Here is a 46,132-nt window from a genome sequence, read left to right on the forward strand (position 1 = left end):
TTAGAGATCTTTCGAAAGAAGAAAAACAACAAATGAAACAACAGTTATTGGATGTGTGTAAAACTATTCCATCCCTAGCTATTTTTATTTTGCCTGGAGGCAGCCTTTTGCTACCACTACTGGTAAAGTTTATTCCACAGTTACTTCCTTCAGCATTTAATGAAAATAAATAAAAAATCCCTGAAAATAATCAGGGATCTTAGTTTATACTTCTAGTTTTTTAAGTTCTTGATAATTCTTTTTAAGCCTTCTTGTCAGCATACCATAAACCAATCGGTATAATAATGCTAGCATTCCAATAAAAATACCTAGTACAAGTATAGAGGTAATTATGATCAAATATATTGGAATATTCTGATCGGTAGACTGATTCGTATATGCATCCGTATAAAATGCCATATACAAGATTACAATCAAGGTTGTTAAAGCTAAAAAACCTATATTAATCCAAACGTACTGCTTTACAGTTTTTCTGGTATTCAAAATATTTTTCATTAATACTGAAGCTGAGTCTGTCGTTTGAATATTTTTATAATTGATGTAAAACCTGACTATAAAATAAATTAATATTCCATAAGATAAAATGGTGGTAATTATAGAAAAACCTTCTAATCCAAGAATTTCTAATTCATCATATTGGCCACTTAACCGCACAATAATATCAATTGAGGACCACAGTACGAACTCTATAACGCTTATAAAAAATATCCACTTCACTATAGAAGATGATTTTTTCAAGATCATCTTGTAGATCTCATTATATGATAATTTCGGAAGTTCCGCATCTCGGTTCTGCCAGTCTTTTTTTAATAATTCTAATTCATCCATGCTTATGGGTTTAATATTTTTTTCAACTTCGTCTTCACTCTATTCATTTTTACTCTTGCATTTACTTCAGAGATTCCCATAGTCTCTGCAATTTCTTTATATGATTTGTCTTCCAGATACAAGAAAACTAACGCTTTCTCAATATCATTTAGTTGTTTTACCGCTGCATACATTAGTTTTAACTGTTGCTCTACTCCATCATCATATTCTTCTGCTGTGATTTTAAAATCCATCGCGTCAAAATCAGAAGTTTTAATACTTCTTTTGGACTTTCTATATAAAGTAATAGCAGTATTTAACGAAACTCGATACATCCAGGTACTAAATTTAGACTCACCTCTAAATTTTGGATATGCTTTCCACAATTGGATAGTAATTTCCTGAAACAAATCGTTATGTGATTCCGGGTCATTGGTATATATTCTACAGACCTTATGCACAATATTTTGATTTTGCTCAAGATTCGTTACAAAACTATGTTCTAATTCTTTCTTCACTTCAGTTAGTTACACTTTATAAGTAGTCAACAAAACGAATACGTTACACATTCTGAATTAAAATTTATTTTTGAAAACTATATTTTTTTAACAAAAAACATTTTAACAATTGATTTTCAATGTGTTTTCTACATATAGTAAACAAAAATAAATATTCTGTAGTCTAAATGACATTATCAGTTTATCTTTGCAAAACAACACTTTATTTATGAACATTCCTTATACTAATTTGCCAAGATTAGTGATTATCGGAGGTGGTTTTGCAGGAGTTGCTTTAGCCAGAAAAATGGTAAAAGAAAATGTACAGCTCGTGCTATTAGACAGACACAATTATCACACATTTCAACCTTTATTATATCAAGTTTCAACCTCATCTTTAGAACCAGATTCTATTGCATATCCTCTCAGAAAAATTGTAAAACGAGGAAAGAACACCTATTTCCGGATGACTGAAGTTACCTCTATAGATCCTGAAAACAAAGAAGTACATACAGCAATTGGAAATATCACTTATGATTATTTAGTAATTGCAACTGGAGCAAAAACTAATTTTTTCGGGAATAAGACTATAGAACAAAATTCAATGCGAATGAAGAACCTACCACAAGCATTGAATTTACGAAGTCTAATGCTAGAAAATTTAGAACAGGCTGTGATTACTACAGATCCTGAGAAAAGGAAAGAACTACTTCGTTTTGTTTTAGCTGGTGCTGGACCAACGGGTGTGGAGCTAGCTGGAGGAATTGCAGAGCTACAACTCAATGTACTACCTAGAGATTATCCAGATATGGATTTTAGTGAAATGGAAATTCACCTTATTGAAGGAGCAGATAGAGTGTTACCACCGATGAGTCAAAATGCTTCTGAAAAAGCTACCAAGTTTTTACAGAAAATGGGAGTACATATTCATACAAATACCCAAGTGACAAATTACGAGAACAACGTAGTTTCTACCAACACCGATTTATCATTACAAAGTGCCACTTTTATTTGGTCTGCTGGTGTTACCGGTGCTCCTGTAGAAGGTTTAAAAGCTGATACTTTAATCCCGAGAGCTAACCGATATAAGGTAAACGAATTTAATCAAGTAGAAGGCTATCAAGATGTGTTTGCTATTGGGGATATTGCTTTGATGCAGACTGAAGACTATCCAAAAGGACATCCTATGGTTGCGCAACCTGCAATCCAGCAAGGAAGTCATTTAGTTAAAAACCTTAAACGTCTTTTACAAAACAAACCTATGATTCCCTTTTCCTATTTTGATAAAGGATCTATGGCTACCATTGGAAGAAATAAAGCTGTAGTAGATTTAGGAAAGTTCCGATTTGGAGGATTCTTTGCTTGGTTTATCTGGATGTTTATACACCTTTGGTTTTTAGTAGGGTTCAGAAATCGATTCGTAACTTTCTTTAATTGGACTTATAATTATATTAACTATGATAAAGCAGCTAGATTAATTGTAAGACCTTTTAAAAATAAGGAAGAAAACGCTATTGAACGAGTTTAATTAATATTCATTAAATATTTTTGCCGATAGGTTTTCCAATTCTTCTCTAGTAATTTTTTCTCCTTCGGTAGGAGGATTTACAATAACTGGTTCTGAAGGAAATAGGTAAATCTTATCAAATCGTACTCTCTGTCTATCCTCTTTCAATTCTAATATCAATCCAGGAAGTCCATAATATCCTTTTGGGCCAAAAGGAGCTTTAATCTCATTAGTATACCAAGCTTCTACCCTTTTATCAGAATTCAATAAGATTGCCTTATAGCACAAATATTTGTCTATTTGCTTAGTTTCTTTGGTAAGTTCCCATTTCTGAATTACTAAGGCTTCATCTATTAAAAATTTCCTTCCTCTAAAATCAAACTTATGTACTTTCAAGGAGCTAATCTTTTTTTTAATTGATGTATCTAAATAAATAATTTCAGAATCGTTATAATTGATCCGTTCATCTACTAATTCTCTACCTTGTTTATTTGTGCGACTATGAGATACCGTATCATTACTTACCTTGTCTTGTGGATAGTACAATGACTTTTGGTGATTTATTTTCAATATGGTGATATAATCATAATAGGGTATCGTTAACGGTCTTTTACTTTTTTCTCTTTCGTTAATACGCTCCGCAATGCGATTTCCCTCTTTTATTAGTTCTTCTCTAATCTTTATGATGGAATCTTTACTAACTCCAGATTTAATAGCTTCTTTTATTTCCGCGAACTTTTCCTTGTATAATTTAGTAAGCTCATCATTATCAAATGATTGTTTAGTGGAGACTTGAGCAGGTCTTCTTTTTTCTTTATAGAAAACAGTGATTTCTTGACTTTTCCCTAAAAAGGAAACTAAAAACATCGCTATGAATAGTTTAATTTTCATGTATGGATTTTTGTTAATTATAGTTAAAACAACAAATTTGAATTATTGAAAAAAGTAATAAGTATATCAGTATGTGTTGTTTTACGCAAAAATGTTACTCTATTAGCTTAGCAGTACATATAAAAAAACAACCTTATCCATTAAAACTTATTAAAAAGTAATGCTGGCATTTCTTCTAATCCTTCTCTAGTGATTTTTTCTCCTTGTGTTGGTGGTTTTACTTCAAAACCATCTAGCGTATATAGGATTCTGTCTAAAACAACAGTAGCATCTTCTTCTACAACCTTTACTACTAAACCTGGTAATCCCCAATACCCCAATGGCCCAAATGAAGAGTTAATCTCCTCTGTGTACCACACTTCTACTGGTCTCATACCTTTTCTCCGATAATTACCATAACCATAACTTATAAACTGTTCCTTTTCTTTCTTAAATACTAATGCTTTCTTGCATAGATATCCAAACATTGTTTTCGTTTGCTTGGTGATTTCCCAACCTAAAATATCCAACTCTTCATCAATTAAATATTCTTTTCCATACGCATATTCAACACTTGTTTTTTGTTTCTTATTTTGATCGATATAAACAATTTTATATTCCTTCTCTGAAGTTTCTCTACTAATAAATGTCTGTTTCCCATCTTTTCCATAAGAAACAGTACTATTAATAGTATCATTAAACTGTTTTTTCAAAGGATAATAGATAGATTTCTTATCATCAATTCTAAGAACACTAGCATATCCATATTTTTCAAGTTCTTCGCTATGATCTTTTGCTTTGTCTTTGATAAGGTCCAGATCTTGTTTATCCATACCCTTTTCAAAAACATAAGATCTTAATTTATAATAATCTGCTTTACGTTGTTCTTTATAAAACACTGTTAACTCTTGAGAATATCCTGCTATTGTTATAAAAAGAGGGAGCAAAAAAAGTATTTTTTTCATGGTTAGTTGATTAAGAAATGTAAAACTAAAAAATTAGTTAAAAGATTCAACTAATTTTTTAGTTTATTTTAATTATTCTTATTCTCTTCCTTAATAACATTCCATCCTATTATTTCTACAGTTCGGTAGTATTCTATTTTTTGATCAAGTCATTTGCTTCAATTTTGAACCATCAATCAAAAAACAACAGTATAAACAAATGAGATCTTTACTTACCACAATTTTAATTTTCATCACCTTATTTTCAAAAGCTCAAACTACCGTTTCGGGTATTGTAACCGACGGATCTGGAATAGCCATACCAGGAGCAAACATCTATTTAGAAGGCACTTATGATGGTGCTTCTTCTACAGATACAGGAACCTTTTCTTTTACTACTTCCGAAACTGGAGATCAAATTTTAGTAGTATCATTTCTCTCTTTTGAAACTTATATTTTAAATACTTCGGTTACCGAAATGAAGGATCTAAAAATAGTTTTAAAAGAAGATGTCAACTCCTTAGGAAGTGTCATCTTAAATGCAGGTACATTCTCAGCAGGTGATAATAGCAAAGCTTCAGTACTGACACCTTTAGATATTGTTACCACAGCAGGAGCTGCAGGAGATTATATTGGTGCATTTCAAACATTGCCAGGAACATCTACTGTTGCTGAAGATGGCAGACTCTTTGTTAGAGGAGGCGATGCTAACGAAGCCAATGTATATATTGATGGGCTTAGAGTATTTCAACCGTTTTCCGCTACAGCAAACAATATTCCTACTCGTGGTCGCTTCTCCCCTTTTCTATTTAAAGGAACCAACTTCTCTACAGGTGGATATTCAGCAGAATATGGTGATGCATTATCCAGTGTACTTTTACTTAATACAATAGATCAACCACAACAAGAAAAAACAGATCTTTCTTTTATTTCTGTAGGACTTGGTGTTGGAAACACTCAAAAATGGGAGAAAAACTCGCTAAGCGTCAATGCTTTTTATCTAAACCTAAAACCATATCAAGAAATAATTTCACAACGTGTAGATTGGATAAAACCATTTGAATCTTTATCCGGCGAAGCAGTTTACAGACATGAATTTAACAATGGGCTATTTAAATTATACGGAGGATTAAATTATGCCGATTTTGAATTAATTCAGGAAGATATCAATATCCCTGAAGGTATCAACTTTGGTCTTACCAACAGGAATTTATACTTAAATGCTTCCTATAAAGGTGAATTAGGAAATGACTGGACACTGGCTACAGGAGTTAGTTTCGCTAATGATCATAATGATATAAAGATTGAAGATACGGATGTAGAATCTGATGATAATAGTGCTCACCTGAAAGTAAAACTTAGAAAACGATTTAACAATCGATTTAAACTAAACTTCGGATTAGAACAATTTTTAGGAGATTTCAACGAAGATGTTAGCGCTACTTCTTTTGGAAATTTCCAAAGCAGTTTTAATAATAATAGTACTGCTGTTTTCTCAGAAGCAAATATCTTTTTCAATAAGAAATTAGCAATGCAAGTTGGAATAAGAGGTGTACATAATGCCTTGTTAGATGTTACTAGAATATCACCAAGAGCATCATTAGCATACAAAATTGCCGAGAAATCACAAGTTTCTTTAGCTTATGGAGATTTTTATCAAACACCTCAACAAGATGTTTTAAAATACAATAGTTCCTTAGATCCTGAAAAATCGTCTCATTATATTCTTAATTACCTATATCAAAACGATGGAAGAACATTAAGAGCAGAAGCATATTACAAAAGCTATGACGGTTTGGTTAAATTCGATACTGAACTACCTGAATTCGGAAGTACGTATTCTAACAACGGGGACGGATATGCTACTGRATTAGATCTTTATTGGCGAGACAATAAGTCTTTTAAAAACTTTGAATATTGGGCAAGTTACTCTTATCTGGATACCAAAAGGAATTATAGAAATTATCCAGAACGTGCGACTCCAAATTTTGCTGCTAAACACAATCTATCATTAGTAGGTAAATATTGGCTGCCAGATTGGAAGTCCCTTGTAAGTACTACTTATAATTTTGCATCAGGACGTCCATATACAGACCCTAATACTCCAGATTTTCTAGGTGCTAAAACAAGGACTTTTAATTCCTTAAATATGAGTTGGGCATATTTAATTAGCCAGCAGAAGATCTTGTTTGTTTCCGTTTCGAATGTATTAGGTTTTGATAATGTATTTAACTACCAATATGCTAATACTCCTAATGTAAACGGAGACTTTGCTAGACGTGCTATCAGACCTACTGCAGATCGCTTCTTTATCATAGGTTTCTTCTGGACAATTAGTGATGATAAAACCGACAATCAATTGGATAATTTATAATTCAATTACTTGGATTTCTAGTATCTAAACAATTAAAATCATCCCCAAAAGAGCCAAATAAACCAGCTACTTAAAACACATATTCAATTTCATAAATAAAACTAAAATCATGAAAACTACACATTATCTAACGTTGATCCTTCTTTGCTGTATCTGTTCATTTACAGCTCAAGCACAAAATGACACAAACACTATCCAAATTCAAATTTCAAATATTAAATCTTCAGAAGGCACCATCAGCATTGGCCTCTACAATAGTGAAGAAAGTTTCTATAAAAAGACATTTAAATCTAAGAAAGTAAAGAGTGAAAAAGGGGAACTTATAGTCACTTTAGAAAACATCCCAAAAGGAACCTATGCCATTTCATTATTTCACGATGAAAATGACAATAATAAATTGGATACCAACCTTTTTAAAATCCCAAAAGAACCCTATGGCACCAGTAATAATGCAAAAGGACGTTTTGGTCCTCCAAGTTGGGAAGATGCTAAATTCTCTGTTTCTGATACAGAGGTCATACAATCTATTAAACTTTAATACAATTCATCCATTATAACCGACAGTTGGGTAGGATTTAATTCGAAATCCGCTGCTGTTGAAGGATATTTACACTGTAAAACTAAAACAACATAAAATTATGAGAACAATATTAATAATAGCATCTTTCTTTTTCGTAGTGACATCAAATGCTCAACAAGCATATGAAAAAGGAATGGGAAAAGCATTTGAACTTTGGGGAAGTCAAAAAACCGATGAAGCAGCAAATTTGTTTGAACGAATTGCCAGAGCTGAACAAGACAATTGGTTACCTTTTTATTACGCAGCTCAAGTTCATATTGTAAAAACCTTTGGAACAAAAGATGCTGAAGAAATTGAATCTCGATTAAAAAAAGCTCAGAATTATTTAAATGAAGCGAAAACTTTTTCTAAAGACAATGCTGAAATTCTAATCATGGAAGCTATGTTAAATACAGCCTATGTAGTGTATGATGGAGCAAAATATGGAATGACACATTCTCCTAAAGTTGAAGAACTGTATCGAAAAGCAAAAGCTATAGACCCAGAAAATCCAAGAGCTACTTTGTATCATGCAGAATGGCAAATGGGAGCCGCTAAATTCTGGGGGAAAGACCCGAAAGCCTTTTGTCCTGAAATAGAAAAAGCTATCTTGTACTTTGAAAAAGAATCGAATACCATTCCTTTTTATCCAGATTGGGGAAAAGATCAGATAAAAAGGGTACAACAAAACTGCAAATAAAACCTAGCAGACTTGTTATTGATTTGATATAATGCCAAAATTATACTATGAAGGATTTAAGAAGAGTACTGATAATTGCATTTGGAGTTTCTATCGCAATCACCATCGTGAATTTATTCGCAAACGGTTTTAAAATTGATAGATTTCTAAGCATCCAATATTGGATTATCAACTTCTTATACAGTTTCTTTCTTACTTATGTGAACGTATTATATTTTAGATATATCAATTATAAATTTGAATGGAAAAATAAAGGAATACAAAGAATCTTAATCGGCGCTGGAGGTTCTATTGTAGTAACCATGATTGGATACTTTATTTGTGAATTTATCGCAAGTGTTGTAGTACTAAAAAGACAGTCAACTGAGGAGTTTTTACAAGCACAATCATTTGGAGATTATGTATTCCCATTATTGATTACAGCAATTATTTCGTTGTTCTTTCATACCATATATTTCTATAAAGCATTACAAGAAAAAAAGGTAACTGAACAAAAAATAATCGCAGGAACCGCATCAGCAAGGTTTGATGCACTAAAAAACCAACTAGACCCACACTTTTTGTTTAACAGCTTGAATGTTTTGACATCCTTAATCGATGAAAATCCAAGAATGGCGCAAAAGTTTACGACATCCTTATCCAAGGTATATCGATATGTACTTGAGCAAAAAGATAAAGAACTAGTAACTGTAGATGAAGAACTAAAATTTGCAAAAACCTATATGACCTTATTGAAATTGAGGTTTGAAGACAGTATCATTTTTGAAATGCCCGAAAGAGCTTCTAATCCTGAAGCTAAAGTAGTGCCGCTGTCTTTGCAGATTTTATTAGAAAACACAATCAAACATAATGTGGTAATGCCGGATAAACCACTGCATATAAAAATTTATGAAGATGATGGTTTTCTAATTGTAGAAAACAACTTACAAACCAAAGAAGTTATCAAACAAAGCAGCGGTGTAGGTTTAGGAAATGTACAGCAACGATATGGATTACTAACCAAAAGGGAGTTCTCTGTATTTAAAACTGAAACAGCTTTCATAGCAAAGCTTCCAATTTTAACTAAAAAAATAACATCAATCGATATGACGACAACACAAAATATAGCAATCGCAAAAGACCTAAAATATAAAAGAGCAAAAGACCGAGTAAAGAAAATGAAAGAATTCTACGGAAGTCTGACAGCCTACTGTATCGTAATTCCATTTTTAATATTTATTAATTATAAAACTACTGGTTTTGGTCTTCCTTGGTTTATTTTTCCAATGGCAGGATGGGGATTAGGATTACTTTTCCATTATGCGGAGGCATTTGATCATCACCCAATATTTGGTAAAGATTGGGAGAAAAAGAAAATCAGAAAGTATATGGAAGAATCTAAAAGAGGAGATTATGAATAGAATGGATAAAAGAAAAGCATATAACCGTGCTAAAAAACGCGTAGCTGAAGAAAGAGGGTTCTACACACACGCAACTGTATATGTAGTTATGAACATCATCATTTTCATTTTTAAAATTCAAATCGGTGATTACGTGAATAATGAAGGATACGATAATTACCTTCCATGGAATTTAGTAAGTACTCCAGTATTGTGGGGAATAGGTTTATTAGGACATGGATTATGGACATTTAGACATAAAAATGGATTAGGAAGACTTTTTAATCGATCTATTTTCAGCAAAGAATGGGAAGAAAAAAAGATTGAGGAGTTTATGAATAAAAACAACGAATTGTAAGATCATGGAAACATCAGAATTAAATAAAAAATATGAGTACGCTAAAAAACGAGTAAAAGAAGAGCGTATATTTTATACACATTTGGGCGTTTACTTGGTAATTAATGTAATTATTACAGCAGTAATTTTACAATTTCAAGAGTATATATATGATGGATATTTAGTGATTAATTTGATCAGTTCTCCGGTATTATGGGGAGTATTCTTACTTGCGCATGGATTATGGGCGTTTAGAGATAGAAAATTGAAGAAAAATTCATTTACACTTTCTCTATTTAGTAAGAAATGGGAAGAAAAAAAGATCAAAGAACTAATGGATGAAACCAACCAATAAAAAAAGAGTCATGAAAAATTTAGAAAAAAGACAGAAATATTTAAACGCAAAAAAACGAGTTGAAGCAGAAAAAGGATTTTATAGTCACTTTACAGCCTATGTAATCATTAATGTTTTCTTATTACTTATCAATTTAGACTTTTTGGATGATGGTTTTAGGAACTTTTTCAATTGGAATTTATACATCACTCCGTTTTTCTGGGGAATTGGTTTATTCTTTCATTGGGTGAAGGTTTTTAATCCAAATATCATTTTCAGTAAGCAATGGGAAGAAAGAAAAATCAAAGAGATATTGGATAATGAAAATACTAACCATTATCTGTAAAACTTATAAAACTATTGATCATGAAAAATTCTGAAGAGGATAAGAGATATCAGCAAGCCAAAAAGAGAGTCGATGATGAACGAGGTTTTTATACGCACCTTACTATTTATATAGTGATCAATATTATCATTCTATTTATCAATACGAACTTCAGTAGTCAAGGTTTTAAAAGTTGGACGCAATGGCACTTATATGCCACTCCAGTCTTTTGGGGGACAGGTTTATTATTTCATGGACTAAGAGTATTTAAACGCAATTTTATATTTGGCAAAGACTGGGAACAAAAAAAGATAAAAGAATTGATGGATGAAGATGATACATTAGATATGTAATCATTCAATAAAATGAACACAACAACCAACAAAACATAAAATTATGAAAGATTTTGAAGAACAAAAAAGATACGAGCGTGCTAAAGAACGCGTAGACGAATTAAAGAAATTCTATAACAACCTATTTTCGTACATTATCATTATAGGATTTTTAGCTGGATTAAATTACTATCAAAATGAATGGCGCTATGCTTGGTTCTTATGGGCAGCATTTGGATGGGGAATCGGATTAGCCTTTCATGCGGTTAAAGCCTACAGAATCAATCCTATGTTTGATAAAGACTGGGAAGAAAGAAGAATACGCAAATATATGGATGAAGAAGATCGCGAAAAACAACTATGGGAATAATGAAAATTCCTTTTTTTTTTGAGATAACAGCATTATTCAACATTTAGGTGTTTTTCTCCTAAGACATGCGAACTTAAAATTCTGAAAATTTCAAATAGCAATCAAAATGAAAACATTAATACATCTAATTATTTTATTCTTTATTGGGCTTTTAAGTGCGCAAGAATCTTTTATTATTAAAGATGCTACTGTGTTTGATGGTGAAAAAGTGATTCCTAAAACATCTATTCTTGTTGAAAATGGAGTAATCTCTAAAGTAGCAAATTCAATTGACAAAAAAACTACAATCGTAGATGGAACCGGCAAATTTTTAATGCCTGCAATGACCAATTGCCATGTTCATGCTTGGGGTATTCCTATCTTACAACAAGCAGCAAATGCTGGAGTATTAAATTTATTAGACATGCATGGTGTAGAGCCTTATCAAGGCATGATGAAATCTTATAAAGACTCTACTAATTATGCTCGTTTCTTTGTTGCAGGATATGCTGCTACAGCACCAGACGGACATGGTACACAATATGGTTTTCCTGTTCCTACACTAACCAAACCTGAAGATGCTGTTAAATTCATTGCCGATAGAATAAAAGCAGGTGTGGATCACATTAAAATAATCGTAGAGCCATGGAAACCTACATTATCCCATGAAACAGTAAAAGCAATTATTGATGAGGGACATAAAAACAAAAAAAAGGTAGTAGCACACGTTTCTAAAATGAACGATGGATATCAGGTACTTAATAATAATGCAGATGGTCTGGTACATATTTGGCGAGATCTAGCTATGCCAGAAAATCAGCTACAACAATTAGCAAAAGAAAAAGAATTCTTTGTAATTCCCACACTTCTAGTTTCGATTGAAGCTCAAAAACAGAGAACAAAAAAGTCTCCTGAAGAAATAGCAACTATAACAGCTTTTTTAAAGAAGGAAGTAAAACGGTTATATGATGCAGGAATTCCTATTTTAGCAGGAACAGATCCTCCTAATTTAAATATCAACTATGGAACCGATTTGTATAAAGAATTAATTCTTATATCTGAAGCTGGAATTCCTAATGAAGAGGTTTTAAAGGGCGCTACTTCCTATCCTGCAGATAAATTTGAATTAGGTAAAATAGGATATCTCAAAGAAGGTTATATTGCAGATATTTTATTATTAAGTAAAAACCCAATAGAAGATATTAAACATATAGATACCATAGAATCAATATGGAAATCTGGACAAAAAGTAGCAACTAAAAAGTAATTCTTATCTAAAATATGAACGTACTAATAATAGAAGACGAAAAACCAGCAGCAAGAAGACTAAGTCGTATGCTTGATGATTTAGACATTAAAGTAGATACGATGCTTCATTCTGTAAGTGAGTCTATTGAATGGTTTAGTAATAACCCACATCCTGATCTTATATTTTTGGATATTCAATTGAGTGATGGGTTATCGTTTGAGATCTTTGATTCTGTAACAATTAAAAGCTCCATTATTTTTACCACTGCATATGATGAATATGCTTTAAAAGCATTCAAATTAAATAGTATTGATTATTTGCTAAAACCTATTGATGATGAGGAATTAGAATCTGCAGTAAAAAAGTATAAAGAACAACTACCCACTACTCCATCATTGCAAGTAGATTTTGAGGACATCAAAAAGCTATTGATCAATCCAATGGATAGAGCATATAAAAAACGTTTTACGGCTCGTGTGGGGCAACATCTTAAAATATTCTCTGTAGAAGATATCGAATGTTTCTATTCAGAAAATAAAGGAACTTATCTTCATACCAATGAAAACAGAAATTATTTGATCGATACGACTTTGGAGTCATTAGAGAATGAACTAAATCCAAAGCAGTTTTATCGGGTAAACCGAAAATTTTACATCAATATCAATGCAATCAAGGATATCATTTCCTATACGAATTCTAGATTACAAATAAAGTTGCATCATTTTAATGAGCAAGATATTATCGTAGCAAGAGAGCGTGTAAAGGATTTTAAAGACTGGTTAGAATAATCGATCATCGTATCAGGGAGAAATGTCCTGTTACACTAGAACCATCTTGTAAATCTACCTTAAACCAATACTCTGAAGACGGCATTTGTCTGCCCAAATAGGTTCCATTCCAACCTGTACTATTGGATAGTAATTGTTTTAACAATTTACCGTATCGATCATAAATATACACAGAAGCTGTAGGAAATTGTTCTATCCCTTCAATCTGCCATAGCTCATGAAAACCATCATTATTCGGTGTGAAATATTGGGGATATACAAGCAATATATGTTCTCGTGAATCTATTCCGCAACCATTAACTTCACGAACGAATACTTCGTACAAACCACCATCCAAATCGGTAAACACATTACTACTTTGATAGTTAATCCCATCTATAGAGTATTCAAATGCTCCAGAATTGGTTGTAGTAATAGTTATGGTATCTCCTTCGGAAGAGATAGTATCAATAATTGGAGCTTCACTTTCAGTTACTACAATAGTTTTTACACTCGAACACATATTGTTATCAGTCACAGTTACTGTATACGTATCGGCGGTAGTAATGGTTATTTCAGGTGTGGTTTCACCTGTATTCCATAGATAGGTTACATTGGCAATTCCAGCTTCTAACACTATACTTTGTCCAATACATAAAGAACGTTCTTCATCTATTACTTGTGGAGATTCAAAAAAATCTAACTGAACAGCTGTTCTGGTTAGAGATGTACAACCACCCGATTCAGAAATAGCTTCTGCATAATAAATACCAGCAATATCTGTCGTATATGTAGTAGAATTTGTTTGCAGTACAGTACCTCCGACAGCACTATCATACCAATTTACATTAATAGCATCAGGAACGGTGACGGAAACACCTTGATTTTCATTATCACAATTAATAACATCTCCGTTACTTGCTGGAGCATTGGGTTGTGCTATTACATTCACTTCATAAGTTTCCGATAAAGCGATACAAAGAGGATTTGCAAGATTTATAGCATCCTCAGCCACTTTTGCACGATAATATGTTGTTGTGGTTAATGCAGGAGTTGTGAACATTTCGTTGGTTGCTCCTGGAATATCTGTCCAATTCACATTATCTAAGCTCTCTTGCCACTGATAGGCATGTGTGGTATAAATAGAAAAATCTGGATTGGCTGTTAGCGTTACAGATATGGGAGCATCACTTTCACATTCATTAATATTTGAGTTATTCTGCGTATCGGTAACATCGATAAAATCACCACACGTTCTAAAAACAATATCATCGATCGCCAGATCGTTTCCACAACCTCCATCACCATTATTACTCATTCTCAATACAACAGAAGTTTGTCCAGGTAAAGTTTGAAAGACTAATCCATATTGTTCCCAATTTGGACTAGTAGTAGAAAAAATATCGCCCGTATTACCGGATGCTAATATAGTAGTATCCGTAACATCCCATATCTGGAAATTTACATTGACCGGAATTCCATTTCCTCCACAACCGCTAGAAGGCAATAAGTTTAACAACCACGCAGAAAACTCATACGAAGTATTTTCGCATAATCCGGTTACTGGTCTTCTAAAAAATTCTCCTGCCGTAAAATCTGCATTTACGATAAAACATTTTCCATTGGTATCTCCAGGCGTACGATCATTGGTATTATGCCAATCAAAATACCCAGTAAAACTAGATATCGTATAGGAACCATCATTAGGCGCTGTATTTACAAAGGTATAAGTAGTACTTCCAGGAGGCAATGCCGGACCAACGGTAGTTCCTGTTCCAAAAGTTTCATTAAAAATAGGATCTCCAGAATTCCCACTACAAAATCCTAATTGTGCTTTAACGCTAACCGTAGAAAAAACAAATAACAGCAAAACATAAAGAGTGCAATGGGATAGCTTCATATTCCGAATATAGACTATTACCGTAAATAGATAACTGGTATCCCAGCATAAACTTTAAATTTTTGAGTATTTTGCAAAAGAAAGTTGTATACATTGCCAATTCTAAAAGAATTTAGAAGTGTACCGCTTTTAGAGTATTCACAAATCATCTCAAATGACCACTCCATACCAATTCATTAGCAATAGATATTTCTTTTTTATCATAGTAGTATTTTTTAGTTGTACTACCTCAATTTTTTCTCAGGAAAACAAGGAGTTACAAGAAGCTGTTTCCTTAAGAGACAAAGGTATAGAACTCTATAAAGTTGAAAATTATGAAGAAAGTATAGCTTCATTTAATCAACTTTTAAGTTTAGCCCAAAAACTAGAAAATGATCAACTAGTATGTACTGCATATACCATGAAGGGTCATATTTACTGTAGAAATGGAAAAAATAAAGAAGCCCTAAACAATTATTATAAAGCATTAGACATCATTGAAAAAACTGGAGATGTAAAAGATGAAATTGTAGTAAACTCCGGACTGATCCTAGTTCTTTCAAGAATGAATAAAAATGCCGAAGCGCAAAAAATTGCACTTCGATCTTTAAAAGCGATACCTAAGACCACATATTATAATAAAGAGAATCACCTAAGATTCTTAACTACCCTGATTGACATCTATTTGGATGATGAGCAATATAATACTGCATTGCCCTATTTAAAGAAAGGAATTAAGATGAGTCAATCTCTAAAATTAGATGAATTATATGTGGATTTGGTCATTAAAAAAGGTATGATTTTCTATTACCAAAAAAAGTATGACACTGCCCTACAACATCTCTTTGAGGCAAAAGAAATACTGACTCATAAACAAATTAATAATAAATCATTCCCAAAAATAAGGACTGATTATTTTATTGCCAATTGTTATTATCAAAAACAGTTCTATGATAAAGCAATTGATGTACTAATCAATAGTATTAATTGCTTTGAGGAAACCGACACATACAAACCACCAGCAATAAGATCTCATTTATTATTAGCCAATTGTTATAGCCAAAAACATGATTATAAACACGCAATGTTTTGGAATACCAGATATAATATGCTAAACGAATATTTTCTTAAAGATAAAGATCAAACAATAGACATCATTCACGAAAAAGAAACTACCCAATTACAAGAAGAGATTATTGCATTAAGAATGAGTCAAGCAGAAGAAAAAAAGGCGAAAAATCGAATATTTTGGATTCTTTTAGTAACACTTATAGCGCTCATCGCAATAACTTTTATCTACCTAAAAAAACAACAATCCAATAAGACTGTATTTCAAACATTAATTCAAGAAATCAATCAGCTGGAATCTGTAAATAAACAGACGAAAGTTCATGAACAACCTAAAAAAGAAATTAGTATTGATGACCAAAAGGTACAAGAGATCATCAAAGGAATTGAAAAACTAGAAATTCAGGAATATTTTCTAAAATCTGATTGCAATTTGCGAACTATGGCCAAGAAGCTAAAAACAAACGCAACCTATTTATCGCAAACTATCAATCAACATAAAGAGAAAAGTTTTACGGAATATATTAATGATCTTAGAATCACATATGTTTTAAAGCGATTACAAGAAGATACAAAATTTAGATCCTATGCCATTCAATCCATAGCTTCAGAGATTGGATATAAAAGTAGTTACTCTTTGGTAAAGCATTTTAAGGCCAAAACAGGGATCAATCCATCTTATTATATCAAAAGTTTAAACAAACAAGAAACAACATCAGAAATTGATGCATAAACGATCACTATTTTAAACAATTTAGCCATATAAGACTACCATAGCTCCTGAAAACCAAATATATTTCTACCGAAATACATTTATTTCTTTATAAGAATATCTCAAAAATATTGAGATACTGAACTAACAATCAAACAATTTGAAAAATGAAAAAAAACAAAACACAAAAGATCGTGCTTAAAAAGTTAACCATAGCTAGGATTGACATTGATGCTATGAGATCTATTGAAGGTGGATCTAGTGGGATTACACTCCCGACAGAAGTTATTAATGTAGATGGAGAACCATGGAATATTTGTGCTTTTGGTATTAAATAGAACTATATTTTTCAATCAAAAAAAGCCTGCAAGTTTTGCAGGCTTTTTTTGATGACTATTTTGTTTAAAATAGCCAATACTTGTTTTTTTAAGCGGTTGATCCCCTATTACTTTGGTATCTGAATCAAAATAGCTTTCTGGCTTCATTTTGATAAGGGGTAACCGAAAACCTTATACTAGAGTAGGTATCTAAAACATCTCATCATGCTTAAAAATATTTTAAACACTACAGGAGTGACTATTCTTAAAAAAAAGCATCAAAAATCAATTCATGGAGGTATATATGGATGCCAAAATGTAGCAAGAAAATGTCAGGATGATAGCGATTGCTGTTCAGGAAGTTGCGGAGTAGAACGAATGATCAACGGAAACTTGGTTACACTCTCCATATGTTCATTTTCCTAATTAGAGGAAACCATTACTCAAATACTATTTAACAACTAATCGATTAGGTGTAATCCAACCAGACAGAAACCACAACTGTCTTAAAATGTTTGTGGTCATCTTATAACTATCAATTTTAAAGAAATGAAAAAATTAATGCAAGTAAAAGGGGCTCTGATTTTAAATAAAAAGGAGCAAAAAACAATCAATGGAGGTAATACTGGAATGCAATGTCGTAGTCATTCAGATTGTAGTTCCTTAAATGGAATCCCAGGATTTGAACACGAAGAATTCTTTTGCTTTTGGGGATATTGCCAGATTATGTAAGCATCCTTTTTGATGTATGAATTAAAACAAAACCCCAAAAGACAACTCATCTTTTGGGGTTTTAGGAAAAATAATAATTACTAAAACAAACAATTTAATTTTTATATCGCCACAATTCCTTGTGTATTGGTGTCTGGTAAGTTTCCGGATTCTTCGCCGATGAATTCTAAGGATTGTCCATTCACTCTATAAATTCCAATAGTTCCGTCTAATCCGTATAATTGGTATAAGTATTGCCCATCATCGGAGATCCACATATCGATCCATCCTTCGGTCGTTCCGAATGCCGCTCCTGGATCTGTAGTATTCCCTGTAGCTCCTACTCCTTGTGCAGCTACTTGATCTAATAAGGTTACTACTCCATTATTAAAGCTAAATGATGCCAATCCTGCTTCAATTGCATTGGATACAAAGAAGGTATTTCCATCTGCAGTAAAGTCTAACCAACAAGCTGTTCTTCCTGTATTTCCTTCGCCAGATCTAACATCTAAACTAATAGGGTTTAAGCTTCCATCTCCTTGAATTTGCCAAGTAGAAACGGATCCATCTTGTAAAGCTGGGAAAGCTGGTGGCGTTCCATCTGGTTGAAACTCTCTCGCCTCAGTTACTACTACATAATTATTGCCAACAATCTGAAATCCTATAGCAGATGGCAGGTTTCTTCCTTCTACATTATCTCTTAAAGTGGATGTAGCTCCAGCTACTTGATTTGCAGATAAGGTTCCATCGTTATTTACACCATATACTACAATTTCATCTTCGCTACCCGATGCTAAGGCCGCAGCTCCAGAGTTTATAGAAGCTACTACTAGCCAATTTCCATCTGGAGAAAATTGAACCGCAGAAGGTCTGTTTGCCAAATTTCTTGTTGAACCGGCAATTGGAGATAAGGTTCCATCTTCTAATAACCAAAATCCTGTTACAGTTCCTTGCTGTCCTGGTTCTCCTTCTCCTAAAAATTCTGTTCTGGAAATATTAGACACATATACAATTCCTTTTACACCATCTGCATTACTTGCAGTATAAGCAATACTATTAGGACCTTCTGCTCCTGTAGGCTGTGGGGTACCTGCCATTTCTAAAGAGAAGTCATCCTGAATATTAAAAGAAGTTATTGTATTACTACCAGCATTAACAGCTAACAGGTTTTCATTATCATCAGTTTTGGTAAGCGCATATGCAGAAATCAATGGGTCTAATCCTTCTCCTCCATCAAAGTCTCCTCCATTTCCTCCTGTAGATACAGGACCAATTGGTGTAAGAGTTCCGTCTGCATTTCTTCCATAAGAAACAATAGTATTAGCTCCTTGTACGATCCCGGATATCTGACCATTACCATTTGTCATAGCGTATACCGCTCCTACAAATGCATCAGGCTCTCCTCCACCACCATCAGATACAAAGTCATCATCATCATTACATGAGGTAACAAGAAGTGCAACGGCCAAAAGCGCAGATAAGCTTAATTTTAGATTTTTCATTTTATTCTTTTTTGAGTTTAAGTCTATGTTTACGTTACGTGTTGAATAACATCCATACAAATAGTAAAACATGTATTCATTTTTTATCTACTGTCTATTCGGCCGAATATGATGTAATTATCAAGAAAGGAAGTACGTTAATCTTAAAAATTCTTGACTATAATTTGGTACGCTTTGATTTCTGCTTACTTACAGCCCTAACAGATGATTGTCGTCCTTCTTCAAAAAACACAAAAGCACTCAAAAACAAATCAAAATACTTATAATCAAACAGTTAAACCTTACTCAACATGATTTCAACCCTAAAGCAAACTTTACAGACTTTATAAGAACATTAACAGTTTATCTAGAAAGCTTTAACAAACTGGTTTTCAGAGAAATGTTAGCCAGCTAACATAAATGATATAGGATCTGGTTACCTTTAACATCCAAAATTATTACCAACCCGAACTTCTACGCAACCATTTTTAGCTTTTTACATCTAATTAAAAAACAACAAAATGAGCAAACCTTTTAAATTAATCCCAATAGTATTATCCTTGCTATTGACAAGTGTTTATATCTCCTGTGATGAAGATGATGATTGTGATGAGACGATTTGTACCTTAGAATTTAGAACATTTTCTGTTTTGATAACCGATGAAAATCAAAACCCAATAGTACTTGACGCTTTTGAAGTAATTAATTCGGATAATGGTCAAAATATAACTGTTTCATTAACTCCAACCGAACTTGAAAATGCCGTACAACAAGGTCGATATCCACTAGTAGATGATAACTCATTCGGTACAAATGAAGAAGTGGAACTCCGATTTAGTGGTTTTATGAATGGTCAAGAAGTTATTAGCAGTATGTATACCGTAAGTACCGATTGTTGCCATATAAGTGTAGTTTCTGGAGATTTGGAACTCATAATTTAGAAAATAAAATAAGCATCATATTTTAAATAGCATCAGCACTTATCATTTAAGTTTAGATGCTATTTTAGTATTATAGTTTTTTTGAACGCATCATTTTGAAAAATATAATTCCCTATTTTTATTCGAAGTTAATTACTTAAATAAACTTCTTGTATTCATATAATGATAGACCTATTTTGAAGATGCAAAATGAAATTTTATTCTTCTTTAGTGCTTTAGGGATTTTTAATACGTTATGTATATCTATATATCTGTTCTTGAGATATAAAACATTTAAGCCTTATCTATTTCTAGCAATATTTCTATTATTCGTAACTGCTAGAGTTGGAATTTCTTGTTTTTATTTTTTTCAAGGTAAGATCGCGCCAATACTTATTCAAATTGGTTTGTTGTCCAACTTACTTATGGGTGTAAGTTTATATATTTTTATTAGCAGTAAGCATATAAAACCTAAAGATTTTATCCATTTCTTTTCGGTTGTAACTATACTTGTCATCTTTAGTATAGCGATCCCGTTCTCCTCTTTTTTTCTCTTATGGGATCATACGATACGCTACATCATTCATGGAATATTAACTATATATATTATTGCATCATGGCTCCAATTGTATAAAAAACATAGAGCAAAACAAAAGATCTATAACAAACTGATAATTTTAACAGCGTTCACCTTATTGTGTCTATCCTTTTCTATTTCATTATTCACTAGCTATATCATTGGACCGATAGGTGCTACTATCATTATTTATCTAACAATTTTAGTTTTTTTTGCAAATAATAGGAGAAGCAGTAAATATCGAAATAGGAAAATCGAAGATAAAACTGCTGAGAAACTAATTCTTGAAATCAAACAATGTGTTGTCGATCGTCAATTGTATAAAAAACAAAACTTAAAGGTAAAAGAGTTAGCAGATGAATTAGAAATTCAACCACATATGCTTTCTCAAATTCTAAATGATAATCTTCAACTAAGTTTTACTTCTTTTATCAATCAACTTAGGGTAAGAGAAGCTAAAAAAATGCTTGCTTCAGAAACAAGACTAACTATTGAAGCTATTGGTCAAGAAGCTGGATTTGGCTCCAAAACAACATTTTTTAAGGTTTTTAGAGCTGAAGTAGGAATGACTCCCAAAGAATTTATCAAAAATAACTCCTGATTTAGAAAACGGTACTTTTCTTTTCTTCAAAGTAAACCTCTGTATACTATAAAGTTTCATATTCGTATACACAATTCTTAAACTTTATAAATACAATGGACAAAAGAACATTTACTATACTATTGTTGGGCTTCTTATCAACAATAGCAACAGGACAAGACAAGGTTAAAAATCCTATTCTTTTGGATAAATCAGTTTTATCAGGAGTTGGTCTAGAAAAAATAGATTTAAAGGATGAACCAGAAAAAGATTTTTATCAAAAACGTTTATATCGTGGCAATGACATCAGTATTTATGTAGTTTCAACGGAAACTTGGAATAATAAATTCGAAAACTTTTGGTTTGACGAATTCATATATATGTATCATGGAGAAGCTATTATCAAACCTCAACATGGAAAAGCCCAATTATTTCACTCTAATGATTACTTTTTTGCTCCAAAAGGGTATACAGGTGAATGGGAAATAAAAGCTGGCAAAAACCTTCATTATGAACTATCAGTAATCACCACCAAAAGAGCTGATTCAACAATTATTTCGGAAAATCTTGAACACGAATTATTTGATAAACCTGTCTTGTCTGGTGCACATATTGAATTAGATAAGAATCGTAAGTTTACTCAAACCTTACGAAAAGGTGTAGAATTAACAATTAGCTTAAAAGCGGAAGAGCCTTCTCAATCAAAAATAAAAGATGCAAAAGAAATGTTGATCCAATTGTTATCGGGTATGGTCACCATAAAGACATCAGACAATACCGAAACAACTTTTTATAGTGGTGACTTCTTTGTAATTCCTGAAAAGATGATTGGAACTTGGAAATCTCAAGGACATGGATTAATAAAATATCTAACAATCGAAAAAACAAGCAGTATAACTAATTAATAAATATTCTATAGGTTTCATGGTTATTTGACTATCTAAACATGAGTAATTATCTTTTCGGGAGATTTTAGGTATTTCATAGAAAAATTGAATGTAATATCATATTTTGCTCTTACCAACGTTAAGCAATCATTACACCATGAGAAAACCTCTTCTTTATATCGTTATAATGCTCCTATCCTGTTGTACACAACAGGAAAATAAAACTGCTAGTTCAACTCAGTCTTTAGGAAATATTAGCGAATCTCTTATAACGGTAGAACAACTACAAGGAAAAACAGCTATCGAATTAAGGCTTTTACGAAATGAAATATTTGCAAGAAAAGGATATGTATTCAAAGATGAGATCCTCAATGATTATTTTTTAAAGAAAGAATGGTATCAACCTAACGTACAAGCAGAGGTTGTACTTTCGGATATTGAAAAACAAAATATTGAACTCATTAAAAAAGTAGAAACACAACGCAAAGTTATTGCAGATCACGCAACTGATGAACCCGCTGATTGTTTTAAAAAAGTAGTCAAAAAAATACAACTAGAATTTAAACGTAGTTCTCTTGATTTTATGGGTAGATATAAAGTGTTTTCAAAAGAACTAAGAGACTTTACAAAAAATATTGACATCCATAATGTGAATATAGATGAAGATGGATATGCATTTTCTAAAACCTATTATTTACATAGAAATTGGGATTTAGAACATATAAAAGAAGATGAATGTGAGGATGAAATTTTTCTTAGATATGATGAGCAAAACAAATTTGTAGTAATTCAAATAAACAATTGTTCTCTATACAAAGAAAAAGGAGAAGCTGATCAGATTTCTGAACAATCTATCATAATAGAATTTACAATAGAAAAGAATTGCTCATACAAATTCCATAAAGTAATTGTTGCAGGATAGTATTCCTAACATTATTCAATTTACTTCTAAAAACTGTAAGAATTATTGCAAATGTAAATCTGTCTACTAACTAAAATTGTTAGTTTTTTTTTAATACTCCCACTGTCTTTTTTTGTTCAATTCTTCTTCGGCTTCTAATTCTGCCTGTGGAATTACCTTAAGGAAAGATGGATGTTGTTCTATTGCAAACTCTAATTTACCAACAATATCGTCAATAGAATCATTTTCATAATCAATCTTCAATGGTTCTTTAATAACCATAGATTGTAAAATTCCTCGTTTTTTGATCCTGATACCTTTTTTGTCGAAAGATCTTCTAAATCCATCAATAACAATAGGAATTACAATAGGCTTATATTGCCTGATAATATGTGCAGTACCTTTTCTGATAGGTTTAAAGGGTTTGGTTGTTCCTTGCGGAAAAGTGATGACCCAACCATCTTCGAGTGCTCTTTTAATATTAGTAATATCGCTCATTTTTACCTGTCGATTGATCTCTTTTCCTTTCTCTCTCCAAGTTCTTTCTACCGTTATTGCTCCAGCATAAGCTAATATTCTAGCTAATAAGCCTGCATTCATGGTTTCTTTTGCAGCAACGTAATATAGATTTAATTTAGGTTTCCAAAGGTATCCTATGTTTTTTATAGAATCTGTACGACCACTTAAACTAGCATTGAAAACATGAAACATTGCCACAACATCAGCAAAGTAGGTTTGGTGATTCGATACAAAAAGAACGTTATTATCAGGAAGGTCCTTAAAAACTTCACTTCCTTCTATTTGTAATTCATTAAAACCGCGATAACGTCTGTGTGTCATCGCTCCCATAATTCTAATGAGCCAAGTTTTTAAAAATAATATATGACCAAAAGGATTTCTTTTAAATAATCCCATAAAAATATTTTATTTACTAGATATCTACTATTAATTGTCAGCATATAAACAATGACTGATTCTTAATTAGTTACATTTAAAACTAAATACAATTAATTACATAATAGATATGAATTCAGTTAAATTCTTCTAAATATTAAGAAGAAATCAGGTGCCAAATATACAAAATCAGGGTTCTAACGCAGATTTTAAGAGCATTTTAAGTTCACTTAACATCATTGCTGTTGCACCCCAAACTACGTAACCATTTAATTCAAAGGATGGTACTTCGATATTTTCAGCATAAGAAGTTGATAATTTTTTAGAAATCACATAGTGATCATCTAATAATTGTGATAAGGATACTTCGATTACTTTGTCGACTTCTTCTTCCTGAGGCACAAAACTGGGTAATTCTGAAGTATATCCTAAAAAAGGATGTACCCAAAAATTAGAAGGTGGAATATAAACTTTAGTTAATGACTTAAGTACTTCAACACTATCCGTAGTTACTCCGATTTCTTCCCAAGTTTCTCGTAATGCCGCATCTTTATAACTGTGATCAGAAGTTTCTACTTTTCCTCCTGGCAATGCTACTTGTCCAGAATGTACTCCTTCATAAGTGGGTCTTAGTATCAAAGCCAGATACGTTTGATGTTCTTTAGGATAAAAAAGCATTAGAACAGCTGCATTCCTGGGGTTTCGTTCTTCTATTTTAATTTTATATAACTCTTGTTTCCTAACTTCGGGAGCCATTATAAAGTGAGAAGATTCTCCAGGTACTGACATTTTCTGTATTTTTGGAATCAAACTTTTAAACGTTTCGAATGTCATTTACCAGAATAATTTTAGTAGGTAGTTGTATTATTTTTTCAATTTTCTGTAGTTGTGAAGATACACATTCTAAAAAAACTAAAGAGCATATTGTCAAAAATGAAAAAAACGTTTCAACTAAAGAAACAAATCAACAAAAAAGCGGTCTAACATCAGAAACTAAAGAAAATATTAAGAATTCAAAAGTTTTAGCTGAAGAACCTTTTAAACTTACCAATGAGAATATGAATGATTTCTTATTGGATTATGGAAAAAAGAATCCAGAAACTTTAGTTCGAATTAAAACAAAATTTGGAAATATTGACATTCAACTTTATAAAGAGTCTCCTATCCATCGTGCTAACTTTATTTATTTAGTAAAACAGAAATATTTCGACGAGACCTTTTTTTATCGTGTTGCTAAAGGTTTTGTAATCCAAGGAGGAAATAGCGATCGAAAACAAATGGCGCAAAAACGCCATGATATTGGTGATTATACATTGCCTCAAGAGCCAATAAAGGGATTAACCCATAATCGAGGATCTGTGGCTCTTTCAAAACAATGGGTGGATAATCCATCAAATCGCTCTACACCATACGAATTCTTCATTGTAATTGCTAAACAAGGAGCACATCATCTAAATGGAGAGCATACCATATTTGGCAAAGTTGTGAAAGGAATGAAGGTTGCTGATAAAATCTCCAATGTTCCTGTTGATGGAAGTGAATGGCCCAAAGAAAATATATTCATTAAAGCAGAAGTGATTCGATAATATCTTGAAAACGTTAATTAGGTTTATTTATCTTAAATGATCCGCAAAAAGCGGATCATGTTAAGAAATTCTTGTGTCAATAAGATTTACTATTAACAAGGATCTGCAATAGTTTCACATTGACAAGTATTATTTGTCCCTACATACCATTTTACACGCTCCTTGTATTCTCCCATGGGATGTGCTAATCCCCCTTTTAATCTTGAAATAGTTTCTTTGTGTAACTGTAAATGTTTAAAATTCTTAGTTTTCATTTTATAAAATTTTAATGATTTATAGTACTATATCAATAACTATAAAAAATTGTTACCTAAAAATGAAAACAAAAAATATTTGAATACTCTATATACTTACTTCTGTGTATAATAATTATAGTCTTCCAATACTTTAGATACAAATTGAAAAGGTTTTTCTTGTGGTGTAACTTGCATAATACCACTTACTTTATTCGAAAGTTTAAGGATAACATTGTGATTCCCATTTCTTTTAGCATCCTGATAAATTCCTTTTATTTTTCGAATTTCTTCATCACTAAAAACAGTCACTTGCGGATACACTGGTATGTAATCCTCTGGAATGTCTACCAAAATTGTCTGATGAAATCGTACTTTTTGTTTTTCACTAATCACAGTTGTACCGGCAGCCATATCGCCTAGTCGTTGTCCAGTACCTTTAAATAATATTGCAACTACTGCTATTCCCCCAGATGCTAAGGTAATATCTATTAATCGTAGTAACCATCGAATTAAATATCCAGAAAAAGCAGGTCTGGATCCATCCAAGCGCACCACTTTGATTTTCATGGCAGCTTTCCCTGGAGTCTTACCATCCCAAAAAGTTTCCCATATCAAAAAATAAAGAAACGGAGGAAGGCTTACTACCAGCCAAAATGCCCACTCTTCTGCAACCTCTAGATCCAATGCTCCTACAACCATTATTACAACAATAAAATAAGCTATGATGATTAGTAAATCAATCAAATACGCTAAGATACGTTCCCCTATTCCCGCAGCATTTTGCTGAATACTCACATTTTGAGCAGTTTCTATTTGAAAATTATCCATTAATTATGTTTCTTTGAAGCTCCTAATTTTTGATCCATGCGTGAGGCGGCTTTTGTGAAGCAAAATAAAGATAAATGGTTAAAATTTGAAAGTGTTCTGCTTAATAATGCACAAATTACTCCAGATGAACTTTCTAGTCTATATATTGAGATTACAGATCATCTAAGTTACGCGAGAACTTTTTACCCTAATAGCCAGACATTTAACTACCTAAATGGGTTAGCTTCAAATGCGCATCAGAAAATTTACAAGACCAAAAAAGAGAAAAAAAATCGATTTTATTCTTTTTGGGTGAAAGAATTTCCTCTAGAATTTTATAAGTATCAAAAACAATTATTAATCACTTTTTTAATTTCTGTTCTATTTACAGCAATTGGAGCATACTCCTCTGCTACCGATGGAGCTTTTGTAAGATCAATTCTTGGAGATGGATATGTAAACATGACATTAGAAAATATTGAAAATGGTGATCCAATGGCAGTTTATAAAAAAATGGAAGAAACCGATATGTTTCTAGGAATAACCATAAATAATATTAGAGTAGCTCTAAACTGTTTCATATTAGGTATTATGCTTGGAATTGGCACTATTTATATGCTAATGCAAAACTTTATTATGCTAGGATCTTTTCAATATTTCTTTTATGAAAAAGGGTTGCTATGGGAAAGTGCTCGTACCATATGGATTCATGGAACTATTGAAATCTCTGTTATTATTATTGCTGGGTGTGCTGGTTTGGTGGTAGGTAACTCCATTTTATTTCCAAAAACATATACCAGACTCACTTCCTTTGTAAGAGGTGTAAAAGCAGGTTTAAAAATAGTAATCAGTACCATTCCATTTTTTATTATAGCTGGTTTTCTTGAAGGTTTCGTAACCAGACATACTGAAATGCCAGATTGGTTAGCTATTTTAGTTATTACAGCCTCTTTAGGTTTGATCATTTTTTATTACGTAATCTACCCAAGACAATTATACACAAAATCAATTTCTACAGATGAACAATAATTACATTCAATTTAAAAAGAAAAGAGAATTAGGAGATATCCTATCGGATGTATTCGTTTTTTTAAGAACAAACTTTAAACCTCTGTTTTCTGTATTATTCAAAACAACTGGAATTGTTTTAGTAATTCTTTTATTATCCATTGCTTTTTATACACATGCTACTTCCAACTTTATGGATCCGTTTGCACTTAGTGGTGGTTCTGGTAATATAGCAATGTTTAATTCTGGAATATTCTTAATTTCCGCATTTGCCATGATTATCAGTATACTGATCTTTTATGGATTGGTTTTTGGAACGGTTTTACATTATATCAAAGCGTATACGGATAATGAAGGAATCGTTTTGGAACAAACGGTGATTACTGGTGTGAAAAAAGATTTAGGAAGTATCATTGGTCTTTCGATCCTATCCTCAATTATGTTAACGATTGGTTTCATTCTTTGTATTATACCAGGAATATACCTTTATGTACCGCTAAGTCTTATCTTTCCAATTTTAGTATTCCGTAAGGCTTCAGTTTTTGATTCTATTGGCGAAAGTTTTGAATTGGTAAAAAATGAGTGGTGGATTACGTTTGCAACACTTCTCGTAATTGGGATATTATCGTATATAATTAGTATTGTTTTTTCTGTTCCTGCAATCATGTATACCTTTTTCAAAACGTTTACTGCTGCTTCAGAAGGAACATTTGCAGATCCATCTTCTATGATTGATTGGGTATTTATAGTATTAAATACTTTAGCTTCTGTTCTTCAATATATCATCATCTATCTATTTACAGCAATTTCAAGTGCTTTCATTTATTTTAACTTAAACGAAAGAAAACATCATACAGGAACATTCGAGGAAATTGATTCTTTAGGTAAAACTGAATAATTTGAAAAAACTACTTTACTTTCTTTTACTATTCATATCTATATCTGTTTCTGCTTGGACTCAAGATAGTATTGATACTGCTCAAAATGAAGAAATTATTTATGATCTAGATAGTAGTAAAGAAATTAAGGAGTTTAATAGAGATGAAATTGAAAAGTTAAAGGAGGAAGATGATTTTGATTATACAGAATATGAAGAACCTGATAATATTTGGACACAATTCAAAAGATGGGTTGGGCAATTATGGAGTCGATTTCTGAAATGGATTTTTGGTGCGGGAGAAATAACAGGCTTCTGGGCAGTACTATTAAAATTGCTTCCTTATATTATTATCATCGGAGTACTATTTTTACTAGGATGGTTATTTATGAAAGTAAATCCCCGAGATATGCTTTTTGAAAAGCAAGAACCTCCTCAAATCATACTTTCTGAAGATGAAGATATTATTCAAAATCAAAACATTCAGGATCTAATTGAACAAGCATTAAAGGAACATAATTATAGATTAGCAATTCGATACTATTATCTATCAGTTTTAAAAAAGTTATCAGATACAGAATTGATTGCATGGGAATCTCAAAAGACCAATACCGATTATTTGAAAGAGTTGCAGGATACTTCTTTGAAGCAAAAGTTTCAAAATATTACCCGATTATACGATTTTATTTGGTATGGAAGTTTTGAAATAGATCAAACATCATTTAGACAAGCTGAACAAAAATTCAAATCAATCACTAATAGCATAAACGTATAATTTGTTAACCAAAAAATCTAAAATATTAATAATAGTACTTGTAGCTATAATCGGGCTACTAACCTTTCTGGAAGCTACAGAACCAGAACCTATTAATTGGTTTCCAAGTTATGCTAAAACCGATAAAATTCCTTTAGGAACCTTTGTCTCTTATAATATTCTTAAAGAAACATTTACCGAGAAAAAATTAAGAGATGTAAACCAACCTCCCTATGAATTTCTATTGGATAATGATACGATCTCAGGAACGTATTTCTTTGTAAATGGATCTATTGGTTTTGATGATAGTGAATTAGAACGAATCCTAAGTTGGGTAGAAAAAGGAAATACCTTATTTGTATCTTCTAAAACGATTAGTGCAAACCTTTTGGATACCTTATCCATAGAAACGGATAATTTAATCTCACTAGATGATATTTCTACACAACCAATGGTAGAATTGGTAAATAAAAATCTAAAAGTTGAAGAACCTTATCATTACGATCGAGATACATACAATCCTTATTTTAGTGAAATAGACACTCTAAACGCAACAGTGTTAGGAGTTACTCAGCTCTATAATGATACACTCAAAATAAAGAAACCAAAACTAAATTATATCAAACAATCTTTTGGTGATGGTGAAATACTACTCCATGCTTTCCCTGAAGCATTTGGAAACTATTTTATGTTAACGGATGCTAATTATATTTATACTCAGAATCTACTGTCTTACATAGATCCAACCAAAAGAATTTTGTGGGATAATCATTATAAATCTGGTAAAACATTCATTACTTCTCCTCTATATTTTCTGTTACAAAACAGATATTTAAAATGGGCGTATTACTCTTTGATTATAGGAGTTTTGCTTTTTGTCATTTTTGAAGGAAAAAGAAAACAACGAAGTATTCCTATTATTGAACCACTTAAGAATCAAACTTTAGCTTTTACCAGAACTATAAGTGCGATGTATTTTGAAAAAGAGAAACATAAAGAAATTGTAGAGAAACAAAATCTTCTTTTTCTAGATTATGTACATCATCATCTAAGAATACCTACAAATACCCTAGACGAAAAAACATTGTTAGATATTTCTGCGCGAAGCAATAACGATATAGAAGATACGAAAGCATTATTTAAATATTTTGAAGAACTTAGTCGAAAAAGAATCGTAACTAAAGAAGAAGTAGTACGATTATATAATATGATTAGTGAATTCAAAAATAAATCATAACAGAAACGATAGAATACTCTTATTATAAAGAGCCAAAATAACATCATATGGAAAACGAAGAGTTACAAAATGACGGTTTAGAAAACACATCTCCTGAGAATCAGGATAACAATACTGCTGAAACTAATGCTGAAGCATCTGTATCTCATACAGAAACAACTTCTGAAAAGATTAGTTTTGAAAATCGCATTGATCTTAGTGAGCTTCAGGAAGCTGTAGAGAAGCTAAAATCAGAGCTTGCCAAGGTAATTGTTGGACAACAGGATTTTATAGAACTTTTGATAGTTTCTCTATTATCAAATGGACATGTATTAATAGAAGGAGTTCCAGGAATTGCCAAAACGGTTACTGCAAAACTTTTTGCTAAAACATTAGAAACTGGGTTTAATCGTATTCAGTTCACACCTGATTTAATGCCTAGTGATGTATTAGGAACATCTGTCCTTAATATGAAAACTAGTGATTTCGAGTTTAAAAAAGGTCCGATTTTTTCAAATATGGTATTGATTGATGAGATCAATCGTGCTCCTGCAAAAACACAAGCGGCGCTGTTTGAAGTAATGGAGGAAAGACAGGTTACCATCGATGGAATCCGATATGCAATGGAACCACCTTTTATGGTATTAGCAACGCAAAACCCTATTGAGCAAGAAGGTACATATGCATTACCAGAAGCCCAGTTGGACCGTTTTTTGTTTAAAATTAAAGTAGACTATCCTTCTCTGGAAGATGAAATAAATATTCTAAAAACCCATCACGAACGAAAAGCTACTAAGCCTTTAGAGTTAGTAAATGCTGTAATGACTCCAGAAAAATTATTGGAGTATAAGAAGAAAACTCAAGAAGTAATTATAGAAGAAAAAATCATTGGGTATATCGCAGAAATTGTTACCAAAACAAGAACGCATCCACATCTGTATCTTGGCGGATCCCCAAGAGCTTCGATTGCAGTAATGAATGCTTCCAAAGCCTTTGCCGCTATTAACGGTCGTGATTTTGTTACTCCAGAAGATATCAAAAAAGCATTATATCCCGTATTGAGACATCGAATCATCTTATCTCCAGAACGTGAAATGGAAGGAATGACTACAGAAGATGTCATAGAAATGATCATTCAATCTGTAGAAATACCTCGTTAATCGTGATTAAATTCTATAAATCTCTATACATAAGCTCACTCGTATTTTATGTACTCGCCATTATATCAGTACTATTTTTATTGTCGTATTGGTTTACAGTGCTATATCCGATAGCCTGGCTTTCCTTATGGGGATTGATTATTACATTTTTATTTGACATCGTCATTCTTTTTAACTCTAAGAATGGTATAGAAGCGAACAGATTACTCCCAGAAAAGTTTTCCAATAGTGATTTTAATGKTATCCCAATTAGAATTAAAAATAATTATCCTTTTACAACGTATACTGAAATTATCGATGAGATTCCGGTACAATTTCAGAAACGTGATTTCCTAAAAACAGGTACAATTCCACCAAAATCTACTTTTGATTTTGAATATTCATTACGCCCTGTAAAACGTGGAGAATATGTTTTTGGTTATTTGTATATCTATACGATGACAAAAATTAATTTGGTAAAAAGAAGGTATAGCTTTGATAAATCTGCTATGGTAAAGGTATATCCATCCTTTATCCAAATGAAGAAATATGATTTTCTCGCTATTGATAATAAATTGACGCAATTCGGACTAAAAAAAATAAGACGAATTGGTCATACTATGGAATTTGAGCAGATCAAAGAATATGTAGTCGGTGATGATGTAAGAACCATTAATTGGAAGGCTACTGCCAAACATGGAAGCCTCATGATCAATCAATTTCAGGATGAAAAATCACAACCGATTTACTCTATAATTGATGAGAGTCGTGTTATGAAAATGCCATTTAAAGAACTAAGCCTATTGGATTATGCCGTAAATAGCACCTTAGCTTTTTCTAATATAGCACTTAAAAAGAATGACAAAGTTGGTATGCTTACATTTTCAAGTACCGTTAGCAATTTCTTACCAGCAAGCAGAAAGAAGACCTATATAAATAACGTTTCTGAAACATTATATAATATAAAAACACAATTTCTAGATTCTGATTTTGGGTTGTTATATGCTCATGTAAAAAGACAGATTAACCATAGAAGTCTGCTTCTGTTTTATACAAATTTTGAACATATTTCTTCGTTAAAAAGACAACTGCCCTATTTACAAGCATTAGCAAAAAAACATCTTTTGGTAGTCATTTTCTTTGAAAACACCGAATTACATGAGTTAATTGATCAAAAAGCAGAAGATCTACAGGGTATTTATGATCAAACTATTGCTCAGCAATTTGCATATGATAAAAAAATAATGGTAAAAGAATTGCAAAGACATGGTATTCAAACTGTTTTAACATCTCCAGAAGATCTTACAGTAAATACTATTAATAAATATCTTGAGATCAAAGCAAGAGGCTTATTATAGTAGTAGTTCCAAAGTTTTAATTTACTTTTTCATTATTTATAAGTGAGTTTAATACCTAACTTATTCCATTACTATAATCCTAAAATACATTTCATCAGTAAAATTCTACAGTTGAGTTAGATACTTTATAATGAGTACCATGATTTTTAGACTTTTGAATCATCAAAACAGAATAATAAAAATCAAAAAACTAAACTCTTATGAAAACTCTTGTATTATTTTTAACAATGACAGCCATCAACTTTGTAACTAATGCTCAAGATACTGAAGGAATCAATATTACTGTAACCGTACCGAATGTATCCAGTTCTGACGGAGCTGTATTATTCGGATTATATGACGAAGCAACTTTTATGAAAGCCGCACCAATTCAATCTACTAAAAGTGAAATCAAAGATGGTATAGCTACAATTACTTTTACCAATATCATTCCAGGTGAATACGGAATCACTTGTGTTCACGATGCTAACGGTAATGAAAGAATGGATTTTGAAGAAAACGGAATGCCAAAGGAAAGTTACGGAGTATCTAATAACAATATGAGTTTTGGTCCTCCAATGTGGATCGATGCAAAATTTGAAGTTGGAAACGAAGATTTAGAACTAGAAATCAGATTCTAAATAATACTATACATAAATATTCATCAATCAAAAAAGGGTTCTGTTATATAAAAACAACAGAACCCTTCGGCTATATATGGTTTTCTAACCAGCATCTTCACAATTCAATTCACTAGCATCTTGCAATGCTTCCTCTAAATCTGCATCTTCAATTAAAGGACATTGATCCAATTCATTCAAATACGCTATCGAAGCCGCTTTAAAAGCTTCGCAATTTTCAACAGACGGATCATTATTATATCTCTCTAAGGCTCTACTATAATCTTCTACAGCAGATAAAGGCACACATCCTCCTGTAAGCTCCTCTATAACATCTTCTTCGGAACAAGAAGTAAAAAAAGTGAATAAACTTAGTCCTAATAGTAATGTAATTTTCGTAATTGATTTCATTATTTATATTTTTTATTTGTAATGTTTTTTCAATGTTTAGTGTTTCTTAAAAAAAAGAGGTAAACATTTTGCGTGAAAAAATTCAATAGAAAAAACAAATTTTTAGCATATCCTTAATAAATTTTATCGATAGCTTTTCTATTTTTGTCAACCTAAATTAACACCATGACCATTACACAACTACGATATGTATTAGCTGTTGCTGAGCATCAGAACTTTACGAAAGCAGCTGAAAAAACTTTTGTAACGCAGCCAACTCTGAGCATGCAAATCCAGAAGCTAGAAGAAGAATTAGCAATTTTAATCTTTGATCGAACTAAAAAACCTATCGAACTAACCGAAGTAGGAAAAAAACTAGTACAACAAGCTAGAAATATCGTTAATGAAAGTGAACGGATTCAGGATATAGTAGATCAACAAAAAGGATATATAGGAGGAGAATTTAAATTAGGTGTGATTCCAACAGTGATGCCAACATTACTGCCAATGTTTCTACATAACTTTATTAAAAAATATCCAAAAGTAAAATTAAAAATAGAAGAACTTACTACAGAAGCTATTATAGAACGATTACATGATGGACACTTAGATGCGGCAATCGCTGCAACTCCTTTACAGAATGAAAACATAAAAGAACGTGTATTATATTATGAACCTTTTGTAGGTTATATTCCAACTAGTCATAGACTAAATCAAAAGAAAAAAATAGATGTCTCAGATTTGGATATTGATGATATGTTATTATTAGAAGATGGACATTGCTTTAGAGACGGTATTGTAAACCTTTGTAAGACTCAAAAAAGCTATGATGAAGATCATTTTCAATTAGAAAGTGGAAGTTTTGAAACACTCGTAAAACTATCTAATGAGGGTTTAGGAATGACTTTACTCCCTTATTTACATACTTTGGATATCAACGAAAAAGAAAAAGGAAATCTACATTTCTTCAATGAACCATCTCCTGCCAGAGAGGTAAGTTTGATTTATCATAGAAGTGAACTTAAGATGCAAATTATTGAGGCCTTGCATTCAACTATCGCTGGAGTCGTAAAAGGAGCTATTACATTTCAGAATGTTGAAATTATAAGCCCTATCTCAAAAATAAAAAGCGACTAAAAAGTCGCTTTTTTCTTTATGATTTTAAATAGATTAAACAAGGTTCTAACTCTGGTTTATTTACTGCTAAAGATTGAATCCAAAGTTTTAATTCTTCAATCTCGTGGGGAAGTAATCTGTTTAGTGCTTTTATTACTTCTTTTGTAAATAGATTAACATCAAAACTAACTTTTTTCAGTACAGTTTTTGTGTAATCAAACATCGCTCTCGCCATAAATTAATAAGGGATTAAGTTATTAGTTTAATACAAGTAATTGTAGGATTATACTTACATTTTTAAAGTTGTTAAGTCTAATATAGTCAAATTAAACTAAAAAACCGCCTTTTAACCCTTATTTAACTTTATTAAAAACTATTATCACCATCCAACAAATCGCCTAAACCTCCTAAAATACTGCCTTCTCCTCTACTTTTACCAACTGCTCTTGGTGCTACTGCTAATACTCTATTTGCTAATCTACTAAATGGTAATGATTGGATATATACTACTCCTGGTCCAGTTAGATTGGCAAAAAACAGTCCTTCGCCACCGAAAATGGTATTTTTAATACCTCCTACCAGTTCAATATCATAATTTACGCCTTTGGAAAAGCCTATAATACAACCCGTATCTATTTTTAACTTTTCACCTGGTTGTAACACTTTTCTTGCGGTAGTTCCTCCCGCATGAACAAAGGCCATTCCATCACCTTCTAACTTTTGCATAATGAATCCTTCTCCGCCAAATAAGCCTCTTCCTAATTTTCTAGAAAATTCAATACCTACAGAAACTCCTTTTGCTGCACAAAGAAATGCATCTTTTTGGCAAACGAACTTTCCTCCATATTCTGTAAGATCAATTGGTATAATTTTTCCAGGATACGGAGATGCAAAACTAACACGCTTCTTCCCCACTACTTCATTATAAAAAGCTGTCATAAATAAGCTTTCGCCAGTAAGTAAACGCTTTCCTGCTCCAAAGATCTTTCCCATAAAACCTTGATCCTTTTGGGAGCCATCTCCAAAAATAGTTTCCATTTTTATTCCATCATCCATCATCATAAAGCTACCAGCTTCCGCTATAACTCCTTCTTGAGGATCTAATTCTATTTCCACATATTGCATCTCTTCACCATAAATGGTATAGTCAATTTCGTGTGCTGTCATGTATGTAATGTATTTTATTGATTAATGAATATCTCTATCTATCAGTTAGAGATTTATTAAAAATGTTACAACCTATCTCTAGAATCTTATTAAATTCTCTACAAATACAGAGGTTAAATAATTACGCCTTAAGCTTTATTGTCCATTCAAAATTAAAAGTCGAAACTTCTATGCCTTCTTTATTAGTTCCCACTGATTTCATCCAAATAGTTTGTCCTTCTCCTGTTTCAATCGTTTTTTGAATAGCCTCTTTAATCAGGTCTCCGTCATTACATACAAAAGTTATTCTTCCTGTAGCTTTCTTAGTAAACGTTGCATTGTTATTAGCAACTAGCATTGATATTTTCTTACCACTTTGATAAATTTGCCCAGAAACCATTGCTCCTGTACTCATTTCTGCAGCCATACCTTGAACTGCCCAAAACATAGAATTAAATGGGTTTTGATTCATCCATCTATGTTTAACACTAACCGTGCAACTAGATTCACTAATTTTTTTCACACGTACTCCACACAGCCATGCAGAAGGTAACTTGAACATTGTGAAGGTATTAATTTTTCCTGGTGTCATCTTCATAAAATACAATTTAAGTCTTCTAAAATATTGAAAAAGAATGGACATACAAAACAAAGCTAAATCTTAAATTTATGTTAAATTATGGTACTATGTTTTGCATAATACCTTCTTTTGGATATATATTTGCATAAGAAACTATTATATACTTTTAAAAATGTCCACTAACAACCACAATAACATCGCAACTTTTATGCACCTTGGAGTATTTAGTAAATACTTCATTCCGTTTGGGAATTTTATCATTCCTATCCTTCTTTGGACCACCAATAAGGATAAATCAGATTTTATAGATGATCACGGTAAAGAAGCTATTAATTTTCAGTTAAGTGTATTATTATATACTATCATTTTAGGAATGATCTCTTTTCCATTTTTCATTTTCAACATTTTTGGAGACGCTACCTTATTTGATATTTTCAATCATAACGGTTTTGACATCAACTTTTCAACAGACGGAGGATTCAGAACTTTAATAGGTGCATCATTTGTTGGAGTAATCGCTTTGATCGGTTTCTTTTTAGAAATCATCTTTATTATTTCAGCTGCTTTAAAAGGTAATAAAGGAGAAAGATATCGATATCCATTGACCATAAGATTTATAAAGTAAATTAGAATGAATTCATCAATCAACATAAAATATATTCTAATTACAGCCGTAGCTGTGGTATCCTCCTTCTTTTTTCATGAGTTTGCTCACTTCATCACTGGGAAACTCTTAGGATATGAGATGGGAATGACTCTTAATTCTGCATTTTTGCTGGAAGGAGAATACCAATATGGTTGGCATCAACAATTGGTAAGTGCAGCTGGTCCAATATTTACGATAACACAGGCTTTTATTATTTTTTATATCATAAGGAAAACAGATAATAAGTATTGGTATCCATTTTTATTCTTTGCCTTTTATTCCAGAGTACTGGCAATGATAATTTCAATTTTTAATCCAAATGATGAAGCTAGAATTAGTGCATGGTTAGGACTCGGATATTGGATATTACCATTACTAGTTGGTTTTACATTATTTACATTATTATTAAAAACATCAAAAGAGCAGAAATACAATTTAAAATTTAACCTAATCAACTATTTTTTATCATCTGTCTTTATAGCAGGAGTTGTATTTTCAGATCAATATATACTTAAATAACCATCAATCATTAATCAATCAAAAAATGAACAGTTTAACTTTTTAAAAAATCAGTTTTATGAAGATCGAAAACACAAAAGCGCAAATGCGTAAAGGTGTTCTGGAATATTGCATACTTTCAATTCTTAAGGACGATGATGCTTATGTAGCAGAGATTTTAGAGACACTTAAAGATGCGAAGATGCTCGTTGTAGAAGGCACAATATACCCTTTATTAACTAGGTTAAAAAACGCCGGATTACTCAGCTATCGATGGGAAGAGTCTACATCAGGACCACCACGTAAATATTACGGACTTACAGAAACAGGAAAACTATTCCTAAAAGAACTAAATACCACTTGGGACGAATTACAAAATGCGGTAACCATTGTTACTAAACAAAAAAAGAAACAGAAATGAACAAGACAGTTAATATAAATTTAGCAGGCATATTTTTTCACATAGATGAAGACGCTTACTTAAAGCTGCAGCGCTATATTCAGGCGATAAAACGTTCATTTACTGACTCTCAGGGAAGAGACGAAATTATCGCTGATATCGAAGCTCGAATAGCAGAGCTTTTCAGTGAAAAAATCAAAGACGAAAGACAAGTAATAGGAATCAAAGAAGTCGATGAAATAATCGAAGTAATGGGACAACCTGAAGATTATAGATTAGACGAAGAAATCTTTGAAGACGAACCTAAAACATCTTACCAAAGACCTACAAGATCTAAACAATTATTCAGAGATACTTCTAACTCCTATGTTGGTGGTGTAAGTTCTGGATTAAGCCATTACCTTGGAATAGATTCTATATGGTTACGAATCGCATGGATTCTTTTTACCATATTCTCTAGTGGTGCTTTCATTCTTATCTATATAGCATTTTGGATTTTCGTTCCAGAAGCAAAAAGCACAGCTGATTATCTGGCAATGAAAGGAGAAGCTGTCAATATTAGTAACATTGAAAAAAAAATTAAAGAAGGATTTAATGATGTTGCGGATAAAGTAAAGGATGTAGATTATCAAAAATACAGTGATAAAGTAAAAAGTGGTTCTACCAGTTTCTTTGAAGCACTTGGAGATGTATTACTCGTAGTATTAAAAGTATTTGTGAAATTTATCGGAGTAATTCTTATTCTAGTTGCAGGTGTCACATTGATCAGTTTATTTATCAGCTTATTTGCGGTAGGTACTTTTGGATTTATTGAAACTCCATTTACTGAATATATTGACGTAGTGAATCGTCCTAACGTACCTTTATGGTTAGTATCAATGTTAACATTGTTTGCGGTAGGTATCCCATTTTTCTTCCTATTTATTCTAGGTTTAAAAATTGTAATAAACAATCTAAAATCTATAGGAACTCCAGCAAAATTAGCATTACTAGCTGTATGGATATTATCAGTAATTGGCTTGACAATAGTAGGTATCCGTCAGGTTACTCAGGAAGCATATGATGCCGAAGTTATTGAAGATTCAAGAAACCTGTATTTACAACCAACGGATACATTACGTATACAAATGGTTGGAAATAATAGATATGTAAGAGGTTTATACCATAGAAATAACTTTAAAATAAAACGAGACGAAAATGACAACAAAGTAATCGTTATTCAAGACATTGAAGTATTTCTTAAGGAAAACGGCGAAGATTCGATTCCGAAGTTAGAAATTAGAAAAAATGCTGAAGGAAGTAGCTATGACAACGCAAAAGAAAGAGCAGCTGCTTTAAAATACAATTATGACATAAAAGGAAATACTCTATTATTAGATGGATATGCAATTACCGATTACACTCACAAATACAACGATCAGGAAATCGAAATCATAATTTCTATACCTGAAGGCATGACTGTAATTGCAGATGAAAACACTTCTGGATTTAATAATTCTTGGAAATACAATGATTATTTGACCATCGATGGTAAAGAAGAAAAATATTTAAAATTAATCGATGGGAAACTTACCTGTGAGGATTGTCCAAAAGATGAATGGCAATATAATGAGTGGAAAGATGATGAAGATGAAACAGATGGTGTAAAAATCAATATCAACTCTGAAGACGAGAATGCTAATCTTAAAATTGACAAAGATGGCGTTCAAATCAAAAGTGAAGAAGTAGATATTAAAATCGACGAAAATGGTGTAAAAATAAAAACCGATAAACAATAAATAATATCAATCAAAAAACGAACAGTTTAATAAATTAATCAATCTTAATTATGACTACAATAGCTAAAATCATTGTTACTTTATTTGTAACTGCCTTATGTTGTTCTTGCAACATTGCCTTTGATGGAATTAGAGGCGAAGGAGAAGTAATTAGAAAAGAAAAGACCATTAACGAAAACTTTGACACTATAAAATCAAGTCGGGGTTTAGACGTAGTTTTAACGAATAAAAAAGACAGAAAAGTAATCATTGAAGCAAATGAAAACCTTCATCAGCACATTGAAGTATATGTAGAAGGCGAAACACTTTATATTACTTCAGATAAGAATATATATCAGGCTGATGAGAAAACTGTATATGTATCTTACAATAAATTAGGTAAAATCTCTGCGACTAGTGGTTCTCGTGTGACTTCACAAGGAACTGTTGTTCAAAAGGATTTAGCTATTAGTGGAACAAGCGGTGCAAACATCGAGCTAAAAGTAAAAGCAGAAACACTTACTACATCTGTAACTAGTGGCGCTATAATGGATCTTTCAGGAAAAGTAAATAATCATAAAGCAAGTGCAACAAGCGGTGCTAATATTAGAGCAAATGATTTATTAAGCCTTGTATCCAATGCAAAAGCGACAAGTGGCGCTATGATTAAAATCCACGCCAAAGATGAATTTACCGGAAAAGCAACAAGCGGCGCTGATGTAGTATATTATGGTAATCCAGAAAAGGTTTCTGAAAACGATAATTCTGGAGGCAACGTAAGAAGAAATTAAACTWTAATCCCTAACCAATAAATACAAACTAACCAACCACCAACCACACCAACCACACCAACCAAAAAAAGAACCACCAGGAAAGCACCCACTGTTGACAGACAAGTTATTTAGATATTAATGCTTTTCAGGTGGTTTTCTTTTGCCCATTTCAAAATACAATCAATCAAAAAACAAAAAATGAAATCAAGATTCAACCACATAATCCTATTGTTCTGTATACTATTTTATGGGAACAATCATCTAAAAGCTCAAGATTCTAAATCATCTGATGAAATTACCAATACAATACTAAAGTTAGATGCTGAATTCTGGCAATCCTATAATACGTGTAATATCGAAAAGTTTAGAACTTTTTTTATAGAAGATTTTGAATTCTACCATGATAAAGGTGGATTAACAAAAGGGCTCCAAAAAATGATGTCTTCTGTAAAAAATGGATTATGTAATCCCGAAGGTCCTCGAGTTCGAAGAGCAGTAGTAGAAGGAAGTGTAGCAGTATATCCACTTAACAACTATGGAGCTATTATTAGTGGTGAACATCTATTCTATGTTTCTGAAAATGGGAAAGAAGAAAGGCTAGCAGAGATTGCAAAATTCACACATGTATGGCAATATAAAGACAATACATGGGCAATGACCAGAGCACTAAGTTATGATCATCAACCGGCTCCTCAAAATACTGATAAGAAAGAAGTCTCAGTATCTGATAAAATATTAGATCAATACATAGGTACTTACAAGGCTCCACAAACTGGTACAGTTGTTATCACCAAAAAAAACAAGGTATTAGAGATTAAAGCTGGTAAAATGCAATCTATCGTATATCCACAAACTGAATCATTATTTTTCCATAAACAAAGTCCTCTTACGTTTGAATTTGTAAAAGACGAAAATAAGATAGTATCAAAAATGGTAGTCCGCGAAAATGGTAAAGTAGTAGAAGAAGCCAGTAAGGTAAAGTAATAATTAAAAGGAACTCCACTTTACTTAACCAAACTTGCCAATGGCAAGAAAATAGCCTCCCTTGGGAGGCTATTTTTATTATTAAAATTAGACAACCAACATTCAGGTACACTTCACAGATAAAAATCACCTATAATCCCAAAGAGGTTATTTTTTTGGTATACCTTTTGGATAATGTTCTATTGTAAAATTATCTTTATATCTCAAATACTACTTGTATTGATAATTTTCGCAAAAAATTATACTTAAATGAAAAAAATAAAGTTTAAAAATAAAAACTTTCACACTATGAGAACTTGGGTGCTTTTTGTATTATTTATATTTAGTTTAGGGAGTTTACAAGCTCAGAAAGAAAAAATAAAAGGAAATAAAATTGTTGTAACAGAGCAAAAGTTTGTAGATGCTTACCACACCATACAACTTTATGACAATTTTGAAGTCTCAATTCAAGAAGATAGTGATAATCTAATAAGTATTGAAGCAGACAGTAACTTACAGGAAATAATTAATATAAGCGTAAATGATAGTATCCTTACCATTAAATCAGATAAGAGAATAAAACGATCAAAAGCACTTCATATTAAAATAGGATATGCTCAAGAGTTAAAGAAAATAATATCATATAATAAAGTACAGCTCAAATCTACTTCTCTAATTAACGCTCCTGAAATAAGAATTGAAAGCAATGATGATACTGAGGTATTTCTAAGTATTGAAGCTGACAAAGCAACTAGTATTTCCAATGGTGATTCGAATGTTGAATTACATATAAATGCAAATGATGCTTTTTACCAAATCAATGATGACGCTGAACTTAAAGGCATCGTGGATGCGGATAGTTTAAAAGTTGATTTATATCAAAAAGGATATGCCAAATTAGAAGGAAAAACGAAATCAATGCTACTAAGAGCTGATGGAAATACCGATTTCTACGGTGAAAAATTAACTTCAGAAAAAACATCTGTTATCGCAGAAGGTTCTAGCGATTGTTACATAGTTACCAATCAAGAAATCACTATTGAAGCCAAAGACGAGACAGAGATTTATCTTTTAGGAGAACCCAAAATCAATATGACGCAATTTGCTAATGAAGCTATCATTTATAAGAAAAATATTGATTATAGCCCCAGTTTGCTAAAATTAAAGTAAAAAAAGAGCCTGCTAATTCTTAAACTAGCAGGCTCTCTTTTTTAACTATAAATATGTTCTAAGCAGATACTTCTTGATTAGTTTCTACTGTTGCAAGATATCTTTCTGCATCCAAAGCTGCCATACAACCAGTTCCTGCTGCTGTAACAGCTTGTCTGTACTCTTTGTCTTGCACGTCTCCAGAGGCAAATACACCTGGAATATTTGTTTTTGTAGATTTACCTTCAGTAATAATATATCCGGTATCATCCATATCAATCTGACCTTTGAAAATATCCGTATTTGGTTTATGCCCAATAGCTATAAACAGACCAGTAATTGAAATTTCAGATTTATCACCAGTTTGATTATTTACCATTCGTAAACCTTCTACTACTTGATCTCCTAACACCTCATCAACTTCAGTATTATAAAGCACTTTCAAATTAGGTGTAGCATTCACTCTATGCTGCATTGCTTTTGAAGCTCTCATATAATCCTTACGTACAAGCATTGTTACACTAGAACAAATATTTGCTAAATACGTAGCTTCTTCAGCAGCCGTATCTCCTGCTCCAACGATCGCGACATCCTGTCCTTTATAAAAGAATCCATCACAAACCGCACAAGCAGATACTCCTCCACCTCTTAATTTTTGTTCACTTGGTAAACCTAAATATTTAGCAGTAGCCCCAGTAGAAATAATTACCGCTTCTGCTTCAATTTCTTTGGTATTATCCACCGTCACTTTATGGATTCCTCCTACTTCTTTACTAAATTCAACAGCTGTAACCATTCCTATTCGAACTTCTGTTCCAAAACGTTCTGCTTGCTGCTGTAATTGAACCATCATAGTTGGTCCATCAATTCCTTCTGGATATCCAGGGAAGTTATCAACTTCAGTAGTAGTAGTTAACTGACCACCTGGTTCCATACCTGTATACATAATAGGTTTAAGATCCGCTCTAGCTGCATATATAGCTGCAGTATAACCTGCAGGTCCTGAACCTATAATAAGGCATTTTATTCTTTCTATAGTGTCTGACATAATCTTCTCTTTTATTACTGATGTAAAAGTAGCAATTTGAAGATAAACCTTACATTAAAGTTATTAAGAATTGTTATTGACTTATAGACATCTTAAATATATGTTGGACAATACATCTTCTGGATTACTTAAGAAACTTGTTAATAAAAGTTCATAAAAGACACCACTTAAAAAATAGTAACAAGGATTCTCCTGATATATTTCTTCAGTAAAACGCGAAATATGAATCTAAAAAGTAATAATTCAAAGTAGATAACCTACATTTATTCAAAAATTAAGAAGAATGACAATTTTCGAAATTTTAGATATCTTAGGCACTATCGCATTTGCCATTTCGGGAGCTTTGAGCGCGATGAACCGGAAACTTGATCTTTTCGGAATATTCATTATCGCTTTTGTAACTTCTATTGGTGGAGGAACCCTTAGAGATATATTAATTGGCGCAACACCAGTTTCGTGGATGCAAAATACATTAAACTTATATTTGATAGGTGGGGTTACTATTTTAGCAATTATCTTTAGAAATAAACTAGACTACCTTAAGAGATCTCTTTTCTTGTTTGACACTATAGGTTTAGGAATTTTCACCATCATTGGTGTTGAAAAAGGAATTCAGACCAATCTCGCCCCAATAGTATCTGTCGCTTTAGGAGCTATGACAGGGTGTTTTGGAGGTGTAATCAGAGATATATTATGTAATGAAATTCCTGTAATTTTCAGAAAAGAAATATATGCAACCGCTTCTATTGCTGGAGGTATTTGTTTTATGATTTTATATAAACTAAACACTCCAATTACTATCATTTATATTAGTACTACTATGCTCATTATTGTTATACGACTAATCGTAGTAAGATACCAAGTATCATTACCTTTATTTACAGTAAAAGCTAAAGACAGTTAAAACTACTTCTAATAATAATTCTTTACCTAGAACCAGATATTTTACCTTTTTATTAGAAGCTCTTTTATTTCAACTAAAAACAATATTCTTCTTAGAAAACTACTATAGATTTCATGAATAAATTTATCTTATTTTAAAAAAATACGAATATCCTCTTATTTCTTTGGAAATCGGTTCTTTTTCGCCTAAGTTCGTACCTTCGGAAAAGAAATTGCACAATGATCATAGAACCTAGAACTCGCGGATTTATCTGTCTTACGGCTCATCCAAAAGGATGTGAGAAAAATGTCCAAAATCAAATAGACTACATCAAATCAAAAGATCCAATAAAAGGCCCTAAAAATGTTTTAGTTATCGGTGCTTCTACGGGGTTCGGTTTAGCTTCTAGAATTACTAGTGCTTTTGGTTCTAACGCTGCAACGATTGGAGTATTTTTAGAAAAAGCTCCAAAAGCTAATAGACCAGCTTCTCCCGGATGGTATAATAGTGCTGCTTTTGAAAATCAAGCTCATCAGGCAGGTTTATATGCGAAAAGCATTAATGGAGATGCCTTTTCTGATGAAATTAAACAACAAACAATAGCGCTTATCAAAAAGGATCTTGGACAAATTGATCTCGTTATTTATAGCTTAGCTTCTCCTGTACGATTACATCCTAAAACAGGTGTAAAACACAAATCTGTTTTAAAACCTATTGGAACTACATATACTAACAAAACTGTAGATTTTCATACAGGTGACATCTCACAAATATCGATAGATCCTGCTACTGAAGATGATATAGAAAATACAATTGCGGTAATGGGTGGTGAAGATTGGCATTTTTGGATAGATGCTTTGCAAAAAGAAAATCTTCTCGCACCAAATGCACAAACTGTCGCATATTCTTACATCGGTCCTAAACTTACAGAACCCGTATATAGAAA

54 protein-coding genes (1 of these 54 running past the window's edge) are annotated in these 46,132 nt (G+C 32.1%); 39 read left to right on the top strand and 15 right to left on the bottom strand.

Annotated features, from left to right (window positions below; all coding sequences use genetic code 11):
• On the top strand, nucleotides 1–173 hold the 3' portion of the coding sequence (locus GBO31_RS10525) for an LETM1-related biofilm-associated protein (protein WP_219008301.1). The gene continues 1,009 nt to the left of window position 1, outside the view; 173 of the gene's 1,182 nt are visible here — the last part of the coding sequence; its start codon lies off the left edge, out of view; it ends in the stop codon at nucleotides 171–173.
• A 31-nt stretch (nucleotides 174–204) separates the two neighbouring features.
• On the opposite strand, the gene GBO31_RS10530 is transcribed toward GBO31_RS10525, so the two are convergent.
• A complete protein-coding gene (locus tag GBO31_RS10530) occupies nucleotides 205–828 on the bottom strand; it encodes a hypothetical protein (RefSeq protein WP_219008302.1) in 624 nt (207 codons plus the stop codon).
• Between the two features lie 2 nt (nucleotides 829–830).
• On the bottom strand, nucleotides 831–1,325 hold the full coding sequence (locus GBO31_RS10535; RefSeq protein ID WP_219008303.1) for an RNA polymerase sigma factor: 495 nt from the start codon (nucleotides 1,323–1,325) through the stop codon (nucleotides 831–833).
• 208 nt (nucleotides 1,326–1,533) lie between these two features.
• Between GBO31_RS10535 and GBO31_RS10540 the strand changes: the two genes are divergently transcribed.
• Nucleotides 1,534–2,832, top strand: a complete 1,299-nt coding sequence (locus GBO31_RS10540; RefSeq protein WP_219008304.1) for an NAD(P)/FAD-dependent oxidoreductase — start codon at nucleotides 1,534–1,536, stop codon at nucleotides 2,830–2,832.
• Here the strand turns inward: GBO31_RS10540 and GBO31_RS10545 are convergent, their stop codons facing one another.
• Together GBO31_RS10545 and GBO31_RS10550 are read right to left on the bottom strand one after the other, a co-directional pair.
• On the bottom strand, nucleotides 2,833–3,702 hold the full coding sequence (locus GBO31_RS10545; protein WP_219008305.1) for a GLPGLI family protein: 870 nt from the start codon (nucleotides 3,700–3,702) through the stop codon (nucleotides 2,833–2,835).
• A 140-nt stretch (nucleotides 3,703–3,842) separates the two neighbouring features.
• Nucleotides 3,843–4,646, bottom strand: a complete 804-nt coding sequence (locus GBO31_RS10550) for a GLPGLI family protein (RefSeq protein WP_219008306.1) — start codon at nucleotides 4,644–4,646, stop codon at nucleotides 3,843–3,845.
• 199 nt (nucleotides 4,647–4,845) lie between these two features.
• Between GBO31_RS10550 and GBO31_RS10555 the strand changes: the two genes are divergently transcribed.
• The 11 genes from GBO31_RS10555 (at nucleotide 4,846) to GBO31_RS10605 (ending at nucleotide 13,351) form a co-directional block, all read left to right on the top strand.
• A complete protein-coding gene (locus GBO31_RS10555) occupies nucleotides 4,846–6,999 on the top strand; it encodes a TonB-dependent receptor (protein ID WP_219008307.1) in 2,154 nt (717 codons plus the stop codon).
• Nucleotides 7,000–7,108: 109 nt separating this feature from the next.
• Nucleotides 7,109–7,537 (top strand): DUF2141 domain-containing protein, encoded by a 429-nt coding sequence (locus tag GBO31_RS10560; RefSeq protein WP_219008308.1) that lies wholly within the window; start codon nucleotides 7,109–7,111, stop codon nucleotides 7,535–7,537.
• 100 nt (nucleotides 7,538–7,637) lie between these two features.
• Nucleotides 7,638–8,258 (top strand): tetratricopeptide repeat protein, encoded by a 621-nt coding sequence (locus GBO31_RS10565; RefSeq protein ID WP_219008309.1) that lies wholly within the window; start codon nucleotides 7,638–7,640, stop codon nucleotides 8,256–8,258.
• Nucleotides 8,259–8,305: 47 nt separating this feature from the next.
• Entirely contained in the window at nucleotides 8,306–9,658 is a 1,353-nt protein-coding gene (locus GBO31_RS10570; protein ID WP_219008310.1) for a 2TM domain-containing protein, read from the top strand.
• Nucleotides 9,651–9,995, top strand: a complete 345-nt coding sequence (locus tag GBO31_RS10575; protein WP_219008311.1) for a 2TM domain-containing protein — start codon at nucleotides 9,651–9,653, stop codon at nucleotides 9,993–9,995. Before GBO31_RS10570 ends, GBO31_RS10575 begins: the two co-directional genes overlap by 8 nt.
• A 4-nt stretch (nucleotides 9,996–9,999) precedes the next feature.
• A complete protein-coding gene (locus tag GBO31_RS10580) occupies nucleotides 10,000–10,329 on the top strand; it encodes a 2TM domain-containing protein (RefSeq protein WP_219008312.1) in 330 nt (109 codons plus the stop codon).
• A gap of 10 nt (nucleotides 10,330–10,339) precedes the next feature.
• Complete coding sequence (locus tag GBO31_RS10585; RefSeq protein ID WP_219008313.1) at nucleotides 10,340–10,654, top strand: 2TM domain-containing protein; 315 nt, start codon at nucleotides 10,340–10,342, stop codon at nucleotides 10,652–10,654.
• 20 nt (nucleotides 10,655–10,674) lie between these two features.
• A complete protein-coding gene (locus tag GBO31_RS10590; RefSeq protein WP_219008314.1) occupies nucleotides 10,675–10,986 on the top strand; it encodes a 2TM domain-containing protein in 312 nt (103 codons plus the stop codon).
• A 43-nt stretch (nucleotides 10,987–11,029) separates the two neighbouring features.
• Nucleotides 11,030–11,335 carry a 2TM domain-containing protein gene (locus tag GBO31_RS10595; RefSeq protein ID WP_219008315.1) on the top strand — a complete coding sequence of 102 codons (306 nt, stop codon included), beginning with the start codon at nucleotides 11,030–11,032 and terminating at the stop codon, nucleotides 11,333–11,335.
• A 106-nt stretch (nucleotides 11,336–11,441) separates the two neighbouring features.
• On the top strand, nucleotides 11,442–12,581 hold the full coding sequence (locus GBO31_RS10600; protein ID WP_219008316.1) for an amidohydrolase family protein: 1,140 nt from the start codon (nucleotides 11,442–11,444) through the stop codon (nucleotides 12,579–12,581).
• Between the two features lie 14 nt (nucleotides 12,582–12,595).
• Entirely contained in the window at nucleotides 12,596–13,351 is a 756-nt protein-coding gene (locus GBO31_RS10605) for a LytR/AlgR family response regulator transcription factor (protein WP_219008317.1), read from the top strand.
• 4 nt (nucleotides 13,352–13,355) lie between these two features.
• Here GBO31_RS10605 and GBO31_RS10610 read toward each other — a convergent pair whose 3' ends face one another.
• The gene (locus GBO31_RS10610) at nucleotides 13,356–15,230 is read right to left on the bottom strand and encodes a T9SS type B sorting domain-containing protein (protein WP_219008318.1); all 1,875 of its coding nucleotides are present in this window, start codon (nucleotides 15,228–15,230) and stop codon (nucleotides 13,356–13,358) included.
• Nucleotides 15,231–15,384: 154 nt separating this feature from the next.
• Here GBO31_RS10610 and GBO31_RS10615 point away from each other — a divergent pair, with 154 nt between their 5' ends.
• From GBO31_RS10615 to GBO31_RS10630, 4 genes are all read left to right on the top strand, one after another.
• A complete protein-coding gene (locus GBO31_RS10615) occupies nucleotides 15,385–17,010 on the top strand; it encodes an AraC family transcriptional regulator (protein WP_219008319.1) in 1,626 nt (541 codons plus the stop codon).
• Between the two features lie 146 nt (nucleotides 17,011–17,156).
• Nucleotides 17,157–17,327, top strand: a complete 171-nt coding sequence (locus GBO31_RS10620; protein ID WP_219008320.1) for a class I lanthipeptide — start codon at nucleotides 17,157–17,159, stop codon at nucleotides 17,325–17,327.
• 204 nt (nucleotides 17,328–17,531) lie between these two features.
• A complete protein-coding gene (locus tag GBO31_RS10625; protein WP_219008321.1) occupies nucleotides 17,532–17,732 on the top strand; it encodes a hypothetical protein in 201 nt (66 codons plus the stop codon).
• 123 nt (nucleotides 17,733–17,855) lie between these two features.
• On the top strand, nucleotides 17,856–18,038 hold the full coding sequence (locus tag GBO31_RS10630; RefSeq protein WP_219008322.1) for a hypothetical protein: 183 nt from the start codon (nucleotides 17,856–17,858) through the stop codon (nucleotides 18,036–18,038).
• A gap of 101 nt (nucleotides 18,039–18,139) precedes the next feature.
• On the opposite strand, the gene GBO31_RS10635 is transcribed toward GBO31_RS10630, so the two are convergent.
• Complete coding sequence (locus tag GBO31_RS10635; RefSeq protein ID WP_219008323.1) at nucleotides 18,140–19,519, bottom strand: lactonase family protein; 1,380 nt, start codon at nucleotides 19,517–19,519, stop codon at nucleotides 18,140–18,142.
• A gap of 500 nt (nucleotides 19,520–20,019) precedes the next feature.
• Between GBO31_RS10635 and GBO31_RS10640 the strand changes: the two genes are divergently transcribed.
• The 4 genes from GBO31_RS10640 to GBO31_RS10655 all read left to right on the top strand — a co-directional run bounded on the left by GBO31_RS10640 (nucleotide 20,020) and on the right by GBO31_RS10655 (nucleotide 23,384).
• Nucleotides 20,020–20,439, top strand: coding sequence for a hypothetical protein (locus GBO31_RS10640; RefSeq protein ID WP_219008324.1), 420 nt, complete (start codon nucleotides 20,020–20,022; stop codon nucleotides 20,437–20,439).
• 182 nt (nucleotides 20,440–20,621) lie between these two features.
• Nucleotides 20,622–21,596 (top strand): AraC family transcriptional regulator, encoded by a 975-nt coding sequence (locus GBO31_RS10645; RefSeq protein WP_219008325.1) that lies wholly within the window; start codon nucleotides 20,622–20,624, stop codon nucleotides 21,594–21,596.
• 95 nt (nucleotides 21,597–21,691) lie between these two features.
• Nucleotides 21,692–22,480, top strand: a complete 789-nt coding sequence (locus GBO31_RS10650; protein ID WP_219008326.1) for a cupin domain-containing protein — start codon at nucleotides 21,692–21,694, stop codon at nucleotides 22,478–22,480.
• Between the two features lie 139 nt (nucleotides 22,481–22,619).
• Nucleotides 22,620–23,384 carry a YARHG domain-containing protein gene (locus GBO31_RS10655; RefSeq protein WP_219008327.1) on the top strand — a complete coding sequence of 255 codons (765 nt, stop codon included), beginning with the start codon at nucleotides 22,620–22,622 and terminating at the stop codon, nucleotides 23,382–23,384.
• A gap of 90 nt (nucleotides 23,385–23,474) precedes the next feature.
• On the opposite strand, the gene GBO31_RS10660 is transcribed toward GBO31_RS10655, so the two are convergent.
• Nucleotides 23,475–24,278: a lysophospholipid acyltransferase family protein gene (locus GBO31_RS10660; RefSeq protein WP_219008328.1), complete on the bottom strand. Its 804-nt coding sequence runs from the start codon at nucleotides 24,276–24,278 to the stop codon at nucleotides 23,475–23,477.
• A 168-nt stretch (nucleotides 24,279–24,446) separates the two neighbouring features.
• Complete coding sequence (locus GBO31_RS10665) at nucleotides 24,447–25,046, bottom strand: NUDIX hydrolase (protein ID WP_343211306.1); 600 nt, start codon at nucleotides 25,044–25,046, stop codon at nucleotides 24,447–24,449.
• 38 nt (nucleotides 25,047–25,084) lie between these two features.
• Here GBO31_RS10665 and GBO31_RS10670 point away from each other — a divergent pair, with 38 nt between their 5' ends.
• Entirely contained in the window at nucleotides 25,085–25,843 is a 759-nt protein-coding gene (locus GBO31_RS10670) for a peptidylprolyl isomerase (protein WP_219008330.1), read from the top strand.
• A 92-nt stretch (nucleotides 25,844–25,935) separates the two neighbouring features.
• Here the strand turns inward: GBO31_RS10670 and GBO31_RS10675 are convergent, their stop codons facing one another.
• Both GBO31_RS10675 and GBO31_RS10680 read right to left on the bottom strand, forming a co-directional pair.
• Complete coding sequence (locus GBO31_RS10675; RefSeq protein WP_219008331.1) at nucleotides 25,936–26,097, bottom strand: hypothetical protein; 162 nt, start codon at nucleotides 26,095–26,097, stop codon at nucleotides 25,936–25,938.
• Between the two features lie 96 nt (nucleotides 26,098–26,193).
• Complete coding sequence (locus GBO31_RS10680) at nucleotides 26,194–26,907, bottom strand: RDD family protein (RefSeq protein ID WP_219008332.1); 714 nt, start codon at nucleotides 26,905–26,907, stop codon at nucleotides 26,194–26,196.
• Nucleotides 26,908–26,943: 36 nt separating this feature from the next.
• Here GBO31_RS10680 and GBO31_RS10685 point away from each other — a divergent pair, with 36 nt between their 5' ends.
• The 7 genes from GBO31_RS10685 (at nucleotide 26,944) to GBO31_RS10715 (ending at nucleotide 33,858) form a co-directional block, all read left to right on the top strand.
• Nucleotides 26,944–27,915, top strand: coding sequence for a stage II sporulation protein M (locus GBO31_RS10685; RefSeq protein WP_219008333.1), 972 nt, complete (start codon nucleotides 26,944–26,946; stop codon nucleotides 27,913–27,915).
• A complete protein-coding gene (locus GBO31_RS10690) occupies nucleotides 27,905–28,792 on the top strand; it encodes a hypothetical protein (RefSeq protein WP_219008334.1) in 888 nt (295 codons plus the stop codon). The genes GBO31_RS10685 and GBO31_RS10690 overlap by 11 nt, the downstream gene beginning before the upstream one ends.
• Before the next feature lies 1 nt (nucleotide 28,793).
• Nucleotides 28,794–29,546 carry a DUF4129 domain-containing protein gene (locus tag GBO31_RS10695; protein WP_219008335.1) on the top strand — a complete coding sequence of 251 codons (753 nt, stop codon included), beginning with the start codon at nucleotides 28,794–28,796 and terminating at the stop codon, nucleotides 29,544–29,546.
• A gap of 1 nt (nucleotide 29,547) precedes the next feature.
• Entirely contained in the window at nucleotides 29,548–30,762 is a 1,215-nt protein-coding gene (locus GBO31_RS10700; RefSeq protein ID WP_219008336.1) for a DUF4350 domain-containing protein, read from the top strand.
• A gap of 47 nt (nucleotides 30,763–30,809) precedes the next feature.
• Entirely contained in the window at nucleotides 30,810–31,901 is a 1,092-nt protein-coding gene (locus GBO31_RS10705) for an AAA family ATPase (protein WP_219008337.1), read from the top strand.
• Between the two features lie 5 nt (nucleotides 31,902–31,906).
• Nucleotides 31,907–33,238: a DUF58 domain-containing protein gene (locus GBO31_RS10710; protein WP_219008352.1), complete on the top strand. Its 1,332-nt coding sequence runs from the start codon at nucleotides 31,907–31,909 to the stop codon at nucleotides 33,236–33,238.
• Between the two features lie 200 nt (nucleotides 33,239–33,438).
• Nucleotides 33,439–33,858 carry a DUF2141 domain-containing protein gene (locus GBO31_RS10715; RefSeq protein ID WP_219008338.1) on the top strand — a complete coding sequence of 140 codons (420 nt, stop codon included), beginning with the start codon at nucleotides 33,439–33,441 and terminating at the stop codon, nucleotides 33,856–33,858.
• 84 nt (nucleotides 33,859–33,942) lie between these two features.
• Here the strand turns inward: GBO31_RS10715 and GBO31_RS10720 are convergent, their stop codons facing one another.
• Nucleotides 33,943–34,248, bottom strand: a complete 306-nt coding sequence (locus GBO31_RS10720; RefSeq protein ID WP_219008339.1) for a hypothetical protein — start codon at nucleotides 34,246–34,248, stop codon at nucleotides 33,943–33,945.
• A 165-nt stretch (nucleotides 34,249–34,413) separates the two neighbouring features.
• Between GBO31_RS10720 and GBO31_RS10725 the strand changes: the two genes are divergently transcribed.
• On the top strand, nucleotides 34,414–35,364 hold the full coding sequence (locus GBO31_RS10725) for a LysR family transcriptional regulator (protein ID WP_219008340.1): 951 nt from the start codon (nucleotides 34,414–34,416) through the stop codon (nucleotides 35,362–35,364).
• A gap of 16 nt (nucleotides 35,365–35,380) precedes the next feature.
• Here GBO31_RS10725 and GBO31_RS27005 read toward each other — a convergent pair whose 3' ends face one another.
• The 3 genes from GBO31_RS27005 to GBO31_RS10735 form a co-directional block, all read right to left on the bottom strand.
• Nucleotides 35,381–35,578, bottom strand: a complete 198-nt coding sequence (locus GBO31_RS27005; protein ID WP_246615842.1) for a hypothetical protein — start codon at nucleotides 35,576–35,578, stop codon at nucleotides 35,381–35,383.
• 131 nt (nucleotides 35,579–35,709) lie between these two features.
• Nucleotides 35,710–36,510: a TIGR00266 family protein gene (locus GBO31_RS10730; RefSeq protein WP_219008341.1), complete on the bottom strand. Its 801-nt coding sequence runs from the start codon at nucleotides 36,508–36,510 to the stop codon at nucleotides 35,710–35,712.
• Nucleotides 36,511–36,631: 121 nt separating this feature from the next.
• On the bottom strand, nucleotides 36,632–37,087 hold the full coding sequence (locus GBO31_RS10735) for a DUF4442 domain-containing protein (RefSeq protein WP_219008342.1): 456 nt from the start codon (nucleotides 37,085–37,087) through the stop codon (nucleotides 36,632–36,634).
• 154 nt (nucleotides 37,088–37,241) lie between these two features.
• On the opposite strand from GBO31_RS10735, the gene GBO31_RS10740 reads away from it, so the two are divergent.
• The 7 genes from GBO31_RS10740 to GBO31_RS10770 all read left to right on the top strand — a co-directional run bounded on the left by GBO31_RS10740 (nucleotide 37,242) and on the right by GBO31_RS10770 (nucleotide 43,276).
• A complete protein-coding gene (locus tag GBO31_RS10740) occupies nucleotides 37,242–37,694 on the top strand; it encodes a DUF4870 domain-containing protein (RefSeq protein ID WP_219008343.1) in 453 nt (150 codons plus the stop codon).
• Nucleotides 37,695–37,700: 6 nt separating this feature from the next.
• A complete protein-coding gene (locus GBO31_RS10745) occupies nucleotides 37,701–38,234 on the top strand; it encodes a hypothetical protein (protein WP_219008344.1) in 534 nt (177 codons plus the stop codon).
• 58 nt (nucleotides 38,235–38,292) lie between these two features.
• Nucleotides 38,293–38,634, top strand: a complete 342-nt coding sequence (locus tag GBO31_RS10750; RefSeq protein ID WP_027392197.1) for a PadR family transcriptional regulator — start codon at nucleotides 38,293–38,295, stop codon at nucleotides 38,632–38,634.
• A complete protein-coding gene (locus tag GBO31_RS10755; protein ID WP_219008345.1) occupies nucleotides 38,631–40,391 on the top strand; it encodes a PspC domain-containing protein in 1,761 nt (586 codons plus the stop codon). The genes GBO31_RS10750 and GBO31_RS10755 overlap by 4 nt, the downstream gene beginning before the upstream one ends.
• A gap of 50 nt (nucleotides 40,392–40,441) precedes the next feature.
• Entirely contained in the window at nucleotides 40,442–41,161 is a 720-nt protein-coding gene (locus tag GBO31_RS10760) for a head GIN domain-containing protein (RefSeq protein WP_219008346.1), read from the top strand.
• A gap of 180 nt (nucleotides 41,162–41,341) precedes the next feature.
• Entirely contained in the window at nucleotides 41,342–42,127 is a 786-nt protein-coding gene (locus GBO31_RS10765; RefSeq protein WP_219008347.1) for a DUF4440 domain-containing protein, read from the top strand.
• Between the two features lie 288 nt (nucleotides 42,128–42,415).
• On the top strand, nucleotides 42,416–43,276 hold the full coding sequence (locus GBO31_RS10770; RefSeq protein ID WP_219008348.1) for a GIN domain-containing protein: 861 nt from the start codon (nucleotides 42,416–42,418) through the stop codon (nucleotides 43,274–43,276).
• Nucleotides 43,277–43,334: 58 nt separating this feature from the next.
• Here the strand turns inward: GBO31_RS10770 and trxB are convergent, their stop codons facing one another.
• Nucleotides 43,335–44,303 (bottom strand): thioredoxin-disulfide reductase, encoded by a 969-nt coding sequence (gene trxB, locus GBO31_RS10775; RefSeq protein WP_219008349.1) that lies wholly within the window; start codon nucleotides 44,301–44,303, stop codon nucleotides 43,335–43,337.
• Between the two features lie 283 nt (nucleotides 44,304–44,586).
• On the opposite strand from trxB, the gene GBO31_RS10780 reads away from it, so the two are divergent.
• The gene (locus GBO31_RS10780) at nucleotides 44,587–45,207 is read left to right on the top strand and encodes a trimeric intracellular cation channel family protein (RefSeq protein WP_219008350.1); all 621 of its coding nucleotides are present in this window, start codon (nucleotides 44,587–44,589) and stop codon (nucleotides 45,205–45,207) included.
• A 218-nt stretch (nucleotides 45,208–45,425) separates the two neighbouring features.
• The coding region (gene fabV, locus GBO31_RS10785; RefSeq protein ID WP_343211307.1) for an enoyl-ACP reductase FabV at nucleotides 45,426–46,132 on the top strand (707 nt) is incomplete at its 3' end.

Source organism: Aquimarina litoralis (assembly GCF_019295435.1).
In the GTDB taxonomy this organism is placed as follows: Bacteria; Bacteroidota; Bacteroidia; order Flavobacteriales; family Flavobacteriaceae; genus Aquimarina; species Aquimarina litoralis_A.

What these genes read in the sequence shown, in the direction of transcription:
- GBO31_RS10635 (WP_219008323.1), bottom strand. Translation starts at nt 19,519, where the DNA reads ATGAAAAATCTAAAATTAAGCTTATCTGCGCTTTTGGCCGTTGCACTT.
- GBO31_RS10540 (WP_219008304.1), top strand. Translation starts at nt 1,534, where the DNA reads ATGAACATTCCTTATACTAATTTGCCAAGATTAGTGATTATCGGAGGT.
- GBO31_RS10610 (WP_219008318.1), bottom strand. Translation starts at nt 15,230, where the DNA reads ATGAAGCTATCCCATTGCACTCTTTATGTTTTGCTGTTATTTGTTTTT.
- GBO31_RS10705 (WP_219008337.1), top strand. Translation starts at nt 30,810, where the DNA reads ATGGAAAACGAAGAGTTACAAAATGACGGTTTAGAAAACACATCTCCT.
- GBO31_RS10780 (WP_219008350.1), top strand. Translation starts at nt 44,587, where the DNA reads ATGACAATTTTCGAAATTTTAGATATCTTAGGCACTATCGCATTTGCC.
- GBO31_RS10675 (WP_219008331.1), bottom strand. Translation starts at nt 26,097, where the DNA reads ATGAAAACTAAGAATTTTAAACATTTACAGTTACACAAAGAAACTATT.
- GBO31_RS10720 (WP_219008339.1), bottom strand. Translation starts at nt 34,248, where the DNA reads ATGAAATCAATTACGAAAATTACATTACTATTAGGACTAAGTTTATTC.
- GBO31_RS10760 (WP_219008346.1), top strand. Translation starts at nt 40,442, where the DNA reads ATGACTACAATAGCTAAAATCATTGTTACTTTATTTGTAACTGCCTTA.
- GBO31_RS10590 (WP_219008314.1), top strand. Translation starts at nt 10,675, where the DNA reads ATGAAAAATTCTGAAGAGGATAAGAGATATCAGCAAGCCAAAAAGAGA.
- trxB (WP_219008349.1), bottom strand. Translation starts at nt 44,303, where the DNA reads ATGTCAGACACTATAGAAAGAATAAAATGCCTTATTATAGGTTCAGGA.
- GBO31_RS10550 (WP_219008306.1), bottom strand. Translation starts at nt 4,646, where the DNA reads ATGAAAAAAATACTTTTTTTGCTCCCTCTTTTTATAACAATAGCAGGA.
- GBO31_RS10685 (WP_219008333.1), top strand. Translation starts at nt 26,944, where the DNA reads ATGCGTGAGGCGGCTTTTGTGAAGCAAAATAAAGATAAATGGTTAAAA.
- GBO31_RS10595 (WP_219008315.1), top strand. Translation starts at nt 11,030, where the DNA reads ATGAAAGATTTTGAAGAACAAAAAAGATACGAGCGTGCTAAAGAACGC.
- GBO31_RS10650 (WP_219008326.1), top strand. Translation starts at nt 21,692, where the DNA reads ATGGACAAAAGAACATTTACTATACTATTGTTGGGCTTCTTATCAACA.
- GBO31_RS10585 (WP_219008313.1), top strand. Translation starts at nt 10,340, where the DNA reads ATGAAAAATTTAGAAAAAAGACAGAAATATTTAAACGCAAAAAAACGA.
- GBO31_RS10715 (WP_219008338.1), top strand. Translation starts at nt 33,439, where the DNA reads ATGAAAACTCTTGTATTATTTTTAACAATGACAGCCATCAACTTTGTA.
- GBO31_RS10575 (WP_219008311.1), top strand. Translation starts at nt 9,651, where the DNA reads ATGAATAGAATGGATAAAAGAAAAGCATATAACCGTGCTAAAAAACGC.
- GBO31_RS10750 (WP_027392197.1), top strand. Translation starts at nt 38,293, where the DNA reads ATGAAGATCGAAAACACAAAAGCGCAAATGCGTAAAGGTGTTCTGGAA.
- GBO31_RS10530 (WP_219008302.1), bottom strand. Translation starts at nt 828, where the DNA reads ATGGATGAATTAGAATTATTAAAAAAAGACTGGCAGAACCGAGATGCG.
- GBO31_RS10625 (WP_219008321.1), top strand. Translation starts at nt 17,532, where the DNA reads ATGCTTAAAAATATTTTAAACACTACAGGAGTGACTATTCTTAAAAAA.
- GBO31_RS10545 (WP_219008305.1), bottom strand. Translation starts at nt 3,702, where the DNA reads ATGAAAATTAAACTATTCATAGCGATGTTTTTAGTTTCCTTTTTAGGG.
- GBO31_RS10560 (WP_219008308.1), top strand. Translation starts at nt 7,109, where the DNA reads ATGAAAACTACACATTATCTAACGTTGATCCTTCTTTGCTGTATCTGT.
- GBO31_RS10765 (WP_219008347.1), top strand. Translation starts at nt 41,342, where the DNA reads ATGAAATCAAGATTCAACCACATAATCCTATTGTTCTGTATACTATTT.
- GBO31_RS10605 (WP_219008317.1), top strand. Translation starts at nt 12,596, where the DNA reads ATGAACGTACTAATAATAGAAGACGAAAAACCAGCAGCAAGAAGACTA.
- GBO31_RS10580 (WP_219008312.1), top strand. Translation starts at nt 10,000, where the DNA reads ATGGAAACATCAGAATTAAATAAAAAATATGAGTACGCTAAAAAACGA.
- GBO31_RS10680 (WP_219008332.1), bottom strand. Translation starts at nt 26,907, where the DNA reads ATGGATAATTTTCAAATAGAAACTGCTCAAAATGTGAGTATTCAGCAA.
- GBO31_RS10630 (WP_219008322.1), top strand. Translation starts at nt 17,856, where the DNA reads ATGAAAAAATTAATGCAAGTAAAAGGGGCTCTGATTTTAAATAAAAAG.
- GBO31_RS10645 (WP_219008325.1), top strand. Translation starts at nt 20,622, where the DNA reads ATGCAAAATGAAATTTTATTCTTCTTTAGTGCTTTAGGGATTTTTAAT.
- GBO31_RS27005 (WP_246615842.1), bottom strand. Translation starts at nt 35,578, where the DNA reads ATGGCGAGAGCGATGTTTGATTACACAAAAACTGTACTGAAAAAAGTT.
- GBO31_RS10745 (WP_219008344.1), top strand. Translation starts at nt 37,701, where the DNA reads ATGAATTCATCAATCAACATAAAATATATTCTAATTACAGCCGTAGCT.
- GBO31_RS10670 (WP_219008330.1), top strand. Translation starts at nt 25,085, where the DNA reads ATGTCATTTACCAGAATAATTTTAGTAGGTAGTTGTATTATTTTTTCA.
- GBO31_RS10640 (WP_219008324.1), top strand. Translation starts at nt 20,020, where the DNA reads ATGAGCAAACCTTTTAAATTAATCCCAATAGTATTATCCTTGCTATTG.
- GBO31_RS10570 (WP_219008310.1), top strand. Translation starts at nt 8,306, where the DNA reads ATGAAGGATTTAAGAAGAGTACTGATAATTGCATTTGGAGTTTCTATC.
- GBO31_RS10770 (WP_219008348.1), top strand. Translation starts at nt 42,416, where the DNA reads ATGAGAACTTGGGTGCTTTTTGTATTATTTATATTTAGTTTAGGGAGT.
- GBO31_RS10690 (WP_219008334.1), top strand. Translation starts at nt 27,905, where the DNA reads ATGAACAATAATTACATTCAATTTAAAAAGAAAAGAGAATTAGGAGAT.
- GBO31_RS10725 (WP_219008340.1), top strand. Translation starts at nt 34,414, where the DNA reads ATGACCATTACACAACTACGATATGTATTAGCTGTTGCTGAGCATCAG.
- GBO31_RS10735 (WP_219008342.1), bottom strand. Translation starts at nt 37,087, where the DNA reads ATGAAGATGACACCAGGAAAAATTAATACCTTCACAATGTTCAAGTTA.
- GBO31_RS10740 (WP_219008343.1), top strand. Translation starts at nt 37,242, where the DNA reads ATGTCCACTAACAACCACAATAACATCGCAACTTTTATGCACCTTGGA.
- GBO31_RS10730 (WP_219008341.1), bottom strand. Translation starts at nt 36,510, where the DNA reads ATGACAGCACACGAAATTGACTATACCATTTATGGTGAAGAGATGCAA.
- GBO31_RS10620 (WP_219008320.1), top strand. Translation starts at nt 17,157, where the DNA reads ATGAAAAAAAACAAAACACAAAAGATCGTGCTTAAAAAGTTAACCATA.
- GBO31_RS10665 (WP_343211306.1), bottom strand. Translation starts at nt 25,046, where the DNA reads ATGTCAGTACCTGGAGAATCTTCTCACTTTATAATGGCTCCCGAAGTT.
- GBO31_RS10660 (WP_219008328.1), bottom strand. Translation starts at nt 24,278, where the DNA reads ATGGGATTATTTAAAAGAAATCCTTTTGGTCATATATTATTTTTAAAA.
- GBO31_RS10755 (WP_219008345.1), top strand. Translation starts at nt 38,631, where the DNA reads ATGAACAAGACAGTTAATATAAATTTAGCAGGCATATTTTTTCACATA.
- GBO31_RS10655 (WP_219008327.1), top strand. Translation starts at nt 22,620, where the DNA reads ATGAGAAAACCTCTTCTTTATATCGTTATAATGCTCCTATCCTGTTGT.
- GBO31_RS10600 (WP_219008316.1), top strand. Translation starts at nt 11,442, where the DNA reads ATGAAAACATTAATACATCTAATTATTTTATTCTTTATTGGGCTTTTA.
- GBO31_RS10615 (WP_219008319.1), top strand. Translation starts at nt 15,385, where the DNA reads ATGACCACTCCATACCAATTCATTAGCAATAGATATTTCTTTTTTATC.
- GBO31_RS10565 (WP_219008309.1), top strand. Translation starts at nt 7,638, where the DNA reads ATGAGAACAATATTAATAATAGCATCTTTCTTTTTCGTAGTGACATCA.